The sequence below is a fragment of the Maribacter aurantiacus genome (genome assembly GCF_005780245.1).
GTDB classification, from domain to species: Bacteria; Bacteroidota; Bacteroidia; order Flavobacteriales; family Flavobacteriaceae; genus Maribacter; species Maribacter flavus.
In genome coordinates this window covers 1-57671 of sequence record NZ_VBUK01000004.1, presented here as the reverse complement: position 1 = coordinate 57671, position 57671 = coordinate 1, and the positions used below count along the sequence as shown (strand labels likewise).

Here is a 57671-nt window from a genome sequence, read left to right as displayed (position 1 = left end):
TCGGGTCTTGGTCCGTATCTAAAAGAAATGCAAGAGAAGGTAGAAATCCATCTACTGGTAAAACTATCCAAATCGCAGCTAAAAACGTTGTTAAGTTTAAGGCAGGTTCTGACCTAAGCGATGCAGTTAACTAAATAATTGCAAGATTATCATATGAAAAGGCACTTATTAAGTGCCTTTTTTTATTCCCAGTTTGGAAAATTAATGTGAAATGTCTTACTTTAGGATTATTCAGGTGTTTAAATATGGTGCATTTAAAGCCAAACAAGGGTAAGTTGTTAATTGCTGAGCCGTCTCTAACAGGTGACGTTTCCTTCAATAGATCTGTAGTTCTTATTGCGGAGCACAATGAAGAGGGGTCCGTAGGATTTATACTCAATAAACCTTTGGAATATCAAATAAGTGATCTTGTTACCGAAATCTCCAAACCCTTTCAAGTATACAATGGCGGACCCGTTGAGCAGGACAATCTATACTTTATTCATAAAGTACCCCATCTAATCGATAATAGCGTTGAAATTTCGGACGGTATCTATTGGGGCGGTGATTTTGATAAGACCGTAGATCTTATCAATAACCACATTATTTCCGAAGACGATATAAGGTTCTTTCTGGGCTACTCCGGTTGGTCTTCTCTCCAACTGGACAAGGAGCTATCATCCAAGTCTTGGATAGTTGTCAAGAATGAATATCGGAGTCAGATTATACAAAAACCCTCTGGAGCTTTTTGGAAGGAAAAAATGCTGGAACTAGGTGGAGACTATCTATTATGGTCCAATGCACCGGAAAACCCTAGTCTTAATTGAGGGACTCCAATTACAGTTAGCAGTTAGCAGTTAGCGAAGATCAACTACCAAAAATTGAATATGGAATTACAGGTACAAAGTAATTAAATGATGTTCTGTAAAAGGTATTCCCCTGATAACTCTAAACATATTTAATATACACGTTGCGGTTACCAAATGAGCAAAAGCTTACTCCCATTACATTTTTCGTGTAGAAGCAGTAAAGTTTATCAATACCTTGGTTTCATTGAAATTTGTGCGATGAAGGCATCAGGCAAATGAATCAGTAAATCGGCAGCCATTTTTATTTGACATGGTATTGATAACGAAATACTTAAAGGCTAACCTATTTTACTATAAATGACCAGTTGTTTCAATAAAAGCTAAGATGTACCTGTTTTTGGATAATGCGGATTAAACGGCCAATCGGGCAAGGGCATTCAATCTTCCAACGAGCCTTTTGGCCATCGCCGATGTATACTCCTTTTTGCGATAGTTGGTAACCGGAACGATTCCTTGGATAGTATTGGTGATAAAAAGCTCATCTACCTTTTGAAGTTCAAAGGGCGATATACTCTCCTCTACGATTTCCAAAACTTCATCATCCTTCAACATGGTAAGTATTTTTTTTCGAATGATTCCGTCCAAGCACCCATCCTTCAAGGGGGGCGTCTTGACTAAATTTCCAATTACTACGAAGATATTCCCGTTTATGGCTTCCACGACGGACTTATCATTATTGAGCAACAAACAATTCTGATAATCGTTTTCCTTTGCATAAATGCCCGCCACTACGTGAATTATTTTATTGTTCGTCTTTAGGTTTGACAACATGTCGGTATTCAAATAAAAATCCTTAAAGAGTTCTACTTCATAAACAGCTTCATTCAGAACATAGAAAGGCGCATCTAAACTACTTACTTCGATCACATAGGAAATATCATTAGTCTGTGGAGTATATAAACCCCCATCATTCCTGTAAACGGCAAAACGAATCCTATGGGCAGGTGAGGTTTCATTGGGACTTATGGTCTTGTGAATTTCCTCCTCAAAAAATTCCAAGGTAAAATTCATGGGGATTTCCATGCGTAAAATACGCATAGAAGCCATAAGTCTAAGGTAATGCTCCTCCAAAAAATAAATATGGCCGTTAACTTCCCTTATGGTCTCAAAAAGAGCATCCCCATACTTGAAACCGCGGTTTTGGTGATTAAAAAAACCTTGTTCGTTTCCAACTAATTCCCCATTAAAATTTACCATAAAAAAAGGCCTTTACTTTAAAGGCCCAAAGATACGGTTTCATAAAGAAATTCTATTTTGATCCTAGCACCTGTTTTAAATCGGATACTTGGTTCTCCCATAACATCTTTGCCTCGTCCACTTCGTCCTCTTCGGCAAAATCGGTTATGAATAGCGATACATCCTTGGTAATCTCATCGACAATAATCTTCATCTCAAAATAGGTTCCTTCATCACCTTCGGCCCAAGAAAAGCGTACAAATTCATCGGATTTTCTTTTCAGTAATTTTGCTTCTTCCTCTGCACCGTCCCAAATAAAAATATATTTCTCACCCCGTGAATTTACATTATCGGCAAACCATTCGGAAAGGCCGGAGGGTGTTACCAAGTATTGATAAAGTAATTGGGGGGAGGATTGTATAACGTACTCTATTTCAAATTTAATTTTTTCGCTCATTCGATCGTCTTTATGCGCCCAATATATATATTTCTATATGATTAAAAAATAAAAGATGCTTAATATTTTTTAGACCTCATATGTTGATGAACAAAAAATTAAACTCTATATTTGCAGCCGCAAAAATTACCATGGCGAGGTAGCTCAGCTGGTTAGAGCGTCGGATTCATAACCCGGAGGCCGAGGGTTCAAGTCCCTCTCTCGCTACAAGGTGAAAACCTTTATAAATCAACGGTTTGTGTGTTTACAAACCGTTTTTTTATGTCCATGATTTTCCTAATTTTACAAAAGGAATACGAAAAGGCATACGTTTTTCACGTAAGTCTCTTTTTCTGAGTCAAAATCTATACAGGTGGAGTAGATATCTCCAAGTGGTCCACCTTGTCAAGAAAGGAACAAAAGGCGGCATTAGATAAACGATGGTACGTGTATTATTCCTTTAGAAGCCCTGAAACAGGTAAGATGGTGCGGCAGGCACAAATTAAAGGAGGTGCCAATAATTTTGCTACGAAGAAGGAACGTTATCAATTTCTCGCAATTCTTCGGAACAACCTGCACCAATTGCTTGCGATGGGTTTCAATCCGTACGAGGATAATTCTGAGCTCGTTCAAAAATTAGAAGGAGAATCCCATCAAAAAAAGAAACATTCCAAAATAAAAAGGGAAAAGGTAGAGACTAAACAGGTAAAACCTAGTTTACCCCAGAACCCTCGAAAAACGAAACAAAAACCTGTAGATAAAGGAATGGAGATTCATGAAGCCCTAGAATATGGACTTAAAATAAAAAAGATACACTTGCTGCCTCTGGCTTTGAGAAGTACAAGAACCATATCACAAGATTCCAAAAATGCTTACGCTCTGAGCGACCAGATCTAAAGGGCATTCGGGAAATCGATAAAAAGACTGTTATAACGTATCTCAATTCTATGCTTAGTACCAGTTCATCCAGAAACCGAAATAACAGCAGAACCAACCTTAGCTCTCTTTTTACCACGTTGGAAAATAATGAAATCATCGAAGAAAATTTCATTAAAAAAATAAATGTTCTCAAAACAAAGCCTAAAAGAAACAAGACCTATACAACGGAACATTTAGAAAAATTGGAAGTTTACATGAAGGAGAATGACCCACTACTCCTACTCTTTATACAATTTATCTCCTATAATATGTTAAGGCCAATCGAAGTCTGTAGATTACGCGTTAAAGATATTGATGTGCGGGATAAAAAATTATTTATTCGGGCGAAGAACAAACCTGTAAAAATCAAGATTATCCCGGATATATTATTCAGCAAGATGCCCGACCTTTCGAAAATGGAACCTGACCAATTTTTGTTCACTCCATATGGTCTTGGTGAACCTTGGGATTTAAAAGAAGTAGATAGAAGGAATTACTTTTCTCGACGGTTCAAAAAAATCAAGGATATTTTTAATTTGGGAGATGAATATGGCCTTTACAGCTACAGGCATACGAATATTGGAATGATATATCGTGAAATGTCAAAAACCATGTCCCCTATGGAAGTCAAAAGTAAATTGATGCTGATAACCGGACATACTACCCTAACAGCACTGGAAAAATATCTGCGTGATATCGATGCGGAATTGCCAAAAGACTATTCCAACTATTTAGATCCTACCTTCTACAATAAAGAAACACCAGATAAAGAATGAAGTATTTTGGACGTCTTAAAAATACCGACCTCTCCAATTTGGATGAAGAAAAAAAGCATCTGCTTTACCTCAAAAGAAGGCTATTTGAAAAACAGCGTGTAGTTCCTCTTTCTGAACTATTCAAGTCAAACGAATCCAACAACAATTTTAAAGTCGTTTTGGAACCCAATAAGAAACTAATACTTGAATATTATGAGTTTCTAAAGGACCACTACTCCCATTTCATTGAGGATAACTGTATGCTTTACCTCCACCCATTTAACAAAATTACCTTTGGTATGGGGCCTAAGGAGAAAAAAAAAAGAGGCCAGGCAATACTATCTGTACATCGCTGACGCAATAAAAGAGAAAAGTGTCGAATGGATAGGTTTCAACAATTCGGCCAGGGGTACCAAAAGGATTGTGAACAGCACCCCTTTGGAAGACTGCTATGACAAGAGAACTACCTTGGCATCGAGGGCCATTAAAGATCATCAGGAAGGTTTGGAACATTTTCTAATGGGTAAAAAAGAGTATTTTACCTCCGAGTTAATAGCGAACGTTCCCGTATTAACTGAAATAATAAAGTTCCAGGGAGGGCTTCAATCCCTTTTGGACCTAAATGAGGATTTTTCGTTTGAGGAAGACCGCTTTTTCAATGTGTCTACGAAAAAGGAAAAAGAGCCTTTGGATTCGGAAAATAAGAAACTGGGCAAAAAATCAAGGCAATCGCGTATGCCCACTGATGAGGAAGCGAAGAAATACCTAATAGACACCTTGTTCCGAAAAAAGAGTTGAAAAGCAACGGTTAACTGGCCTTGAATGTCAACTATTCATCACCTATTTGCAAATGTCTCATTATCTGTCAACAATTATCAGCATGAGATTATTGCAAATCGAATTGTAAAGACTAGGTATCCTATTTTAGTTAAACATAGCTACATACTCGTTAATTCATCTTATCTCACAACCGCATGCAACAACCATATAACGTTGCCAACAACTACGGTAATTCAACAAGAAAAACATATAGCAACGCCAAATCAACGTTTCAAAATCAGTCAATCAACGTCCTACATTTACATGTAACCGTGGTTTCATCTCCATTTGTTTACTTTATTCCCTTTGTATTTCCATTTTCAACGCAACGAGTTGTGTTGCCTAAAAACCATAAACGTTGGATGCAATTTAAGTCAATCTACTCGTAATAGATAATAACATCCAAAATCTGGATTGAAGGCCTATACGGTCACCCATTCACAAAATCCTTCATAGTTTGGATAAGAAACAAGGAAATAGGTAATTCTCAAAATACGCTAATTCTTGATTCAATACTTGCTACTTCAATACATCTTCATTTAAGGACGAGAAGGACAATGACCGTTGCCTTCTGAAAATATTTATTTCGATGTATTTAAATTAAAGTTACAAATAGCCGATGAATCTTTAGACTTTGAAATAGGCTAATTAACAAACGAGCTGGGATTATAGTTATGTTTAGGCACATATTTCTCAATGATATATGGTGTTACCGCCTTTAGCGTCTTTTTGTGAAGGGGATGAAGTCCTGGAGAAGTAAAAAATTCGACCGTATTATTATCCGACTTGTAATACCAATAGAGTGCCTCTCCCGTCTCTTCGTTAAAGAATGTGGTACTTGGTTTTACTTCTTCCTTTTTCATTCGTTCCATCCTAAACGTATCCAAGGGTTCCACCTCATTTTGTTGGGAAGACGAACAACCTACCTTCACATACTCCTTTCCCGTCCACGTCATACACCTCTGGTCAAAAATTTGGTAGTATATCAATGCTACCAATATCAATAGTAAGCTGACTCCAATCAATAATTTCCATGTCCTTCCCCCTCTTTTTAGTCCCTCTCCCATTTTCCTTTTCCCCAAATAATCGGAATAGGATATATACCCTAGATATCTACATAATTCGTCTACGGTATTTTCGGATTGTTTAGAGTTCTCCCCATTTTTTTCTATGTACTTCCCATACAATCGCTCTAATGTTTTATAACTAAGGTTACAGGAATCCGCTACATGATTGCATAGGGCGTTTTTTGAGTCATGGACAGAAGTCTCTTTGGCCTTTTCAAAGACCTTTTCGACAATTTCTTTAACCTTGGAATCCTTCATATCCCTAAAATTACATTAATAATTGGTCTTTCCATAATTTCAAATTCCTCTGGAAACGCCTGTTTTCATTGATGTCCAAAACAAGTCAAAAACTTGTCCAAGGTTTGTCTAAGCTTTTACCCCCTATCCTTCATTTCTTTGGTTCAGATTGATTGCTGCCATAGTTAGCTACCATGGCAACCTCGAGAATCAATCGCTCGGAAATCTAATATGCGGTCGGTCAAGACCCGATTGAGAAGTAGGTTCAACACTGCCGCATTTAGATTTCTACTTCTCAAAAACCGGGAGACGTCCCTTCATTTTCACAGCGGTCCAGGACCGCAGATTTAACTGGGTAATAACTCGGACAGGCCTTGGCATGTCCAAAAAATTAAAACAAAATGAAACGGATTTATATAACAATTTTTACGGTTATCCTCAATGGGATGTTATTTTCATGCGACCCTGAGGATATGGTCCAGGCGGAAATACAAGTAGAGGCCTGCTGCGGTGATGGTGAAGATGTTCCACCACCTCCCCCACCACCGGATAAGTAATTAATTTATACATTAGAGGAATGGAATTTAAAAAGATTTCATTCCTCTTCTTTATGATGGTGGCGATGAATTGTCTCATCGCCCAAAAAGAGATTGATAGTTCCTCATATTATTACAGAGCAATTTTAACCCCACAGACTTCCGAACACCTTCCCTTGGGGATTCAATATTATAAGAAGCGATTGGAACTGCACAAAAAGCAAAATGACACTACCCATACCATTAGTGATTTAAGATTGCTCGCCATAGGGGAATTTAAGATTGGCAATATTTATGACAGTGAAACGTACATTGTTGAGGCCTTACAACTTGTAAGGGCCAACTCCTTTGCTGATACATTGGTAAACGCAAAAATTGGATTGTATAATCAATTGGGCAGGATATACCGTTCCCAATTAAATATTGACGAAGCCATGAAAGCCTTCAATGAGGCCCTTGGAGTTGCACCCACTATTAGGGACAGTATTGTACCCCTCAATAACAAAGCCAATATTTTCAAAGACCTTGAAAAATATGATGATGCTGCTAAAATCTATGCCTTTTTGGCGGAAAAAAGCCGCATTTTGAACGATAGTCTTCAATGGGCCTTGGCCCTTGACAATCTTGGAGCGGTTCAATCCCAGCTAAAGGATGACGGAGCCTTGGATAACCTGATCAAGGCAAAGGAAATACGGCAAAACAAAAACTATTTGACCGGCCTTTATTCCAGTTTCAAAAACCTTTCTTATTATTTTAAGGATGCGGGTAATGATATAACCTCCAAGAGTTATGCCGACAGTGCCTACTTCGTTGCCCAAAATATAAACAGCACCACCTATACATTGGATGCCCTTTCCCTCTACCTGCAACAAAGTACAGACCCAAAAATAGCTGCATATAAAAAGTTGAAGGATAGTATGGAAATCGCTAAAACCATCACCGAAAACAAAAACGCCTATGCCAAATACAATTTGGCCGAAGAACAAAAAAAGACCGAAGCCTCCAACCTTTTAAGGGAAATTGAAAGAAGAAAACGGATACAGTACCAGGCTTTGGTATCGATCGCCACGGTGTTACTGTTTGCTTCCTTCTTCGTTTACAGATATCGATATAAAAAAATGAAGGTGGAGGAAGTATACAAAACGGAATCCAGAATTTCCAAAAAGGTCCATGACGAAGTAGCCAATGATATGTACAAGGTTATTGCCAGTTTGGAACTGGATGGGGAAAATAAAGAAGCTACCTTGGACAAACTGGAAAAAATCTACCTAAAAACCAGGAATATTTCGAAGGAAACGGGCGACATCGATGTTGATTCCAACTTTGGTATGGACCTAAATGATATGCTCCTTGGATATAAAAATCAAAAGGTAAGTCTGGTGACCGTTAATCTGAACAAGATACACTGGGAAAAGTATTCCAGCCTAAAAAAGGTAGGAATATATAGGGTGCTGCAGGAACTCATGACCAACATGAGGAAACATAGCAAGGCTACCTCGGTTGCAATTTCCTTTGAAGGTAAAAAGAAGAAACTACAAATAAAATATAGCGATAATGGCATTGGATGTACGCTTAAAAAGACCAGCGGACTTCAAAATGCGGAAAACCGTATTCATTCATTGGACGGAAAGATTAGTTTTGAAACCAGCCCTGGCAATGGCTTTAAGGCTACCATTTTAGTTTAGCGGAGGTATGTTCAAAAAAGTTTTGATAGCGGAAGATATGGAGGACATCAATAAAGGTGTCTTTGCCATGCTCAACGAACTTGGAATCCAAGAAGTACAACAAGTGCAATATTGCGACGATGCGTACGTGCGCATTCAAAAGGCCCGCTTGGACAAAAAACCTTTTGACCTTTTGATTACCGATCTTTCGTTCAAGGAAGACTATCGTACCCAAAAATATCCCAACGGTCCCGATCTCATTGAAAGGATACGACAAGATGACCGCGACATGAAAATTATTGTGTACAGCATCGAGGATAAAATACAGGTTGTAAAGAAACTTTTCAACAGCTACAAAATCAACGGATATGTTTGCAAGACCCGTAGGGGATTGAAAAACCTCTCTAGTGCCATAACGGATATCATAAAAGGAAAAAAATATGTCTCACCAGAGGTTGATAATGCGCTTTCAACACATTCCGATCTGGATATCACTGATTATGACATTGCCCTTCTGAGCCATCTGTCCAAGGGCATGTCGCAAGAAGAAATAAGCGATTATTACAAAAAGAATAATATTTCCCCCGCAAGCCTAAGTTCCATTGAAAAACGATTGAACAAACTTAGGGTCGACTTCAATGCCAACAATGCCATTCAACTTATTGCCATTGTAAAGGATTTGGGCCTTATTTAGTTTCAAAACTTTAAATTTTTGATGCCTTACGGGATTCCGTAAGGCTGTTTTTATTTATCTCTCTAGGTTTACGCCCAATATATTTTACACTAACCCATGGCCTGCTTGCCAATGAAGTATTCGGGGGAAACGCTGACTTGGTAGGTAAGGCCTTTTTTAAAACCATACCCAATATGAAAAAATTGACCTTTTTTTTACTTTCAATTCTACTTCTTTCCAACTTAAATATGAAGGCTCAGGACAATGGTGCGGCCATTGCAGGGGCCGTGGCTGGCATTGCGGCCATAGGGGCCGGAATTGCCGCAGTGGAACAAATGAAAGAACAAGCCGAACTATCGGCAACGGAATGGTTTTTGACCCACCATCCGGAGTTCAATCAATTCTCCCTTAAGACTTTGGACTTTGATGGAAAGAAGTTAAAGGACATGTCCACCACCTCCGTAATTACCTTTAAAATACAAGAGTTCGATATCTATAATGATGAACCGCTGCTCGGTGAAAAATCGGTGTTGTTTGGTTTTACCAGTTATGGATGGATCAACGAGTATGGCATTGATTTCAATAAAGTCCAGTGGTTTCTGATTAACAACGAGGAATGGATGAATATGATGACTGCCTATTCAAAAGTAGCCTCGGGAGTAGAGAATGAATCTATTATTCGTGACGCGCTGACCAACGGCAAAGTATTAAATAGAGGAATTAAGGGCAAAAAAGGCCAAGATGTGGATTTTTATAAAATAGACGGGGACATGTATTTGGTTACCGACTATTCAGACGATATGAAATTCATCTATAATGAAAGAAGTTTAGGAATCTATCTTAAAAAGACGACGGACCTTGTACAGATCAAACGTAATAGTATCATTGAAATCCATGAATTTTTCTTTGATGAAAATTGACCACAGCCTTTATAAATAAAGTAATAACCAAGTGTTGAAACATGCATTTAGTTTTTTTCTATTGATTTACTTAGTGACCAATCAGTCAGATACCGAAAATGATGTGTTTATTTGTAAAACATCATCTAGTACTAAATACCATTATGCATCCAATTGTCGAGGACTTTCTAGATGCTCGTCAAAAATTTATAAGATTACTTTAGCCGAAGCCAAGCGGATGAACAGAACCTTGTGTCGCTTGGAGGATTAGTCAACTAAACGAAAGCTTAGATGGACAGGTACATGGTCTGATAATTTCCTGGAGTCCTCCAGATTCTCACACACTTTTACAAAATCGATGACGCTACCCTTTTCTTTTCGTACCCCTCTATAAAAAATATTGTCTATGGGGTAGTTCAAATAGTTGTGCCCGTCGCAGGCATGCTTTAAGGTAGTGGGCTGATTGGAAATGGCCGCTTTAAAACCAAGGCCTTTAATTTCATCAAAGACAGCTTCCTTTTCATCCACATTAAAATCCCCGGCCAAAATAATGGGGTGATAGGAATCGTTCTTCGCCAAATACGCTGAAATAGCCGCAATTTCCGCTTCCGGGTTTTTGTCGTGCGAACGGGAATGAAAATTTAGGACGGTCACTTTTTCTCCATCAACATAGAAGTCCAAATAAAAAGGCTCCCTATCCACAAGATGGACCAAATCCTTGATCAGCGCCCCTCTATTCTTGATTTTTATATGCCTGGTTTTCCAAATAAAGGCATATCGCTCGGTCACGTACTTGGAGCTGTTGGTGGGATCACTGATCACGTAGTCCCATTGAGCCCCCTTTCGGTTTAAAATGTCCGCTAATTTGGCCACGGCCTGGGCACCCCCATACCCGGCCACTACCTCTTGAATGGCCAGGATATCCGCATCACGGACAATCTCGGCAATCTGTTCCAATTCTGCACTATTCTTGGATTTTCCAAAGTCCCGAATATTCCAGGAAACCAGGCGTATGGATTCCTGGGAATGGATGCCAAAATGGACCAGCACTAGGAAAATCAAGGAAAAGAACCGCTTCATATGTTTTAAAATTTCAATCGAAAATAACCAAAATTCATTTTGGTGTTTACGGGTATCCGTAATCTAGGGACATTACTTCTGTTTAAATTGCTTCGGTAAGTAAAATTAATTATAACCTAAAAAATAGAAGCGGGAAGATGAGTATTGAAGAATTAGATAAATCCCTTTCGTAAATCAATAAAAAATAAAAGCACGATGGCAAGATGTACAGCACCAAACCGGGGACATAGAACAGCTAGCGGAAGGGCGAATTGTCCTGCCTGCGGAGGACGTGGAGGGTATAGCCCATATTCACCAACTTACTCATCGTATAGAGGTAATTATGGAGGTGGAAGCTATAGTGGTAGAAGCACAAGAAATAAAAAAGCAAGTTGGTCAAGTCCTACATCAAGTGTCTATTATACTTCGGCGGAAATTCGAACTTTAACACCGGTTCGTGAAAATGTTGAAAAACGTGCTATTATTCCTGACCTTCGAGATATTTTTCTTTGTCACGCTTGGGATGACCGGAAAGAGTCAGCAAACGAATTACACGACTTACTAGAAGAAAATGGCGTATCAGTGTGGTTTAGTGAAAAGGACGTACTATTGGGTTCTTCTTTACTACGAGAAATCGATAAAGGCCTCGCTAATTCCAGAGTTGGTATTGTCTTAGTAACACCAAATTTCATTAACCGAGTAAGAAATGAAGGAATTGCCGATAAGGAACTTTCTGCACTTTTAGCCCGTGATTTACTCGTTCCTATAGTTCATAATACAACATTTGAAAAGCTACGGGAAGTGAGCCCTTTACTAGGTTCAAGAAGCGGACTTGACACTAACGAAGAACCAATGAAAAATGTGGCGTTGAAATTAGCTGAGTTAGTGAAAGTAGAAGAAGAATTTGCTTAACCAAACAAAAAAAATTTACACAATATAATTATAGGTAATAGAATGAACACTGCTAAAATAAACAACTAAGCACGTCCGAAATTGTTGTAAAACTATTGAACCAATATTGGAAAAAACAGAAAAAATGGAAATCGGAAATAACTCGTTTGAGATAAGTACGAGTGAAAAAGATGCTATAATCATTCAAAGACATTTTGCAAAGCATACTGCTATGGATTTGGAGATTCAAAAATTACCAATACCCAAGAAACCAATTTGGTCGAACCTTATAGTAAGATTTCTACGCGTTTATCAACAAAATTTCTCGGAAATAGGTTCGCCTTCAATAACATATTTAGCAGTTTATGCAAAAAAATAAAAGCCTTTACCTTCCTAGTTATAATTGATAACTACTTTATTTCTAAATTTATTTTTGTTAACAATTATCACGGCTTAATTTCTCCGGGAAAATTTACCTTGGAGAGGTCCATAAAAAAACAAAGCTCAAACTAATAGCCTAAAACTGATAATTGAAATTATAAGTAACTATTGTTTAATTCAAAATCATAAACGTGAGAGCAAAAAAAATAATCAACCAATTAAGCTTTACCTTATTTTTAAGTGTTTTATCCATTAATTACTCCTCGGCCCAAAGTCTGAAGGAAATTAAGGCAATCAAACTAAAACTTCAGAAAGAAAATTTGAGAATGTTTTTTTTGGGGGCAATTAATTTCTGTTCCGATACTGATTACGGTCAATTTCTAGATAACCCTCGTTCTATTGAAGAATATAAGAATGGGGGGAATTGTTGTTCTGCTTCCGTTCCAAGCCCATATATCAATTTATCAGAGTATTATATTTATGCTATGGAGGGTGACCGAAGTATTTTTGATAATCAGAATAATCCCTTCAAATTAAGGGAGGTGAGAAAAAATTGGGAATCAAGAGTGACAATGACTAATGATGAATCAAAAAAAGTTGATCCTACCGAGTTAAAGTTCAAAGATTACAGAGGTGCAAACATAAGTACGTACGATATGAAATCAGAACAAATCAAGTTTGGCGTTGGGCATTATGTTTTGGTCAGTTTTGCGGGTATTCAAGGGGATTGGCATGGCACAATAAATTTTAGATATAAAGGTGAGAAACATCCTATAATCCAGGGTTTTGATATGTCAATAGAGGAAGCGGAAAAGTTGTTTAAATATTTTGAAGAAAATGACAGCAATCCTGGGCCCTTTTCAACAAAGAATTTAAATACTATTATAACATACTCATTCGAAAGACCAGATTATGATGATAGATTGAGTATGCTTGAAGTGAAGGTAAAAAAAGTAGAATATTTTTATCCTGATGGGTGGGATAAAAAAATTGGAGAAGTAATACTTTAATTCTTAAAAGCAAACAGAATGAAATCCGTCAAATTTAGTTGCAAATTTTTAGTTATGGTTTTCACAACATTGCCGTTGGCGATGTGTACAACTGATGACACTCTTACCAGTCAAGAAGAATCGGCAAAATTAGTTGAGCTTGAAAGTGTTCGTTCAATGTCTCCACACAATGCCTGTAATGGATTCACTCTAAACAAAGTAATAAACGATACATGGATTGAGGAAAACTATCCCAATGTAAACCTAACTTTGGGGTCTGCAGGTAGTAATTCCCGTATCTTGGGAGAATTTGGGGCCAGTGATGCCGATTCCGAATTGGAGTTTAGAATGGTTATAGCCCGAAAAAAAACAATTGACAAAAACAAAGAATCTTTCTCCAATGTAATTTACAGAAGCGATGGAAGATACAATGTATTGGACGCTGTAATGACCCAAACCGATTACTATTTTAACAAAAAAGGAGGAGGAACCCTTTTTATTACGCAAGACAAAAAGTATAAAACGGAGCGTTATACTTTTGGAGATAGATATGTAGAAGGTTTTGCTTTTTCCTCTGCTGCCCAATTTGCTTCAGATGGCAACAACCCTAAAGGTATAATTGACAAGGATGAAAGATCTATTTATTTTACTGAGGATGATGTTTTTTCGGCTGATGAAACCCAAACTATACCAGTTTATTTATTTGTAGACTATAGAATGCTTATTCAGTTACGTTTTCTTATTAGAAATGGTGCGCGTGATGTAAGTTTTATTGGATTGGATGCTGATGGAACAGAAATACCAATTAATCTAACAAGTGATTCCGATCTGATTGCTCTATCTGAAGAATTTGAGTCCAAAAATATTGAATCACTCATTTTTAGGGCAAAAGCGGACTATCGAATAGATTATTTTAGAGGAATCATATTCTCCAATGAATCTGATGACAGTGAAATTCACTATATCGAATATAAATATGGTGAACCAATTTATAATTAGAAAATAACAGACTACTCCGTTTTTTTTTGAGTTTTAGTTTTGGAAATTGATTTTATATGGTAACAAAAAGCCATTGTATAACAGTTTCTGCCATCAATTCCAATTCCGCACTATTCTTAGACTTTCCAAAATCCCGGATATTCCAAGAAACCAAATTAATGGATTCTTGGGAATGGATTCCAAAATGGACCAGCACTAGGAAAATCAAGGAAAAGAGCCGCTTCATGGATTTTAAAATTTCAATCGAAAATAACCAAAATTCATTTTGGTGGTTACGGGTACCCGTAATCTTAGGACATTACTTCTGTTTAAATTGCTTCGGTATCTAAAAACTAGCGTTAACCTTAATCAATGTCAAGAGAAATAGGAAATGAAGAATTATATGAATTCCTAACAATCCAATTGAAAGTGCGTGAGTTTTTGGTATTTGATGACAAGTACAGGTTAAACCCTTTTTGATACTATAGCTTATATGAAAATACTATTCATCTCAAAACTTACTTCATACTTTGCCCCTTTAATAATAGTATCTAAAGTAATACAAAGTCTATAGAAACAAGTTGCAAATAATATTATCGAAACAGCATATAGAAGAGAAATATGGAATTACACAGCCAACTAAAAGGAATTGCAGAGAAAGTCGATCAACTAAAAGACAAAATCGATACTGAAGAATCGACAAAACACGCTTTCACGCTTCCTTTCATTAATATTTTAGGTTACGACACATTTAATCCTACAGAAGTTGTACCGGAATTTACAGCCGACTTAGGACTAAAGAAAGGAGAAAAAGTGGATTATGCAATATTTCAAAATGGAAATCCGATTTTAATTGTTGAGTGCAAACATTGGAAGCAAAATTTAAATGTTCATAACTCTCAACTTTTTAGGTATTTCCATGTGACAAAAACTCGCTTCGCACTTTTAACCAACGGAATACAATACAGATTTTATACAGATTTGGAAGAAACCAACAAAATGGATGAAAAACCATTTTTGGAATTTGATATTACGAAACTAAAGGAAAACACCGTCAAGGAAATTGAAAAATTCCATAAATCAAAATTTGACATTTCTTCAATAGTTGACAATGCAAGTAATTTAAAATACACTCGTGAAATAAAATCCCTAATTGATCAGGAGATTACGGATCCCTCTCAAGACTTTGTAAGGCTATTTGCAAACAGCGCTTATAATGGGCGACTCACTACAAAAGTGATGGACGAATTTACTGAAATTGTAAACAAAGCCTTTACCCAGATAATTAGTGAAAGAGTAAACGACAGACTGAATTCTGCATTAAACAAAGAACAGGAAAAACAACAAGCGGAAGAGCAAATTGAGGAACAAGCAAAAAGTAAAGTTGAAACCACGGAAGAGGAAATAGAAGGATATCAAATTGTGGTTGCCATTCTGCGAAGAAAAATTGGAAAAGAGAGGATTGTACACAGAGACACGCAATCCTATTTCGGAATTTTATTAGATGATAACAACAGAAAGCCCATTTGCCGACTTCATTTAAACGGAGGAGCTAAATACATAAGCCTATTTGACCAAGACAAAAATGAAACACGAGAGAAAATTGAATCAATAGATGATATTTATCGCTTTGAAAAACAACTTTTGAACACCATAGAATTTTACGATAAAGAATAATAACTGGCTCGTAACTTGGCTATAAGCATTTGGTAGCTACCGCCTACTTTGCTGTAATCTTGCAAGGTAAATTGCTCTACCACGCCATCTTTCGAATCACTTCCTTAGATGTTCCAAAAACTATGTTTAAGTACTCCTAGGATTGGATTTTAAATAAAAGTAACTATAGGGAATTTAAAGAAAAAGGCTGTATAATAAGCCCTGTATTTTTCGCCGAAAATCACCAATATTCATACTGGTGTTTACGGGTACCCGTAATAATGAAATCATTAGTTCTCCTAATTTTCCTTTGAGTTTATAAGAAGGATAATTTGTTGCGGTTTATTAAATAATATTAGATGATCGAAAAATATACCTCACGACGCAATCTAAAATTGGTTTTTAATTTAATCCTTAATTCATTTAAAATCCTATTGAGGTATTTTAAGCTTTATTTCCATGGTGAGAAACTGATTTGTAATTCATTTAATGTTGATTCTAATTATTCTATTGCAGGGACTATAAATCAGTTGAGATGGGACGTTGAAAATGCAATTTTTATAACCATATGTGAATCATCTAAAATCTATTTTAACTCCGATCAATTACTATTTCTAGTAAATAAAGAAAAAACAAAATTCCAGTTAAAAGCTTATGGCACGAACAGGAGGACAACCCTTTTTACTTGTATAAAGGTTAAATCTCTAGCTAAAAAAAACATTTTAAAAATTAATCTAAAATCCAAAAACCCTTTTATAAAGAGAAAAGAAGACCAACTCCTTAAGAATATAACCCCTTTTGGCATATCTCTAAAGTATCCCAAAGAGCCTATCAGCTGTAAAAGGCAGAGTATACATTTAAACTCAACAGACTATATATCTGACATTTTTCAAAATATCGCGCAAACGACTTCTAAAAAAGAATTAGAAAATATAGGGTTGATATTGAATCCCAATACAAACCAAGCCAACTAGTTAATTATGAAAAGAGAATTTTACACAAGTCCCAAACCTGGAATTATAATGCGCATGTTATGGAAAGCCGCAGGTGCAGATGGGTATATTTTGAAAAAGAGTACTTATTCAGATCAAGTAAAATACGCTTGTCTAGGAGGTATTGTTGTTGCCACGGGCTTCATGGCAGCTTTAGCTGGAGGTTACGCTATATACACCATATTTGAACCCAAAGGATCTGCTTTGGATGGTGGAACCCATACCCAAACAGCAATCATGGCAAGTATTTTTGGAATCATATGGGGACTCATCATTTTTAATATTGACAGATTCATTGTAGCTGCAACTGGAAAAGGCGATGGAACCGAAGCCATTACATGGGGTGAATTTGTGAATTCAGTACCAAGAATAATTATGGGACTTGTAATTGCAATTACAATTTCCAAACCAATGGAAATAAGGATGTTTAAATCTGAAATTGATGCAGAACTTCATCAAGAACAACTTAAAAAACGAAAAGAATATGAAATAGCTACAAAAGCAAATTATGATTCGCGATTCGAATCTATAAATGAAGAAATCAACAAAATCGATACAGATAGAAATGATTTGATAGAAAGAATCAAAAAGGCGGAACAAGAATATACTATGCAATTGCAAGGAAAATATGGAACAGCAGGAAATGGACCTCTCTCAAAAGCACTGAAGGAACAATTAGACAACTTAGAAATTAAGCTTAATCAATATGATAGCAAGCATCAATCTGAGTTAGAAAGGTTAAATAATGAAAAATTAAAACTGAATGAGGAGCTTGATAAAGAGCTAGCTAAAAATGAAAAAGTTGCCAGTGGGTTGGATGGGTTATTGGAGAGAATAAAATTAGCACATGAAATAGCTGGTACGTGGATTACCTTTTTTATAACACTACTTTTCGTTGTTATAGAGCTTACCCCTATTTTCTTCAAAATGATGCTCATTAAAAGCCCATATGATTTCATGGGTGATAACATACAGGAATTGTTAAAAGCTGAAAATGGGATTCAAATAAAATATGATTATTACAAAGACAAAGAAGGCCATGAAAGAGATTTAATTATTAGTCATTTAGCGGAAAAGAAAATCGATGAGAAAATTGCTTTAATGAAAGCCCAAACCGAATTGAGCAATTATATTATAGAGCGTTGGAAAGAGAAAGAAAAAATGAACATTGATAAAAATATAGAAAACTACATTTCTGAATATTAAGTGCCAACTAAGAGAACATACTATCATTTCTGGAAGTTAGCAGGTGAAGATCGTTTTCTACTTGTAAACTCAAATTCAAAATATCAACTACGCTTCGCTTTTAGTGGTATTTTGATAATTCTACTTTTCATAATTGCGTTGATTTCCTATCAACATGTTTTTGCCCAGATATTCAATATCCCAAACTTATCCTGGATTTTAGGCATACTATTCAGTTTGATAATTTTCAACATATACCGTCTTAACTTAATCACAATTTCCGGCAATTCTAATAAAGTGGGAACTGGTTATTCAATTTCAATTTTATTTAGAATTTTTATTGTTCTCCTTCTTGCCTTAACGGTCATCAAACCATTGGAAACGGTAATGCTTAAAAGGACATTAAATAGAGAAATAGCTTCACTAAAAGTAAAGGAAATTAAAAAGGCTAAGGGAAAAATTATGACTCTTTTTGATGCTCAAATTTCTTCGAACCAAGAGAATCTAGACAAGATTAAGGAACAATTTACTAGTGGCAGAATTCAGAATGGTTTAGCTAAAATTCAACTTTTAGAAGCTAAAATTCAAAAATTGATTGATGATAAAAATAGTGAGTTAGAAATCACTGAAAAAAAAATAGATCAATCACCCCATCTTGTTAAAGGGATCATTCTTTTAAACAGTAAATATCCATGGGTTTGGTTAATAACCTTCTTCTTTCTTATTGTATTTTTTCTACCTATAATTATTAAACAATCTGTTCCTAGTTCATGTGAATATGTAAGGCTTAGAGAAGAAGTTAACCATAAAATCATAGTGGAAGAATATACGGCAACCAAGGAAATTTATTCTATGCTATTCCAAAAAAAAATTGGAAAAGAAATTGAATTGGAAGAAAGATATGAAGACCCACCTTTTAACCTTTTAGTAAAATCAACAAATCTCAAAACTGGAAGTGAGGCGGATTATTTGAAGTATTTAAATGGGTTATAAAACACTAACATTTCCGCGCAGTGTAGATCAGAGAACCTATGTGCAGGGTGTCTTTATAGGCAAATACTATGGTGTACAAAACTTTGAGGTACCATTATCTAAATCCGAATTGTACAATATACATATTTATGAAGGCGAAATTGACAACTTTAAAAATGATAGAGAGCACCCAGAAATTATCAATGAAACAGTTTATGATGCTATTATTTCTGAAACTCAACTAACTCAAAAAAGTTTTGAAAATGTTATTGTAAAGCTGAATGACCCCATAGGGAATTTTGACAGTGTTCAATTAGCCATTAGAGGTCCCAAGTTAGAAGCAGTACAGATATTTGATGTTGTAAAGGATGGTAACAAAACCTTTGGAACTATCACATGTTTAGTCAGCGGTTATATTTCAGAAACCCAAACCAAATATGATGAAATGCAAGTGGAAACTTGCAACAATTGTAATCAGATAAAGGAAGAATGTCATTGCAAAGAATTCACTCCCATAAGATATGAAGATGAAGATGAAGAAATTGATCCACCCCCAATAAATCAAGACCCTAATAAAGATTCTATATGGAATAGTATATATAAAACTTTTAACAAGGAAAACAGGTCAAAACTTTGGTACGAACTTCAAACTTCTGGGCTTGGTTGTCTAGGGGCACTAGCAATACTTTTAGGTCTATTTTTCTTATTCTCGATTGGATTACCTGGTATACTAATTGGAATCCTCTTTGTTTTACTATACGTTACAGGTGCCCTTGCCGGTCTCTTCTCACCATTACCTTATCCTTGGAGGCAAATAATTTATGCTGTTCTGGGAATATTGATTTTAGGTTTATTGCTGAGAATATTTAAAGAACCCTGGAACAATTATCAGTTGAACAGTAAACCTCTAAAAACTTCTAGTTCGGGAAGAGACCATCCTAAAATATTGAATGCAGATCCAATAAACCAAACCAACAGATCAGAAAATGAACGAATTTCGAACACTGATATAGATGATACAAATTTTCCTGTTAACCTTGACACTTTGGGTAAGGAAATAGAATATGGGAATGAGAATTCAGTAGATTCTTCAGAAGGTCAACTAAAACAAACAATTACTCTTTACAATGAAAATGGTGAAATCCTCGCAAGTAAAAGAGGGCCCACAGTTAATAATGTTGCAAACCTGCACACGGATACGATGTTCAATAATGCTATTACTAATTCAAAGGCTCATACTATGGAAGTGAGCCCGACCTCAATCTCTAATTCGGATAGTAAATCTGAAACTTTAACTGAACTACCAATATCAAATGTAAATGATGATGAAAGCACAAAACAAGCGAATTTATCAACTGAAAAGTATCAGGCAAATAAAAGTGAACCTACAACGGAACAATTAAATAGCACGAATACGACCCTTGATACTATTAATTCACAAACGACAATTACAAGAGAAAAGTTGATTAAAATACCACAAGTTATGTCGAGTATTGAATTCTACGAAGGTGATATATTCGTTTGTAAGGAAGATGATGGCAAAAATTATCATTTAAGTCAAAAGTGTATAGCGCTTGAGAACTGCACTAGCACTATATATATGATGAATATACCTGTCGCAGAAAGAGAAGGACGCAGTTTGTGTGAATTGGAGAAATCTGATAATTAAGATTCATATGGAAAAAGTTCTAAAAATAATTCTAGCCCTCCTCTTTTTACTTTGCTTGTTTCCCTTACCCTATGGCTATTACGAAATTGTACGGTTTTTAGCCCTTATTGGCTTTGTATATTTAGCTTACCAAACCTATCAAAAGGGTAATGAAAAAGCTGCATTTATCTATGTGGCCTTGGCCATCTTGTTTCAACCATTGTTCAAAATAGCATTAGGCAGAACTATTTGGAATATCGTAGATGTGATTGTTGGCATAGGATTACTCATTTCAATATTTAGGAACGAACAAAAAATCAATAATAATGGAGATTAAAGAACTAGGTCAAAAATTAAATAAGATGTATTCAGAAGCCCCAAAAGGTGAAATGGTGGCTATGATACATTTATTCGGGGTAAAATATGCCAACGAAATTAAAAAGGGTAAATTTTCAAAATATGAAATAGCCAAAGCTGCGAATATTCCTGTATCCTACGCTGTAGAAATAAATAAGGGTGTAAAACTATCACGTTATGTGAAGGCAATCTAATAATCAAATTGGTTCTTTGTCTTAACAAGTAAGTTTATGCTTTCATTTGGGGAATCGGTATATTTACGCAACTACATTACCAATAAAAATCAATGACCAAAAATAAACTCACCTTATCTCAACTAGAGCAATATCTCTCCAAAGCTGCTTGGATTTTAAAAGGTCCAGTTGACGCATCAGATTTTAAAGTGTATATTTTTCCGTTGCTCTTTTTCAAACGAATTTCTGATGTTTATGATGAAGAATATAAAATAGCTTTCGAAGAATCGGAAGGAGATGAAGACTATGCCAATCTTCCTGAATTTCACAGGTTTATAATTCCTGAACAATGCCATTGGAATGATGTACGGGAGACGACCACCAATGTCGGCCTTGCTATAGAAAAGGCCCTACGAGGTATAGAACAGGCCAACCAAGAATATTTATATGGAATATTTGGTGATGCCCAATGGAGCAACAAGAACAAGCTGTCCGACCGTTTATTGATCGACCTTGTGGAGCACTTCTCTCAATATGATTTATGCAACAGTAATGTGGACGCCGATTTATTGGGCAACTCCTATGAATATTTAATCAAGCATTTTGCCGACCTAACCAATAAAAAAGCCGGGGAATTTTATACGCCTCGTTCCGTAGTGCATTTATTAGGTTTAATTCTGGACCCACACGAAGGGGAGACCATTTATGATCCCGCCTGTGGTACCGGGGGTATGCTATTGGAATGTGTAGACCATTTAAGAGATAACCAAGAGGACTACCGTACCCTTAAATTGTACGGCCAAGAAAAGAACTTAACATCAAGCTCCATTGCCAGAATGAACATGTTCCTGCATGGTATTGAGGATTTTTATATAGTACGTGGGGATACCTTACGCAATCCGGCATTTTTTGAGGCAGATGGCCTAAAAACTTTTGATTGTGTTATTGCCAACCCACCATTCTCATTAAAAGAATGGGGTGCCGAAAATTGGGCCAACGACCCCTATGGTAGAAATATCGCGGGAGTGCCTCCAAAAGGAAATGGAGACATGGCATGGGTACAGCACATGATCAAATCCATGAACAGTACAGGCCGTATGACCGTCGTATTACCCCATGGCGCCTTGTTTAGAAAAGGGGCCGAAGGTACAATTAGAAAGGCCCTGTTGGAGCGAGATCTGTTAGAGGCCGTTATTGGCCTGGGACCCAATATTTTTTATGGCACCCAGCTTGCCGCTTGTGTCATGGTATTTAAGCAGAACAAACATGCGGACAAGAAGGATAAAGTATTATTTATCGATGCCTCTGAGCAAGTTCGTGTGGGAAGGGCACAGAACTATTTAGAACCCCAACATATCACACAAATATTTAAATGGTATACTGGTTTTACGGACGTCGAAAACTTTGTTAAAGTTGCTTCCATTGAAGATTTAAAAGAGAACGATTACAATCTGAACATTCCTCTTTATGTAGAAAAAATCATTGAGGATGATTTACCTTCTGTGGAAGAAGCTTTGGCCAATTTAAAACAAGCTTGGAATCAAAGCTTAGAGGCGGAGGATAAGTTTAGACATATTTTGAAAAACTTTATGGATTAGGGACTTGGAGGATAAAATAATCGAAATACTAAATTTAGGAAAGGCTTTAAAAGCGAAAGAGATAGCCAACCAGCTTAAATGCACCACAAAGGAGGTTAATTCTTTACTTTATGGAGTACTAAAGGAAAGGGTAATTCAAAACAACCAGTATCAATGGTCTATAAGGCCAATATCTTATTCTCAGGATAATACTTTAGCAGATAAGGAGGTTCAAAATCACGCCCTTGCCAAACTTTCTAGTTATTATCTGGAATGTCTCTCGAAAGACTATGATAATGGTATAGATGAATGGGCATCAGGTAAGTATGGTAAAGCATATTTCCAATTAAATGTCATTCCCACAAATGAACAACCAACTCAAGTTGACTACGACGATATTTCTTCTATTATTAACAAACTAAATAAAGAAAGAAATGGGCTCACGGTTTGTATCGGTTATCCTTTGTTGTTATCTGAGCACACGAGTAAAAATGGGAATACGTATTACAAGGTAAAACCAATCTTAATTCAAAAACTCGATGAAATCAAATTTAAATCACTTTCTATAACTCCTCTGGAAGAAGCGGCATATTTGAATGTTGAGGCAATTAAATATTTAGAGGGTCTGGATGGAAATGAGAACCTAAAAGAGGTAATATCCTTAAATGAGGAACTTGGAATTAATAACACTGAATTTCCGGAAATTCATGAGATTATTTTAAGACTTAATGCTATAAAGGAAAATTGGAATTGGAAAGAAGAGATTGACCCGGACAATTTAAGTGATTTAGATTTAGCTAATTTGACAAAAGACGGTATTTATAATACTTGTGCTGTTTTTGTAACGGAAAAATCAAAATACACAATTGGTTTAGAAAAAGAACTCAAAGATTTAACTTCTAAAAGTCAGTCCAATTATCTTCCTTCCATTTTAGGGAAGTTAATATCTCATAAAACACAAACAAGTTCCATTGAGGAAAAGGTTCTTATTGAACCTTTGCCAATGAATGAAGAGCAGAGAGAAGCTATTTTAAGAGGGCTCCAAAGTGATATTACTGTTGTAACTGGCCCTCCTGGCACAGGTAAATCCCAGGTCGTTTCCAATCTAATAGTTAATGCAGTTAAGGATGGACAAAAAGTTCTTTTTGCATCCAAAAATAATAAGGCCGTAGATGTTGTTCTTGAAAGAGTTAATGGATTAAGTAATCACCCGGTTATGCTACGCTTAGGTAATAATCAGCGCCAAAGCGAACTTTCTAAATATCTCACTGGAATTCTTTCCTCTAAAGTTTCGAGTTCACTACATGCTAAATATGAAGAAGCCGAAAACATTCACGATAATTTGTCTTCTAAAATTTCAGAACTATATCGTAGACAGGAAAAAATTGTTGAGTTAAGAAATAAAGTTGATTCTAAAGAACAACAAATAGAAACCCTTAGAAATGAACTGGGCGAAGAAACCTTTAATAAGCTCCTGAATGTTACTGAAGCTTATAAATCAGAACTGGAACAAACCCTGGGCATACTTAAGGACCTTTTAAGTGAAAATAACAAAGGGAATGCCTCTTTTTTTGATAAATTATTCTGGTCTTTGGGAAAATCTAAGAGACACGTTAATGCACAGCAAAGACTACATTCCTGTAAACAGGATTTTCAATTTTTGAACGTCCAATTTCCTGAATCCTTAAAAAGTGATTCGCTTTTTCAAGAACTAGAAAGTGCCCATAACAATTACCATTCCAAGTTTAACTTACTTTTAGTTTTATTTGGATATAAATCTCTTTTAAATACGCTTTCATCTTCCACACCTCTCTTTCAACTATCCAAGGAAGAAGCCAAATTACGAGAAGCGATTAGTGAAAATTCCAATCGATTTTGGCAGCTTTGGCTAGAAATTCTGCCGGATAGATTAGATAGAGAAGAACGAAAGGTGATAGGTGATTATATTACCGTTTTGGATTTAATAGTAAAATCCGATGAAGAAAATAAAAGTGCAGGTAGCGGAGTTTGGTCCCAGTATTATAAGCTGCTACCGAAAATTACAAACATTTTAAGTTGTTGGGCGGTAACCTCATTATCGGTAAGATCTAAAGTGCCTTTTGAACCTTGCTTTTTTGACCTTGTCATCATAGATGAAGCTAGCCAATGTGATATTGCATCGGCCTTACCATTATTGTATAGAGGAAAACGAGCCGTAATTATTGGCGATGACAAACAACTTACCCATATCAGTTCCATAAATGAAAGGGAAGACAACCAACTTTTGAATAAATATAATCTCACTGAAAATTTTCTGGTATGGAGCTATGCCTCTTCCTCTTTATTTAGACTAGCAGCATCCTTATGTGACAAGGAAGACATTGTACAGTTAAAAGACCATCATAGATCACATGCGGATATTATTAGTTACTCAAACAAATACTTTTATAATAATTCCTTACGTGTAGCAACTAATTATGATCGGTTAAACGGTATTGATGGCGAAGCTGCTATAAGATGGATAGATATCAAAGGAAAGGTTACCAGTCCAATTGGTGGAGGTTCACTAAATATTATCGAAGCTACTAAGGTCGTAGAAGAGATAGAAAGAATTGTGGCTACGGGCTATAAGGGCACCATTGGGGTGGTTACGCCCTTTAGAGCTCAAGCAAATAGAATTAGGGATATGATTTTTGCCAACAATAGTTTGGTTGAAGCACTTATGAACAAAGATTTTATTGTAGACACAGTTCATAAATTTCAAGGCGATGAAAGGGATATCATGATTTTTTCAGCAGTAGTTTCTCATGGTATGTCTGAAGGCAGCGCCGGGTTTTTAGCTAGAAATGGGAATCTATTTAATGTAGCCTTGACAAGGGCAAGGGCATCACTAATTGTTGTGGGGGATCAAAAAAGTTGTTACCGATCGGCAATTGTCCATTTTTCACAATTTGCAGATCATGTTAAAATGTTACAGGAAAAAAGAGAATTAGAACATTCAAATACACTTACCGATTTTGGCCCACGATTTCCTGAAGTCTCAAGTGATGATATAGTCTCGGATTGGGAAAAATTCTTTTACGAAAAACTATACCAAAAGGGCATTAAAACCATACCACAATATAAGGTAGACAAATACAGTTTGGATTTGGCGCTACTCATAGGAGATGCCAAACTAGATATAGAAGTAGATGGCGAAACGTATCATAGAGCCTGGGACGGGGAATTACTACGTCGGGATAAAATAAGAAATAACCGCTTAATAGAATTGGGGTGGGATGTACAACGATTCTGGGTGTATGAGTTAAGGGATAATATGGATGCCTGCATCAATAGAATTGAAAACTGGATTAACAACCAAAAATAATGACCCAAAAAGAACTTGAAAAATACCTTTGGGGTGCCGCTACACAACTGCGCGGTACCATAGATGCCGGAGATTACAAACAATATATCTTCCCTTTATTGTTCTTCAAACGCATCTGTGATGTCTATGATGAAGAGTTTGAAAAGGCGCTAGAAGAAAGTGATGGTGACTTGGAGTATGCAGCCTTTGCGGAACACCACCATTTTTTAGTGCCTGAAGGTGCGCATTGGAACGATGTACGGGAAACCACCGTGAATGTGGGCATGTCCTTGCAAGAGGCCATGCGGGCGATTGAAAAAGCCAACCCGGATACCCTCTACGGTATTTTTGGGGATGCCAGTTGGACGAACAAAAACCGACTAAGCGATGAAACCCTTACCAATCTCATAGAACATTACTCCCAACATAAATTGAGTCTAAGCAACATCCCAGATGATAAACTGGGCAATGCCTATGAATACCTCATTAAGGAATTTGCAGATGACAGTGGTCATACCGCAGCCGAGTTCTACACCAACCGCACCGTGGTAAAGCTCATGACCAAAATTATGGACCCACAACCGGGCGAAAGTGTTTATGACCCTACCTGTGGTAGTGGCGGACTCTTATTGAATTGTGCTTTGCATCTAAAGGACGAAGGCAAGGAATACCGCACCCTAAAATTATATGGTCAAGAAATTAATTTGATTACCTCAGCAATTGCCCGTATGAATATGTTCATGCACGGCATAGAAGAATTTAGCATTGTACGTGGCGATACCTTGGCCAACCCTGCCTTTTTACATAATGATGCCTTAAAAACTTTTAATGTAATACTGGCCAACCCGCCCTACAGCATAAAAGCGTGGGACCGTAGCAGTTTTGAAAACGACCCCTATGGTCGTAACCTTTGGGGTACACCGCCACAAGGTTGTGCAGATTATGCTTTTCAGCAACATATTCAAAAGAGCTTAAATGCCGATAACGGACGATCTATTTCGCTTTGGCCGCATGGCGTTCTCTTTAGAGATTCTGAAGCTGAAATGCGTAGAAAGATGATTGAAGATGATTTGGTGGAGTGTGTAATAAGTCTTGGACCTAATCTATTCTACAATTCTTCCATGACTTCATGTTTACTGATTACCAATAACAATAAGGCTCCCGAGAGAATAAATAAAGTTCTTTTCATTCAAGCTGTTAATGAAGTGAGAAACGAGAAGACAATGAGTTATCTAGATCCAAAGCATATTGAGCGAATTCACAATGCATATTTAGCTTTTGATGATGAAGATACTTTTACTGCGGTAGTTGATATTGAGGATATTTTAAAAGATATTAACGCCAGACTTAGTGTTCAGCTATTCGTTAAGCAAGATGCAGTTGAAGAGGAGGATTTTGATGTTTTACTGAATGATTGGGAACAAAGCAGTAAAGATCTGAAGAACTCTATGAATGAACTTTTAAAAACCTTAGCAAATGGATAGTGTATTAATGGAGACTAAGGTTTTGAATTTGGATAAATCAAGTTGGGTATTAACTAAACTTGGGGATTTAGCAAAAGACATCTCTAAACGAGTTGATAATCCAGGAGAGTCTGAATATGACAGGTTTGTTGGACTTGGAAACTTTGTTTCGGGAGACATTAAAATTAAGTCTTGGGAAACAACTGAAAATTTAGCTTCCTCTGCAAAGGCGTTTCAAGCAGGTGACATTTTGTTCGCAAGACGAAATGCATATTTGAGAAGGGCATCTTTAGTTGATTTTGATGGATGTTGTTCAGGAGATGCCTTCGTGTTAAGAGAAAACCATGAAAAGGTCGTTCCAGGTTTCATAGCCTTTTTAATGAACTCAAACGCACTTTGGGACTATGCCAATTCAAATGCTGCCGGTACCATGTCTAAAAGGGTGAAATGGCGTGATTTGGCTGAATACGAATTCCTCCTCCCACCCAAAGACCAACAAGCCCAACTGGCCAAATTACTTTGGGCTATGGATGACAACATTGAGTCTTTGATTCACAATAATGATTCTTTAGAAATTCTTAAAAAATCGCAATTGAAGGAAGTGTTTTCTAAAGAGCATTGTGTAAAGCTGAGAATTGGAGACATTTCCGATAATCTAGACAATAAAAGAAAACCAATATCTAAAAGTAAAAGAGTGCTTGGCCCAACTCCTTATTACGGAGCTAGTGGTATAGTAGACTATGTTGAAGGATTCACTCATAATGAACCAATTCTATTAATTTCAGAAGATGGTGAAAATTTAAATTCTCGAAATTTACCCATTGCTTATAGCGTAGATGGTGAAAGTTGGATAAACAACCATGCTCATGTTTTAAGAATTACAAACTCCAGCAGGTATCTAGTTAAAGAATATTTCAATTTTTCAGATATCAGCGATTTTATTACTGGAGGTACACGTCCAAAGGTCACAAAAGGCATGCTAACGGATATGCCAATCTTTTTACCAAAAGAAGAACTACTTGAAATTTCGGAGAGGAAGTTAATGGATATTGATATTGCCATAGACTCTAATATGTCTTGTATTGAAAGCGCCAAATCCCTTCAAAAAAGTTTAATCAATCAAGTGTTTTAGATTATGAAGTCAAAGAAAGACCTAATGCACTTTTTTAACACCAATCATAATGCGCAAATGAGTAATGGCAACACCAGCTACGCCATGGCAAACACAAATAATGGCCTTTGGTGGTTAAACATTGACCTAAAAAAATTTAAAAGTGTAGTTAATATTATACTCCAAACAAAAAATGAGGCTTTTTGGCTCCAACTTAACCCAGGTTTTGTTGAGGACCTTGCAACAAAATTTAGAATTCGACCAGATAGAAATGCCATTGACCTAGAGATTGTAAGTACAGCTGGAGATGATTACATGCACGACACTAAAAATGGTGGTTCAGGCTTCAATTTTAATCCCTATATAAAAGCCAGCGTTACTTTAAATGTAAATGGTTCACAGGAAAACAAACCAACGTATTGGCATATACAAATGAATCAACCAGAAAACAGAAATGGAATAGTTATAAATTCTGTTGATTTATTAAAGGAAAAAACGCCAGTAATTGGCACTGGGGAATGGGATGATTTGCAATGCGATTATTTTAAGGGCAATGTTGAAGATGCCATGGAGGTTGGTGATGTGGTACTTGTGCGAGAAGGTGTTTTGCCTATAGCACTGGTTAGCATTCAATCCGATAGCTTTACCTCTGAAGAATTAAGGCAAAAATACATCAATGTAAATTACAGAGAGGTCAAGATTCTGGACTGGTATGTTGGCACCGATACTTTTCCTGTGGCCCAAGGTACTTTGGGCAGATTAACTAATAAAAACACCCCTTCTTATAAATTTATAGATAGGTGGTTCAATAGAATTAACACCACTTCTAAAATGGATGAATTAATTAAGATTTTAGAGTACAAGAAACAAATTATCCTTCAGGGACCTCCGGGTACGGGCAAAACATTTACTGCCAAAGAAATTGCCTATCAACTAATTACTAAAAACAGTCTCTCTAAAGATACCCTTGTACGCAAACAGCAGCTGGAGCAAACAGAATTTAAAGATTTTTGCGAACTAATACAGTTTCACCCAGCCTATTCGTATGAAGATTTTGTACGAGGTATTGTGGCAGAAACACAAGGTGAAAAAGTGCACTATGTAACTAAAAATAAAATTCTGGCAAAATTGGCAAAGAAAGCCAAAGACAATCTTGACCGTAGCGAGAAAAGTTTAGGAGACCTTAAGCAAGATGAACGTTATCAAAATGCTCTGGAAGCATTGATTGATAAGGTGCAGACAGAAATTGATACCAGTGAAACCAGTAAGTATTTTTTAACCAACTCCGGATTTATTTTTGATTGTGATGATGAATATTTTAGGTACACCGGTGATGCCTGGTCCTCCAGTTTTAGAATACCATTTGATGAGCTGATTACCATTGCCAAAAACAATTTAAGGTCACGGCAAGAAATTAAAAAATCAAGAGAAGTTCGTGGTAGCAGCAGACAGCATGCTACCTACCTCTGGAAACTGATGGAGGAATATTATAAGATTCTGGATACCTACCCTGTTCCAACTCAAATCATTAAAGAAAATGCCAAAAAATATGTCCTTATTATTGACGAAATAAATCGAGCAAACCTACCTGCGGTTTTGGGAGAATTAATTTATGCCCTGGAATATCGTAATCAACCTGTAAATACCCTATACCCAATCGCAGAAGATTATAAAATTACCCTTCCTGAAAACTTATATATCATCGGAACCATGAATACCGCAGACCGTTCTGTAGGCCATATTGACTATGCCATTCGCCGTCGCTTTGCTTTTGTAAATGTTTTACCGGATAGCAGCATTGTTCCAGAATTTGCTAAATCTCATTTTAGATCTGTAGCTAACTTGTTTACAGAGGATTATTTGTCTTCAGACTACAAAAGAGAAGATGTACAAATAGGTCATTCCTACTTTTTAGGGAAAGAAGAAGAACTTCCATTAAAAATCAATAATGAGGTTATACCCATTTTAAAAGAATATGTAACAGATGGTGTATTATCCCATGAAGCCTTAGATGAAATTGAAAAACTAAGAATTGAAGCCTAGTTTACAACTTATACAACTTACTGAACACGTAGATAACCTTCATACAACAATTGAAGGTTTAAGTGGCACGTGTTATTTTAAGGGTCAAGAGGTAGACCTTCGAAACAGACCACAATTACCATGTTATACCATAAATGAATATGGCATAAGTTCTAACTACTATATTGGTGTAGATTGGTTGTCAACCAAAAGAAAGTGCGCCATACATATTTCTCCAAAACTAAACACCGAAGACCATGAGACCGCTTATTTAAAAATGTTACTGGCCTGCCTTAATGATCCTAAAGCAAGTAGATATTTAAGTTCTATTTATGAAATTAAATTGAACAGTGAAGCAATAGAGATTAATCAGTCTCAAGATGTATTGAGTCCAATTTTGGCCATTCAATTTTTACATCTGGTAAAGCAATTGGTAAAAAAAGGCTTGAGAAAAGCTTATTACAACGAAACCCATTCGCTTCATTCCAGAATAAAAGGAAAGCTTTTAATTAGCCAGACCATAAAACAGCATACGGTAAAAAATGAGCCATTAAAAGCGCAATGTAGCTATGATGTTTTTGGTTTGAACCATCCAGAAAATCAATTATTAAAAGCCGCTCTGCTTTTTGTTCAATCTTACCTGAATAAGTTCAAGCAATATTCAGATTTGGTAGCTCCTATAGTATCCTATTGTCTTCCTGCATTTCAACAAGTTAAAGTCCCAAAGGACTTACGTAATTTGAGAAGCTTTAAGTCCTCACCGTTTTTTTCAAATTACAAGGAGGCTTTAACTATTGCGCGTATAATTTTGGACCAGTTCGGCAATGTGGTTCGCACTACTGAGACAGGAAAAATAAAAACACTACCCTATTGGGTCAATATGGCCTTATTGTTTGAATTGTATGTGTATACCTTACTTCGTAAAAAATTTGGAAATCAGGTTTTATACCAATACAAAGCCAATTACCAAGAATTGGATTTTCTATTACGAACAGAAGATGTAAAACTTGTTATTGACACCAAGTACAAGCCACGTTACACAACCTCCCCCATCAACAAAGAGGATGTTAGACAATTAAGTGGATATTCTCGCATTAAAAAAGTGCGTACCCATTTAAAAGTTACTGAAAATGAATTGGTCAAATGCCTGATTATTTACTCAAATAAACATAATAACAATACGATTGAACCCGAACTGAATTTTGAAAATATGGAAGAGGAACCCAGATATGAAGGTATTTTTAAGTTGGGGGTTTCGCTACCATGGATAAACCCATAATATCGCATATCGCGATATGCAATATTTTATCACAATAAATTGTTTTTATGTAAGTTATATCCTATTATTGCATATCGCGATATACGATACTTATGAAAAAAAGTAGTCTACACCAAATGAAACCACAAGATATTGTGGTATTGGCAAAACTCATTGCGTATGACGACCCTAGCTATACACAGATGGAGTTGTCATTAAGCCTAGAGATGAGCCAGTCAGAAATTAGTAGTTCTTTAAAACGATCCACCTATGCCGGTTTACTGATCAATAAAGGACAAGACGTTGAACGCAAGCTCTTTTTTGATTTCATCCAATTTGGTCTTCCAGTGATTTTCCCTGTTCACCCAGGGGCTATAGTACGTGGTACGGTAACCGCACATAGTGCAGAACCTTTAGCGATGGAATTTTTAAGTGATGAAAAATATGTTTGGCCGTATGCGAAAGGAAGGGATAGAGGCCAAAGCATTACGCCTTTATATCCCACGGTACCTAAAGCTGTTATTATTGACCCTAATCTACATGAGTTATTGGCGCTATTGGATGCCGTGCGTGTGGGGCGTGCCCGCGAAAAAAATCGGGCTTTGGAAATTTTAGAAGCACGTATATGCTAAAAAATACTTTACTAAATAGAGAGGCTACCAAGAAGGTAGCTTTGGCTTTGGGTGACCTCAATGAACGGGTAGTGTATGTTGGTGGTGCTGTGGTCAGTCTATACATTGATGATACTGCCGCCGAAGATATCCGCGTGACCAAAGACATTGACCTTACCTTTCAGATTGCCTCCTTCGCAAAATTGGAGGAACTGCGGGAGGACCTAGTGGCAAAGGGATTTTCCCAAAATGCGGATGATACTGTTACCTGCAGGTTTAGATTTGAGGATTTAATAGTGGATGTTATGACCACGGAAGCCGTTGGATGGGCCCCTTCTAACCCTTGGTTTGAGAAAGGGTTCAATAAAGCCATAACCAGAGATTTAGAGGATATCATCATAAAAGTATTACCACTACCCTACTTTTTAGCCACCAAAATGGAGGCTTTTATGGACAGAGGAATCCAAGATGTTTATGCTAGTCATGATTTGGAAGATATCGTGTACTTATTTAATTATACTACTGATATTGATGCTCAGGTACTGGCATCGGACCCAGAGCTAAAAGCGTATCTGGCAGAAAAATTGGTACTTCTTACTGATAACCGTACAATTATATCGGCAATTAGGGGTAGCTTGTATTATGAACAGGCAGATGAACGCTTGGAAATTATTAAGGAACGATTTCAAAATATAATTAATGGCCTTTAACGAACTCAACAGTGTAGAATATTACATTGTTCATCAGCTTAGCGGAGTTAATTTAAACAAGGATGCCGTTGAAGAATCCAGACCCAATTATGGGGCCAATTGGCACTACAAAACGGCCTCGGAAATTAAAAGGGGCATCAATGAAGTTTTGGTGGAGACGGAACTTAAAGCCGCTTTGGTCCGCCTGAATCCAGAAATTACGGTCAATCCAGAGTTGGCTGACGAAGTTATCTACAAAGTAAGGGCGGTACTATTAGCAGTTAACCAAATAGGATTGGTAAAGGCGAACGAGGAGTTCTTTAAATGGTTAACGGGTGAAAAAACAATGCCCTTTGGAGAGAATAACCGTCATGTCCCGGTTAAGCTCATAGATTTCGAGGATGTTAAAAACAACACCTATATCATTACCAACCAATACCGTATTCACCATAGGGAAACCAAGATTCCGGACATTGTCATGTTGATCAACGGAATACCGGTTGTCGTTGGTGAGGCAAAAACACCCATACGCCCATCCATTAGTTGGCTGGACGGTGCTCATGAAATACATGATATTTATGAAAACAGCGTACCCCAATTATTCGTTCCCAATATACTTTCTTTCGCTACGGAAGGAAAGGAATTGTATTACGGAGCCATACGATGTCCTTTGGAATTTTGGGCGCCATGGCGATTGGAAAACGATGATGATGCCATAGCCAAAAGATTGGGATTAGGCGAGGTAGGCAAAGAACTTTCAGATCTATTGAACCCGCATCGATTACTGGATATTTTACAGAACTTCTCCTTATTCTCTACGGATAAGAAGAAGCGTAGAATTAAGATTATTCCTCGTTTTCAACAATATGAAGGTTCCAATAAAATAGTGGAACGTGTTAAGGAGGGTCGTATTAAGAAGGGTTTGATCTGGCACTTTCAAGGTTCGGGAAAATCTTTCCTAATGGTATTCGCCGCTCAAAAATTAAGACGTACGCCAGAACTAAAGAGTCCTACCGTAATTATTCTAGTGGATCGTACGGACTTGGATACCCAAATTAGCGGCACCTTCAATGCCGCAGATATAGCCAATGTAGAAACCACGGATAGCATTAAAGAACTCCAAACCATGCTTGAACGGGATACCCGTAAAATTATCGTCTCAATGATTTTCAAGTTTAGGGATGCAAAACCCAATATGAATACTCGGGAAAACATAATTGTCCTGGTAGATGAGGCACACAGAACCCAAGAGGGGGATTTGGGGAGACAAATGCGTGCGGCCCTACCCAATGCTTTCCTTTTCGGTCTTACAGGAACACCGGTTAATAAAGCGGATAAAAATACGTTTTGGGCTTTTGGTTCAGAGGAAGACAAGGAGGGGTATATGTCCCGGTACACGTTCCAAGATTCCATTCGAGATGATGCTACCCTTCCACTCCACTTTGAACCAAGATTGGTAGATGTTCATGTGGACAAGGAAAATATAGACAAAGCCTTTAAGGAATTTAAGGAAAGTGCGGCACTGACCGATGAAGAAGCGGATGCCTTGAATAAGAAATCAGCAAAAATGGCCGCCTTTTTAAAGTCTCCTGAACGGGTTTCTAAAATTGTAGCGGATATTGCCACACATTTTAAGGAAAAAGTGAATCCCCATGGATTCAAAGCGATGATCGTTACCCCAGACCGTTATGCATGTGTTCAATACAAAGAAGAACTGGACACCTATTTTCCGGAAGAAGCAAGTAAGGTCGTTATTTCTACATCTGCCAATGACCCTTTGGAGTTCAAACAAAAATGGGGAGTTGACAAAAGCCAACAAGAAAAAATAGTGGATGAATTTAATGATGCACAGTCCGATTTAAAATTCATTATCGTCACAGCTAAACTCCTTACAGGATTTGATGCGCCAATCTTGCAGACCATGTATTTAGATAAATCCATAAAGGACCATACCCTGTTACAAGCAATTTGCCGAACCAACCGTCTCTATCCAAATAAATCATTTGGAAGAATCGTAGATTACTTTGGTGTTTTTGACGATGCCGCAAAGGCATTAGAATTTGATGAGGAAAGTGTAAAGACCGTCATTTCAAATTTGTCAGACTTACGAGGCAAACTACCACAAGCTATGCGCGATGCCCTAAGCCATTTTAAGGAGGTGGATAGAACCTTAAGTGGTTTTGAAGGATTAGAAGCAGCGCAAAACGCCATCAACACAGACGAAAAGAAAGATGCCTTTGCAAAAGACTTTAAATATCTTTCTAAACTTTGGGAATCGCTTTCACCGGACAACCTTTTGGATATCTACAATTCCGATTACAAATGGTTGTCACAGGTCTTTGAATCCGTGAAACCTGCTGGGGATAACCTAGGTAAATTACTTTGGTTTTCTTTAGGGGCACAGACAACAAAACTGATTCATGAAAACATTCATGTTGGGGATGTGCACCAATTGGATGAGTTTGTTCTGGATGCCGATGTTATTGAAGAAATATTTAACAATCCAGACCCTAAGAACGCGAAGAAACTCGAAAAAATACTGGTCAAACGATTCAAAAAACATGCAGGCAACCCGAAGTTTAAATCACTGAGCGAGCGGCTAGAGGAACTCAGGGACAAAGCTGAGCAAGGATTGATAACCTCCATTGAATTTGTAAAGGAGCTCTGCAAATTGGCCAAAGAAACCGTCCAGGCAGAAAAGGAACTAGAAGCATTGATTCAAGAAAAAACGCCCCAGGCCGCCTTGACAGAATTATTCATGGAGTTAAAAACAGATAAAACTCCCGCGGTTGTTGAGCGTATCGTCACAGATATAGATACTATTGTAAGAATGGTGAGGTTTCCTGGATGGCAACAATCGAACCAAGGTGAGCGTGAGGTCCAAAGCTCATTAAGAAAAATCCTTTGGGCCAAGTATAAAATAAAGGACCAGGTGTTGTTTGACAGGGCGTATGCTTATATTAAAGAATATTATTAAATAAACAAGGACGGAAAATCCGTCCTTGCTTCAAGCTAACTAACAACTCAAATAATTACTCAACAACTATTTGTTCATTTCCTTTCTTACTGAGGTAAGCCAGGTCTTGTGCAACTGCAATAGTTCTTTCAATATTTTAGGATTGGTGTCCGCCAGATTGTTTTGTTCTCCGATGTCCTCATCCAAATTCACTAAAAAGAGTCCAGGCATTTCTTTTTGTTTTTCCTCTCCTAATGGTTCATTTACATTCCCTATAAGTTTCCAAGGTCCTTTCCGTACGACCCATTGAGCCGTTTTATCATCATAACCTCCCAATTGCCAGTATACCGCATCATGCTCTGACTTCTTTTTAGCGCTTTTGATAATGGGCATTAAACTCTTACCATCCACTTTTAAGTCAGTGATATCAATATTCGCCAAATCGGCAACCGTACTGAACCAATCCGTCTCCATGGCCAGTTGATCTCGAACCTGATTTGCTGGAATTTCTTTGGGATATCTGATTATGGCAGGAACGCGAATGCCACCTTCGAACATGCTAAACTTACTACCTCTATAGGGACCTGCATTTCCTCCGCCATAGAAAGCCCTCGCTTCCCTAGAATGACCATGGTCGGACTGGAAAATGACTATGGTATCATCGGTAAGACCCTTTTCATCTAGATAATCCAGTACCTTACCAATCTGTTCATCGGTATTCGATAAAAAGGATGCGTATTCCTTTCTAGGCGTGGGTAAATCCTCATAATGTTCCAACCACTTAGGCGTACCTTGATATGGGTAATGTGGCGCATTAAAGGCCCAATAGATAAAAAATGGATTCCCTTCTTCCTTGTCCACAAAGCCCTTTATCTCATCAACCATCAATTCTGAAAAATGCTCCCCTGGATAATATACTTCCTCACCATTTCTATATAAATCATGTTTATTGGGCCCATCCCAAAAGAAAAAATGCGAATAATTGTCAATACAACCTCGTTGATGTCCGAAGAAGTAGTCAAAACCCTGTCCATTGGGTAGGTTTTGAGGTCTATGACCCAAATGCCATTTTCCGATCAAAGCAGTACTGTACCCATTTTCCTTTAGCATTTCAGCCATGGTAACCTCTGCGGTAGGAAGCCCGTATTGACCAGTCTCCTCTGCCCTTTCCGGGATTGGTACGTTATTGGGCAATCCCGCCCTTAAATTGGTTTTTCCCGTTAAAAGTACTGCCCTTGACGGAGAGCATACGGGAGCCCCAGCATAAAATTGGGTAAACCGTACCCCCTCTTTGGCCAATCTGTCCATATTTGGGGTATACAAATCCGTTGCTCCGTAAGCGTTCAAATCAACCGAACCTTGATCATCTGTGAGGATTACAATTACATTCGGCTTTATTTGGGAAGAAACCTGGGACCACCCCATTAAAGCAGTAAAAAAACTTGTAAAAATTAGTAACGTTTTATATCTATTCCCCATAATTCTCTTTTGATTTGGTGTTATTAGTATCCCGGATTTTGTTCCAAATTAGGATTTAGCAAAATATCCCTATCTGGTAATGGCCACAAGTAATCCCTATCAGGATTAAAACTTCTACTCTCGATCACATTTCCATTTTGATCAAGACCATCTTGATTCATTACAATTTCAGCAGTACGCCATCTTATAATATCCTTGTAATAAAGCCCCTCCCCTGCAAACTCAACTCTTCGCTCCAAACGCAAGGCATCCCTAAATTCTGATTGTGATAATCCGGCCACCACATCAGGCATATCAACTGATGGTCTATTTCTAACTTCATTTATAGCATCATAAGCTCTTGAAGTTGGTCCATTCAGTTCATTTTCGGCTTCTGCAACCGTCAATAACATTTCCGCATATCTAAAAAGTATTGGATTTATTTCCGATTGATTGGGTTGGGGAGCGGTTCTTACCTCATCATCCGTAAAATAAGTGTATTTCTTATACGCATAACCCGTAAGATCTGCAAACAGCTCATCCCCGGTAACCAATTGACCATTGAAATTAGAACCAATGGTAATCAACGTTTGGTTCAATCGAGGATCCCTATTTTCGAAAGGGTTGTCAGGATCATATAAACCTGATTCTTCTATGGATTGTCCGTCGGTCATTAAGTAGGCATCCACCAAACTTTTAAATACATTTCCCTGTTGAAACAATTCATGGTAGTTGTTTGTAATTTCAGGAAATTGAAATCCAACATCGAAAATAACCTCGCTATTTCGTTCATTTTCCAACAAGAACAGTCCGCGATAATCAGGGAAAAGGCTATATTCATTCAAATCGATTACGGCTTGGGCAGCCGCTAAAGCCTCGGTCCAACGTTCGTTATACAGTGCCGACCTAGCTTTTAATGCTAGTGCCGTACCCTTTGTGGCCCTACCTTCGTCCGTACTGGTATAGGAAATGGGCAGTACACTAGCCGCTGCATCCAAATCCGAATAAATTACTTCCAGTATTTCTTGTTTTGAATTTCTTGGTAATTGACCTTGTGTATTGTTATTAGGAGGATCCAAAATTAGTGGCACCCCTCCGTAATACTCGACCAGATTGTGGTAATAAAAGGCCCTTAGAAAACGTGCCTCACCAATATACCTTGCCTTGACATCTTTGTCCATAGGAACCAAATCAATATTCGCCAAAAATGTATTTGTCCTACCAATTCCCTCATAGGCAATTTGATATCTAGAATTTATTAATGGTAAAGTTGGATTATTGTCTCCTCTCGCTATGGAAGAGGCTCCACTACCATCGTCGATTTCAAAGGCATTGGGAGTAATATCTTCCAACTTCAACAACCAAGACCCTTCACCACGGTAAGGTCCCAACAGAGGTTCGTAACAACCTGTTAGAGCTGCTACGGCATTATCTTCCGAGGTCCAATACGTTTCTACTGAACTTTGATCTGCTGGTTCAAGTTCTAGAAGTTCCTTGGAACAACTCACTGAAATTGAAGCACAGAGAAATGATATATATATGTATCTAAATCTTTTCATGATAGTTTAATTAAAATGATACGTTAAGACCAATCGTGTAAATTTTGGTCGATGGGTAATCAAAAAAGTTATTACCGATTAAATCGGTTTCAGGGTCAAAATCCTTCAACGGAGTAAATGTTAAAAGGTTTTGCGCATTACAGAATATCGACAATTTGGTCATACCCAGGTTCTCCAATACATCGGCATTAAAATCATACGCTAATTGAATATTCTTTAACCTTAAATATGAGGCATCCAACAACCAAAAATCACTGGGTCTAAAAAGTGTTGCCTGGGTATCCTGGTACCTGGTTAATAGAGGAAAACTTGCATCCCTATTATCAGGGGTCCATGAATCATTCGCCCAGCCAACAGGTAAGGAAGTACCAAACCAAAAAGGTACCCCAGACACATGTTTGTTATAAGTCTGAACTCCTTCTACTCCTTGCCAAAAGGTATTTAACGAGAAGTTCTTATAGCCTAAATTAATATTAAATGAGTAGGTATACTTGGGTATAGTATTTCCCTCTGCTTGTCGGTCGTTAAGATCGATAACCCCATTATTATCCAAATCCTTGTATCGAATATAACCCGGCCTGGTATCCGTCCCCTGGAAAGCATGGGCATCAATTTCATCTTGAGATTGAAATAGACCATCTGCTTGGTACAACAAAAATTGGTTAATGGGTTTCCCCTCTTGCGTAATATTAAAAGGACCCCGTCCATCTGTGGAATTATCTTCAAGAATAATTTCTCCATTTAGGTCCACAACTTTATTTGTGATATATGTCAAATTTCCGGATACGTCATATCTAAAATCCCCAAGATAGTTTCTATGACCTAAGGAAACCTCCACCCCATCGTTCTCAATGGTTCCAATATTTCTTATTGGACCTCCAAGAGAACCAACTTGAGAAGGGATTCCCACTGGCCTTAGTACATCCTCAGTCTTTTTATCGAAATACTCGACACTTGTGGTTAATTTGCCCCCAAAGAAACTAGCGTCCACCCCGATATTTGAAATGGTGGTGGTTTCCCATGATATTTCGTCATCATTATCCACAAGTACAGCTGTACCGGGGTTAATGGTATTGCCAAAAGTGTAATCCTGACCAGGGGAAATAAGATCTAGATACCTAAAGAAACCAATCCTCTCATTACCTAGTTGTCCCCACGAGGCCCTGATCTTCAACTGACCTAACCAGTCAACCTCCTTCAGAAAATTCTCTTCGTTAATTCTCCAACCCGCGGACATGGAAGGGAAAAATCCCCATTTATTTCCCGGTGCAAAACGAGAGGAACCATCATATCTAAAATTGGCCTCTAAAAGATACTTATTGTTCAATACATAGTTTGCCCTGCCAAAATAGGAGATCAAACTAGATTCCCTGGAGGTTCCGCTTACTATTGGATTGGTACTACCTGCATTAAGTTCATAGAGGTTATTACTTAAATAACCCTCATTTGAAGCAGTAAAGAAACTATTGTCAAATTTTTCATAGCTGGTACCCAATAAAATTGAAAGATCCGTCTCGTCGGAGAATGCTTTGTCCCATTTTAGAGTATTAAAAACGGTCCAGTTTAGGGATTCATCATCACTTTGATCAACACCTCTTTGTTGCCCGGCAAAAGTTACATAAGGGTTCCCTCCTGCTTGAATTTGAGTGGGCTCTTTCGTTTTGGCATCATATAGGGTAATTTGGGGAGTGAAAATTTTGCGACGTTCATTTTCACTCGTCAAACCTATATTCAATTTGTATACAATATTAAAAGGCAGCTTTACCTCAGCAAACGTATTGAGGAACAACTTCAAATTTCTAATGTCCGTATCGCCTTCATCTGTTAACGCCAAGGGGTTTCGAAATCTTCTATGGCCTGGTATATCGAAAAAGTTCATTCCATAATTCCCATCCTCCAATTTGGTAGGATGATAGGATTGGGCCTTAAAAATCATTTCCATGACCTCTTGTATTCCTACAACGGGTTCGTCCCTGGTCTTATAGGAGAAGTTAAATGTTCCACCTATGGAGATATGTTTATTCAATTCGGAATTTACCGTAAAGTTGGCATTATAACGTTCAGAATCCGTGCTTCGCAAAACACCATTTTGGTCCAATATCCCGAGTGATAATGCATATGTTGATTTTGAACTTCCTCCCGTAAATCTAAGATTGTGCTGTTGGATTATAGCAGGGTCAAACATAATGTCATACCAATCATTATTGGGATAGGTAAATGGGTCGGTTTGCATACCCTGACGATACTCATCTATTAAACTTTGTGGAAATACCAGTGCATCTTCACTCGTTCCAAAATTTAATTGGGCCTGGGAATACAATTCCATCCAGCGTACGGGGTCTTTAACTACTCTAGGTAGCGAAATCACTTCCTGTACACCAACGGAGTTGCTATATGATATCTGTGATTGTTCCGAACCTTTTTTGGTCGTTACCAAAACAACTCCGTTTGCGGCCCTAGACCCATAAATAGCTGCAGAAGCTGCATCTTTTAAAACTGTGATGCTTTCAATATCATTAGGGTTCAAATCATTTATTGAAAATTCAATACCATTGACCAATACCAAGGGGTTATTGTTGTTTAAAGTCCCTACACCCCTTATTCTAATAGTGGCGGCATCATTTCCTGGTTGTCCCCCTATCTGGTTTATATATACCCCTTGGACACCTTGTAGCGCTTGACTGGAACTAGTAATTGGTCTATTCTCCAAATCTTCGCTATCCACGGCACTTACGGATCCAGTAAGGTTTAACTTTTTCTGGGTGCCATAACCAACCACAACCACTTCATCCAACCCCGCCGTACTTTCCTCTAGGGTGACATTAATGGTACTTTGACCGTCTACAGGTACTTCCTTTGTGGCAAAGCCTATATAGGAAATAATCAAAACGGCATTTTCTGTAGAAAGATTTATAGAATAATTACCATCAAAATCGGTTTGTGTTCCATTAGTAGTACCCTTCTCAAGTACATTTGCCCCTGGTAAAGGTTCACCATTAGAATCTAAAATTGTTCCCGATACGGGTTCCTGCTCTAAGTTTGTTTGTGAAGTATTTGTTGATTGGTTTGAAGAGCTATTAATAGGCACAGGTAATTTTGCCTTTTTTAATAAAATTTGACGCCCTCTTACGGAATAATAAACGTCAGTATTACGAAAGAGCAATCGCAATATTCCATTTATGCTTTCATTTTCTACATTCAACGAAACCCTTCGGTCCAAATTTATTTGTCCAGTCTCGAACAAAAAACGAAATTCAGATACCTCTTCAATATTGTTGAAAATATTTTCAACGGTTTCATTTTCAAGCCGTAAACTTAGTTTGGTTTTTTGTGCGTATGAGTTTGCCTGAACTTGAAATAACGTAACCAGTAGAAGAATAGTTGTCAATTTCATTTTCAAATCCATTTTAGGCAACCACAATCGAGGTAACCTACTATTAAGGTATTTTTTCATAATTTTGAAATGATTAAATGATTTTGGATAAGATTGTTTAATTCGAATTTTAATCGGGAAAATGGTCTCAAGCATTTCCCGATTTTTTTATTGGTTATTTTGTCATAAGCGATCTAGTTTATTGTTATTTGTTGGTTTAGTTAAAGTATTTAATGAATGACAACCTTGTCTTCGGTTATTTCATATTCAAATTTTTGTATCTCTCTTATAGATTTAATTACATCCTCTATACTTTCTACATTTACATTGAACCGAGCATTGAATTTTTTATCGGACAATAGCAGATTATTATTTTGAATTTTGACCTTATACTTCCTTTCTAGTTTTTTTTCCATATTTTTAAAGGACTCATTCCTGAATAACAATTCTCCATTTATCCAACCTGTATAGAGTCCTACATCAACTTGTTCAACGGAAGTAGAACTGGCTCCCCGACTCCAGGTACCCTTTTCTCCTGGTTTTAGAACAACATTATTTATATTAGAATTTGACATACTAACAGAACCTTCTACTAAGACTGTCTTTATATCATTATCCTCCTTATAGGATGTGATATTAAATTCTGTTCCTAGAACTTTTACAGCTACTTCATCCGCATGGACAACAAAGGGGTGGTTCTTATCTTCGGAAACTTTAAAATAGGCCTCTCCGTCAATGTATACCTCTCTATCTAAACCCTTCAAAAATTTTACGGGATATCTTATTCTGGTTCCAGAATTTAAATGTACAATGGTCCCGTCGGAAAACTCTAAATCAAAAATTTTACCATAAGGAATCTCCAATTCGCTATAAACTAATTCATCTATCTTCGAGGTGGATTTATAACTTATCTTATTTCCTTTCTGTTCCCCCAATACCTCACCTGTTGAAGAAACTATTTTTTGACTATCACTCTCTTTGAGAATTTTAACTACATCATTCCCGGTTTTCAATTTTATAGTACCCGTCATTTGATTCACATCAATTTCCTGTTCTAGACCATCAAATGAAAAGTATGACACTAATGCAATCCCTACTAACATGGCGGCATACTTCAGAGCCTTTTTCCAAAGTGGAATGACTTTGGTTGGTTCAGTGAGAATCTTAGATTTTAATAGATCCCACTCATTTTCAGTATGAGAATCTTCTATAAGTTTAATCGCTTCACCGATAAGACCTTCATTGTAAAGTTCAATTACCAGGTCCCTTTCTTCATTCGAAAGTTCTTCGAGAATTTCCTGGCTGAAGATTCCTCTTTCCTTTATCTTAATCAATACTGATTTTAAACGCTCTTTATTAACCATTTAGAGAAGTTTCTTTTCTATATGTTGTAAAAATGATCCGTTAGGGTGACAAAAAATTTGATTATTTTGTTAATTTCATAATTTTATAAAGTTTTTTAGGTCATATTTACAGTACACACCTTATTAAATAGTTAATAACTCATTTAATTAATAGAATTCCTAAATCCTATAAATGCCAGGCATTTGAAAAGTAAACTACATAGGGAAATCGATGAATTGGAAATTTTGTTCAAGGAACATTTTGATTTTCTTTGTTTGGTCTCTCTTAGTATTTTGAAAGATAAATCTGCTTCTAAAGATGTGGTACAGGACTTTTTTCTTTCCTTTTGGAAAAATCGAAAAAATATAGAATTAAATGTTTCCTTCAAGGCATACGCCATAAGGTCTGTTAAAAACCTTAGTATTCAAGTACTAAGGAAAGTCGACAAAGAGCATAAGGCACTAAAGGATTTTACTCCTTTGAAGAATGAATACAACATAGATTGCCCACCTTCCAAACGAGATGAAAGACTTGAAGAGCTTCTCAATAAACTGCCAGAGAAGAGAAAGCAAATTTTCGTTTCTTACGTAATTAACGGACAGAGCTATGCAGAAATAGCCGAAAATAATGGTATTTCAATAAATACAGTAAAAACACAAATGAAAAGGGCCTACCAATTTTTAAGGTCTGAAGCTACGGAGGATTTACTTTATTTTTTCATTCTTCTGTTCACTATCTTTTAAATCAACTTTCAGTAGAGTTTCTTTGGTTCATTTTAACCTTGAAACAAGAGAAAGACCATGGAAAATAAATCTTCTCAATTTTTATTTTTAAATGCGTACTTTAGGTTAAAATTTTGAGTTAAATCAGAGCACACACTGCGGCATACGATTTTAGCGAAAAAAAGAACAACAACCTCCGGAAAGCCCGGTAAATACGGGTTTTGTATCGAATTCATAACCCGGAGGCCGAGGGTTCAAGTCCCTCTCTCGCTACAAGGTGAAAACCTTTATAAATCAACGGTTTGTGAATACACAAACCGTTTTTTTGTGTCCATGATTTCCCTAATTTTACAAAAGGAATACGAAAAGTCATACGTTTTTCACGTAAGTCTCTTTTTCTGAGTCAAAATCTATCCTACAGAACTGTTTTTTCAAGTGGTTCTGTTTGTCCAAAAGTGCATAACGGAAGGCATTGGTTAAAACATGGTATGCTCATTTTTCTTCCAAAAATGCAAATACAGCTTTATCCCTAGGTTACAGATAACCCAAATACCAACCAATTGAACAATGATGACCCAAAGAATATTTTTTCACTATTTTTAGGCTTCCCCCATTTTTAATCCCATCCAGCTTGTATACACTGGAACTACGAAGACCTAATCAATTAAAAAGAGGATATGAAGAATCTTGTCTTAGTAGGGTGTTTAATTTTATTAGTAAGCTGTAGTAAAACTTCAGAAACTAAGGACACCCCAACCACCCAAACGGAAACCCCCGGTACCACCACGGATACCATTACCGAGGAACCTGAGGAAGAACCCGTCACGGAAGAAGAAATGGTAGCGGAAGAACCCATCAGTTTTGAGAATTTTGAAGCCCAGATCACTTCCTTTATGGAAACCTATCAAGTGCCCGGGCTCCAGGTCGCCATAACCAAGGACGAACAATTGGTATATGTACAGTCCTTTGGGTTTTCAGATGTAGAAAATCAAATTCCCGTTGCGGACAATTCCCTGTTCAGGATTGCGAGTATCTCAAAACCTATCACCTTTATCAGCATGCTCAAACTCAGTGAGGATGGTCAAGTATCCCTGGGCGGCAAGGTATTTGGGGAATCGGGCATATTGGGTACGGAATATGGGACACTCCCCTACTCCCCGGGCGTACTGGACATTTCCGTAAACGACCTTATCGAGCATAGGTCCGGTTGGACCAACGACCCGTACGACATTATGTTCGACGACCCCAGCCTATCCTACCAGGAACTTTTTTCTGAAATGATCGATAACCGAAGAATCGACGAGACACCAAACTACTACTACCTAAATTTTGGATACGCTGTTTTGGGCAGGGTTATTGAAAAGGCTAGTAGTGTAAGTTACGAAACCTATGTTCAGGAGAACATTCTTGCCCCCATGGGTATTACGGAAATGAAAATTGGAGGCAGTACCCTTGAGGAAAGGTTTGAAAATGAAGTGGTTTACTATCCAAGTGCAGAAGGTTCTTTTAGCCCTTACAACATGAACGTCACCAGAATGGACTCCCATGGTGGGTGGATTGCATCGGCCAAAGATTTGGCAAGGTTTATTGTGCACATAGACCGCAAACCCAATGTTCCGGATATTCTACCAACTAACAGATTAAATCGGCCGTATTTTAATTTCTTCAATTGGGTCCATACCGGGTCGCTTCCGGGAACCTCCTCCGTCATGAGCAGACATAACGATACCTTCAATTACACAGTGGTAATGAACAAACGGAGCACAAACTATGAGGCCATCTTAAATGCCGTTCAATCCGTCATCAACAACGAGATCGATACCAGAACCGAATGGCCCAATGTGGACTTGTTTACCGAAGATTGACGAAAAGGCAATTTACGGAAGTACCTCGCATCGGCCTTTCAAGATAGTAGGAATTCATGCCGATAACATCGGTAAATAAAATAAATAATGACAGTCTATAGGAGTTACTGAACGATACTGATGAAATACTTCTCTGTCAATCTTTATAAAAAAATACTTAACTGCGCCATAGCGGAAGGTTTGACAGAGGCCGATATTGAAGATTTACCCATTTCCCTTGAGGATGCCGATAATTTAAAATTTGTATCCGCTGATGAACATTTAAGGGCTCACGAGTTGCTTGATAAAAAACTAAGCCCAGGTTTTGCCATAAGGGTTGGGGCGCAAATGAAAATGGATGATTATGGTGTCTTAGGGTTATCATGGAGAACCTGTTCAAAGGTGAGCGAGATTTTTGATCGCAGCGAGCGATACTTTAAGTTACTCTCCAATACCTATCATTGGGAAGTCCAGAATGGAGGGGAGATTTCTCATATAATTCTCAATAGGGATGCGACAAGAAGAGGTATGCAACTATCCTCCGAAGCTAGTTTAGCGGCTACGGTAGTCGTCACACAGGCTATGTCCGAAAAAGTGTTGTCCCCCATAGAAGTATGCTTTAAACATGACCTTCCCAAAGATTTGAGTAGCTTCAATGATGCATTTAAGTGCAAAATACACTTCAACCAACCCAAATACTCCATTAGCTATAGAACGGCTGATCTAAATCTAAGAACCGCCAAGGCGGACGCCAGTATTAATGCATATCTGTTAAAACAAGTTGATGAGGAGACTAAAGGTATCAAGATTGCGGGTAATAAGTTTGTTCGGGATGTTGAAGCACTTATTAAAGATGCACTCCCCACTGGGATTCCAAGCATTCACCATATAAGTGATCTCACGGCCATGAGCAATAGGACCCTTACCAGAAGACTGTCCGAAGCGGGTGTTACCTATCGTGATTTGGTAAAAAAAACCCAAGAACATCTCGCAAAGGAAATGTTACGCGATAATGCCTACAACATTGGAGAAATTGCATTTTTAACAGGTTTCTCAGAGCAGAGTGCATTTAATCGGGCATTTAAGAAATGGACTGACCTTACTCCTACAGAGTTCCGCAAAAATAGCTAACATTCCCCTTTTGGCTTAAACTGTCAAATTGTTGTCTTGAAGTGTCAAAAAAATCTTTTGAACGCTACGCACCTTTGTATCATCAAATTAACGATTCGATAAAAGGATGACAACACTAGTAAAACATGCAATCATATTCCTTCTGACGATTAGTACCAGTTCAACGGACCAAAATGCATTGGTCGATGTATACAACCTAGGCGAAGCGTATCCTCTTAAGAATCCAAAAGAACAAGCATTTCAAATCTTGGAGAACAAATGCAATGTCTGTCATCACACAAGAAACAAGAAACGTGTGTTTACCCCCAAAAATATGGATACCTGGACCAACGACATTTACACCCAGGTTTTTATCAAAAAGCGAATGCCCAAGGGTAAGAAAATAAAACTCACCTCCAACGAGTATCAAGACTTATTAACCTGGATATCATCTCCTAAAACAAATCAAAATGGAAGTAAACTTTAAAATCATCGTATGGATGTTAGGCATCTTATTTACTGGATTAACGGCAGGTCTATGTTTCACCTGGTCCAATGCCATAACACCGGGTATTGGCAGATTGGATGACTACGGCTTCTTACAATCGTTCCAAGCCATGAACCGGGCCATTATCAACCCTAGTTTTCTAATCGTCTTTTTTGGCCCGGTGATTCTGCTGTTCGTCAATGCATTTTTGTATCGCAGCGCACATCCGGCCACCTTTTGGTCCTTTATCCTAGCGGCTTTGCTGTTCTTCTTTGGAATAGGTCTTGTCACGGTTTTCAAAAATGTGCCCTTAAATGAAATCTTGGATACTACCGTCCTGGAAAAAGCAACCCAGCTGGAGTTGGCAGATTTGCGAAAAACCTTCGAAGAGCCTTGGAACAAGTGGCATACGGTCAGGACAGTTTGTTCTACGCTCTCTTTCATCTTATTGCTTACAGGAATTATAGTCAACAAATAAATATCATATCAACTATCATCAATCAAAAAACGAGCGATCATGAAACTAATTAGAACTATTGGCTTTGGGATATTAATTTGGATAATTGGAGTGAATTTATATGCACTATCCTTTTATCTCCCCATTCTGGAGGATACAGAAAAACAGGCCAACATTTGGCTATCCATAATCATTATTCCCGTGGTTTGGTTTTGTTCCAAACTGTATTTTAAAAAGGGTGTCACTCTCCACGGTCTATGGGCAGGGCTCATTTTCTTTGGTGTTTCGGCAATTCTGGATGCGCTGATCACCGTGCCGTTTACCGTATTGCCCTATGGAGGTACCTATGCCGATTTCTTTATCGACTTCGGGTTTTGGTTCATTGGCCTGGAGTTTATGGCCACCACCTATGTTTACTGGCATGCCAAGGTGCGTAGCAAAATAAGCATCGGAAATTATCAATGAAAATCATCAAAAATTTCAATCACCTAAAACGCAAATAATATCAATTTTTAAAACGAACACACATGAAAACAGAGAACATTTTAGTAATTGGAGGATCTGGAAAAACGGGTCGTCGCGTAGCAGAAAATTTAATGCAAGTTGGGCATAATGTTAGGATTGTCGGAAGAAAAACGACCCCAGCTTTTGATTGGGAAAATCCTGAGACCTACGATGATGCCCTAAAGGACATGGACAGGGCATATATCGTTTACTATCCCGACCTTGCCGTTCCAGGATCAAGAGATGCAATAACGACGCTTACTGATAAAGCTTTAGAAGCGGGATTGGAAAAGGTGGTCCTACTCTCGGGTAAAGGAGAATCCGAAGCGGAAGCCTGTGAAGAAATCGTCGCCAACTCCGGACTCAACTATACCCTTGTAAGGGCTTCCTGGTTTAACCAAAATTTCAGCGAAGGAGCCTTTCTGGATTTTATTTTGAACGGGACCGTAGCATTACCCATGCCTCAAGCAAGAATTCCTTTTGTGGACGTCAACGATATAGCCGATGTGGTCACAAAAGTGCTGTTAGATGATTCCTATAATGGGCGGACCATAACCGTTACCGGACCTCAAAAAAGAACCTTTAAAGAGGTCGTTGGCATCATGGCCGAGGCATCCAAAAAACATATTCAATTTGTGCCCATATCTATCGACGAATTTAAGGAGGGTATGCGAAAAGCAGGTCTGCCCGATTCTTATGTTTGGCTTTTTGGGTATTTGTTCAAAGAAGTTTTAGGAAATCCGGAAAACCAGGAAGTTTCAGATGATGTTGCGAAAGTACTCGGTAGACCTGCCATAGATTTTGAAACCTTTGCTTTTAAAACTGCAGGAACCGGAGTTTGGAATCAAAAAACCAAGGAAGTATCCTCTATATAGAAACATAGTTATCCATTAATCATAAATTAAAAACGACCTTGTGACACAAGGTCGTTTTGATTTTAACTGGCTTTAGAAATATAGGAGTTATTGTACCGATAGAGGGCTAAAATTTTAACTAAAGAATGACTAACTCTTCTTTTGTACGAAACTGGGAAAATCATCCATTCATTGGCGAAAATCGTCCATTTTAAACAATACCCATCTTCCCAAACTTTGCAATGTCAATAATGACATACAATTTTAATTATAATCACATGGAAAATGTAACTGCAACGGAATTTAAGGTTCCAACACGGGAAGATGTAGCTCCCATCAATCAAGAGATTTTTAACAATCTAAACAAAGCTCTGGGCTTTGTCCCCAATCTATATGCTACCATAGCCTATTCAGATAATGGTTTAAAACGTTATTTGGACTATCAGAACGCTAAGACCTCTTTGACCAATAAAGAAAAGGAGGTCGTTAACCTGATTGTTAGCCAGGTAAATGAATGTGTTTACTGCCAAAGTGCACATACCGTTTTGGGTAAGATGAACGGCTTTAATGATGCACAATTATTGGACATTAGAAAGGGAAAAAGCGACAATCCCAAATTGGATGCCCTAGTGAAATTGACTGCCGATATTACCTTGAACCGCGGTAAGGCAAATAACGAAACCGTTGAATACTTTTTTGCCCAAGGATACACGAAGGAAAATCTTGTAGACGTCATTTTACAGGTAAGTGATAAAACAGCCATGAACTATTTGCACAACCTAACTAACGTGCCAGTAGATTTCCCTTTGGCCGAAACCTTATAAAATATATGGGAAGTATGCATTTATCTAGTGTACTTCCCATTAAATTTCCAAAATCAATAAAATGAAAGCGTTAAAAAGTATACGAGAATTTTTTAGTAAAAATCCTGCTTTTCCCAAAAGTATAACTCCGGAATTTGTGTGTCCAAATTGCTGGGGAAGACAGGAATATGGAGGCGAATTTTACAACGCCCAAAAAACGGAGCATCCTACAGTTATGGAACAAAGAAAAGGATGGGTTAGATCCTACGCAGAGCGAAATTTAAAAGGAACGTATCTTAAATACAACATTACAAAGGAAGTATGCAATGTATGCTTTCAAAGCTATGCCAATTAAATAATATTTTTTATAACAAAACACTAAAGAAAAATGGCAACTGAAATTGAAACCATCAAGAAATATCCACTACCACCATTTAATGAGGAAACGGCAAAAATTAAAGTTCAAATGGCAGAGGATGCCTGGAATACTAAAGACCCTGTAAAAGTTTCCAAAGCGTACACAGTTGATTCCGAGTGGAGAAATAGAACACAATTCATCAATGGAAGAAAAGAGATTGTTGAATTCCTGACCCAAAAATGGAAATCCGAAAAGCACTATAAGCTGAAAAAAGAGCTTTGGGGTTTTAAGGAAAATAGAATGGCCGTTAGATTTGAGTATGAATTTCAAGATAAATACGACCAATGGTACAGAGCATATGGAAATGAACTTTGGGAATTTGATGAAAATGGTCTTATGCAGAAAAGATTTGCTAGTATCAATGACCTAAAAATCGAAGAAAACGAAAGAAAACTATAATAAAACCTTCAACCAATTGTGATACCGACGAACATCTATACCCTTATTGAACCTAAATCCGGGAATTTAGCGCTTAAAATCCATCCTTTCGAAGTGGAAAATCCTTTTGAGGAAACCCAAAGACTAAACCATTATTCCCTTATTTGGGTTCAAGAAGGTAGGGGTATATTAACCTCTGAGTTTCATGAATATGAATTTCAGGAGAATATGTTACTGTCCTTTGCGCCCTACCAACCATTTTCCTTCAAATCTACTGAGGGTCTTACGGGCATCGTTATTCAATTTCATCCCGATTTTTTCTGTATTCATAAGCACCATCAAGAAGTTGCCTGTCATGGCGTATTGTTCAATAATATCTATGACACCCCCATTGTCCTGTTAGATGGAAAAACCTCCACAAATTTTGAAATGGTCATTGAACAACTCAAGGAGGAAATCAAGAAGTCCGCATTGGCCCAATACGAACTACTGGTGTCCTATTTGAAAATTTTTTTGATTACGGCATCAAGGCTTAAAAGGGAGCAACAGTCTGCAATGGAAGAAGCCACTCTCAGCAAAGAGGAACCCTATATTCTTCAGAACCTAAAGAACTATATAGAGTCACATTACAGAACAAAACACTCCGCGAGCGATTATGCGGATATGTTGGCGATTACACCAAAGGCCCTTTCAAAGCTTACGAAATCACATTTTAAAAAGACCTTGACCGATTTGATATCGGAACGCATCATCATTGAGGCGAAAAGGGAACTTTATCTTACTAATAAAACGGTGAAGGAAATTGCCTTTGAACTAGGTTATAACGACGAATATTACTTTAGTCGGTTTTTTAAGAAAAACGCGGAGGTATCCCCTCAAATTTATAGGGAAACCGTAGGTTTTGACCGAGCCGCGGCGAGTACTTAAGTTATCACGGTCCGATACTCCATATCTATGAACGAAATTTTAGATTATAGTAGGGGCTACTTGCCCATCCAAAAATACATGAGCTCTTAATGACCTTTTATGGGGCGAAATTAATCTTCTGCTTGCCCCATTAACTTTCTATTAAGCCTACTTAATCTTCTTTAATTTTTCATTAATCCTTTGGGATTGATTCCCTATCTATCTTCGCCAACAATAGTGAAGTAATTTTGTTGGTCCTTCCTAACGGGCTATACCTCAAATCCTACTATCGCTAAACTTGTAACGACCAACTAAAAAATATGGAAAATAATTCTAGGACCAGTTTTTGGCAGAAATCCTCTTGTATGGATTTTAACCCAAAATGGTTTTTTCTACAACTCACGCTCACGGCATTGAGCCTCTTTACACATTCCGATCTGTTATCACAAACACCTACGGATGCATTGATGATGCCATCAAGAAATGCATGTGTATTACTTAGTTATGACATGGGCCAGTTCGACCGATATTGGGAAGGGGATTATCTAAGAGGTAATGAGACCATTGCCACGGTACATAGAAACACCTTCTTGCCCATGGCAGCTATCAGCATCCTTGGCGACTTAAATCTATATATAGGCCTACCTTATGTAAAAACGGAATCTTCCGAACCCAATGGTGGTAGGTTTGAAGGTGCCAATGGTTTCCAGGATTTTATGGCAGCACTAAAGTATAGGGCTTTGGAAAAGCAATTGGGAAAAGGAACATTGAGCCTATTGTCCACCGTTGGATTCTCGACCCCGGCCAGCAACTACCTTTCCGATTACATGCCCTATAGTCTAGGTTTTGGGGCGCCAGAGTTTTCCCTGAGGGGTATCGCACAATATGAATGGGACAGCGGTTTATATGTAAGAGGTATGGGCGGTTATCTATGGCGGGGTTATACGGAGGCCGAAAGGGACTATTACTATAACAATGGCAGTTATTATTCATCTACCATGGATGTTCCAAGTGCATGGAACTATGAGGGAATTTTAGGCAAGTGGTTCCTCAACTATTCGTTGAGGGCGGAATTAAGCTACTCGGCAATCAAATCCACTAGTGGTGATGATGTAAGGGATTATAATGCGGCCCAACCCACCAACAAAGTGCAATTTGAGAGGATCGGTGCCTTTGTACAATACTATATCCCCTCGATCAAAGGTCTGGGACTCGTAGCCTACCACAGCCGGGTGGTCAATGGGCGAAACACAGGTAAAATGGCAAACACAGGATTTGGGCTTACCTATCAATTCAATTACTTAAAGGACAAAAAAGAAATAGAGGATGAAAACTAAATATATATTCTTCGGGGCAATTATGGTGTTGATTCTGGCCAACTCCTGTGAAAAGGATATTCCGCAATATACAGAGTTCAAAAGTTATGCGTATACGAACAATGACGAGAATGGGGGCAGTTGGGTTCCCGTTTTATTGGATGGGGCTACCGCCATCGATATTGCGGCTCCAGAAGCAACGACATCGACCGAATATTTGGCCGAGTTAGCCGATATAAAATCCAAAATGGACAACATCGATGGCAATCAACGCAGATCCGTAGAATACTGGACCAACAATGCCGTGGTACGATGGAACGAAATTGCATTGGAACTGATCGCAAAGTACAACTTGATTCCAGGGCCGAACGATGATGATTCCTATACATTGCCCAACCCCAACACACCGGATGGCCCTCCTGGATTCCCATTTTCCCATCCTCCTTATGCCAGTAGGGCACTGGCCTATCTTTCAGTTGCACAGTTCGATGGCCTGATATCCGCATGGCACTACAAATATCAATACAACAGACCTGCACCCTATCAACTGGACGAAACTATAAATTACGCCTATGAACCCAATGACATTCCATCCTATCCTTCCGATGGTGCCGTATTGGCACGTGTATCAAGAAATGTACTTTCCACCATGTTCCCTTTGGAGGTCGAGTATCTGGAGAAGATGGAACAGGAACATTTGCAAAGCCTTTTATTATCCGGAGGTAACGTACAAAGCGATATTGACGCAGGGGTCATCATTGCCAATACGGTATCGGAAATCGCCTTGGAAAGAGCTGCAAACGACGGTATGAAAAATGCCCAAGCACCAAAGGCCGTTTCGGATTCCATTAAGGCAGCCGCCTTTGAAAGATTCGGTTGGCAATGGGAAAATCTTGAACTTCCCGTAAGACCGGTAGGCTTGACACCGTTGTTCGGAAAAGTTAAAATGTGGAGTATCGATGATGTAGAAAGCGTGCGTCCAATTCCGCCTCCACCTCTCGATTCCCAAGAGTATCGTGATGATGTTGAAATATTAAAAAATTATGCCGATAACATGACAGAGGAGCGCAGGGCGATAGCAAATTTTTGGCAGGATGGTCTGGGCACCTATACGCCCCCCGGACATTGGAACAGATTTGCGAACGAATTTATAGTGGAAAGTAAAATGAACCCATTACGCAGCGCACGCACCATGGCCTATATGAACATGGCGATTATGGATGCCGGCATAAGTTGCTGGGACGCTAAATATTACTACCATTATCCGAGACCTATTCAAACAATTCCTGGTTTTAGGACCATTGCGGGTACTCCTAATTTCCCCAGTTATACTTCTGGGCATAGTGTGTTTTCAGCTGCCGCCTCAGAAGTGTTGGCCTATATTTTTCCAGAAAAGGCGGGTCTTGTTCGAGGATGGGCCGAAGAAGCCGCAATCTCCAGGGTATATGGAGGCATCCATTGGACTTTTGATGCTACCGTAGGAACGGACCAGGGAAGAAATGTGGCGCAGTTCACTATTGATGTCGCCAAGTTGGACGGTGCGGATTGATAGAATAAAAATTAACTTGAGAAGGGTAATTTTAAACCTTAATCTAAATATTTAAAACTGCCTACATGTTGGCCTATTAAAAACGGCCCTTATTGGAATTGATTAAGGAATAATTGCTAGTCCATTGTGGTACTCCGTAGGTTGGATGTACTTTCCATTTTAGAAATTTCCGTGAGGGTAGACTTGATCAAGGTTTCCAACTGTTTTCTTTTCTGCCTGCAACGGATTTGTTTGAGTTCAAATTTGCTTCTGTTAAGCAACCTTTGGCAATAATCCAATCGGGTAGCAACGGACAGTTCCAACATGGCCTTGGCATAAAGTTCGTCCAATTCCACCAAGGGAGGGTCGTTGGGGCGTAAGAATTTGAAATATCGGGAAAATCGCATGACAACATCGGCTTAACACAAGAATTTTCCACAAGAAGCTTGCCAAAACGCCTAAACTTTTATCACAAAACATGATATTTCTTGGAACTGTAATTGAATAGTCGAAATCCACGTAATGTCGCTGTGAACAATCTGCCTAAAATTGGGTGTATTGCTGTCCAGAAAAAGATTCCTGAAAAAATTTAGGGTTCGTATTTCCTTCCCATGTAATCCTGCCATGTGACCAGGACATATTTATCCTTTCCGTTTTCGCTTTTCCTTAGAAAACCAAATTCGTAAACAAAGAAATATACGTCACCCTTTTTGTTCTTCCAATAATGGGTGAAATACTTAGGGTCGAATCCCTCCCCTATTAATTCGCCCTGCCTAATTATGGTGTATCCTGATTTGTTGTACTTTTTTAAAATTCTCCTGTTTATCTTCAATTGTCTATCGACCTTAAGGTAAAAGGTCTCCGTTTTCTGCCTGTGCTCATATTGGTCTATGGACTTACATTTTTTGGAGCAGAACTTCTTATCTGACCTACCTTTTACCAAAGCACCACAAACCGGACATTTTTTTGAATCAGTCATTTACAAACGCATATTATAGATATAATATACCGCTCAAATTACGAAACTTCGATAAACTTGTTGTATGAACGAAATGAAATCCATAACACTGTACCATTTAATGATCGACGATCGTAAAATGATTGGTATCAAGTTTTTGCCCGATAGACTTATTCAGAACTTGATCAAAGGTCTTCCAAACCCTAAATGGAGCGATAAATACAACATGGCCTACATACCCAATACCAAAGCCAATCTTGGAATCATTTTCAATACGTTCAAAGGTGTCGTCTGGATAAACTACAATCGGTTTTTTACCAATAGACCCATACATACCAGAAACGACACCGTGGATGTAGCCTGGTTCAGGAATAGAAAACCGATTCCCGATTACCGATTTTGTCCCGAGGAATATCTATTGAAATTGGAGTTAAAACGATATTCGTTTAGTACGGTAAAGACCTACGTATCCTTCTTTGAAATGTTCATCAACTATTTTAAGGAAAAAGAGCTACATACGATTGACGAGAGTGATATCAGGGCGTTTTTACAGTGTCTTATACGGAAGAAGGTATCCAATTCTTATCTGAACCAGGCAATTAACTCCATTAAATTCTATTACGAGGTAGTTTTAGGTATGCCCAACCGTTTTTATGAGATCGAAAGGCCTAGAAAAGAATCAAAGCTACCGAAGGTCATTTCCAAGGAAGATATCATTGCGATTATCGAGAACACCAATAATCTTAAGCACCGATGTATTGTAAAACTTTTGTATGGTTCAGGCCTTAGACGAAGTGAGCTTTTGAATTTAAAGATAAACGATATAGATAGCAAGCGAATGCTGGTCAGGGTCGAAGGTTCCAAAGGTAATAAGGACAGGTATACTCTATTATCAAAATCAACACTTGATGATCTTCGTCTGTATTACAAAGAATGGAAACCTCAGGAATATTTGTTCGAGGGAAGGAAGGCATCGAAATATACCGCAGAAAGTGTATTGAACATCGTCAAAAAAGCAGCAGAAAAGGCTGGTATAAGAAATACGGTCACCCCACATATATTACGGCACAGTTTTGCGACCCATCTTTTGGAATCAGGTACAGATCTTAGGCAGATCCAAGTACTTTTAGGCCATGGATCCAGCAAGACTACGGAAATATACACCCATGTGGCGACAAATACCTTTAAGAACATTAAAAATCCATTAGATTAGTCCGGGTAAAATAGAAATATAGTAACTTGTTACTATATACAACCGTTGTGCGTCAGCTAAAAAACGATACTACTGAATTCAGATTATCAAACAATACTAGCAAGATAACTATGATGGA

At 37.9% G+C, this 57671-nt stretch carries 54 protein-coding genes and 1 tRNA gene (1 of these 55 running past the window's edge); 44 read left to right on the top strand and 11 right to left on the bottom strand.

Annotated elements, in window-relative coordinates:
- Both FEK29_RS08760 and FEK29_RS08755 read left to right on the top strand, forming a co-directional pair.
- Positions 1–134 carry the end of an HU family DNA-binding protein gene (locus FEK29_RS08760; RefSeq protein WP_138258053.1) on the top strand. The gene continues 139 nt to the left of window position 1, outside the view, so 134 of the gene's 273 nt are visible here — the last part of the coding sequence; its start codon lies off the left edge, out of view; its stop codon occupies positions 132–134.
- A 111-nt stretch (positions 135–245) separates the two neighbouring features.
- The gene (locus tag FEK29_RS08755) at positions 246–806 is read left to right on the top strand and encodes a YqgE/AlgH family protein (protein WP_138258052.1); all 561 of its coding nucleotides are present in this window, start codon (positions 246–248) and stop codon (positions 804–806) included.
- Between the two features lie 393 nt (positions 807–1199).
- Here the strand turns inward: FEK29_RS08755 and FEK29_RS08750 are convergent, their stop codons facing one another.
- A complete protein-coding gene (locus FEK29_RS08750) occupies positions 1200–2045 on the bottom strand; it encodes an aminotransferase class IV (protein WP_138258051.1) in 846 nt (281 codons plus the stop codon).
- Positions 2046–2097: 52 nt separating this feature from the next.
- Positions 2098–2481 (bottom strand): START-like domain-containing protein, encoded by a 384-nt coding sequence (locus FEK29_RS08745; protein ID WP_138258050.1) that lies wholly within the window; start codon positions 2479–2481, stop codon positions 2098–2100.
- A gap of 133 nt (positions 2482–2614) precedes the next feature.
- Between FEK29_RS08745 and FEK29_RS08740 the strand changes: the two genes are divergently transcribed.
- The 5 genes from FEK29_RS08740 to FEK29_RS08725 all read left to right on the top strand — a co-directional run bounded on the left by FEK29_RS08740 (position 2615) and on the right by FEK29_RS08725 (position 4931).
- A tRNA-Met gene (locus tag FEK29_RS08740) sits at positions 2615–2688 on the top strand.
- A 174-nt stretch (positions 2689–2862) separates the two neighbouring features.
- On the top strand, positions 2863–3357 hold the full coding sequence (locus FEK29_RS18135) for a hypothetical protein (RefSeq protein WP_240042704.1): 495 nt from the start codon (positions 2863–2865) through the stop codon (positions 3355–3357).
- Positions 3358–3476: 119 nt separating this feature from the next.
- A complete protein-coding gene (locus FEK29_RS18130) occupies positions 3477–4154 on the top strand; it encodes a site-specific integrase (RefSeq protein ID WP_240042703.1) in 678 nt (225 codons plus the stop codon).
- The gene (locus tag FEK29_RS08730) at positions 4151–4489 is read left to right on the top strand and encodes a hypothetical protein (protein ID WP_138258049.1); all 339 of its coding nucleotides are present in this window, start codon (positions 4151–4153) and stop codon (positions 4487–4489) included. Before FEK29_RS18130 ends, FEK29_RS08730 begins: the two co-directional genes overlap by 4 nt.
- Before the next feature lie 67 nt (positions 4490–4556).
- Positions 4557–4931, top strand: coding sequence for a hypothetical protein (locus FEK29_RS08725; protein WP_138258048.1), 375 nt, complete (start codon positions 4557–4559; stop codon positions 4929–4931).
- Between the two features lie 665 nt (positions 4932–5596).
- On the opposite strand, the gene FEK29_RS08720 is transcribed toward FEK29_RS08725, so the two are convergent.
- The gene (locus tag FEK29_RS08720; RefSeq protein WP_138258047.1) at positions 5597–6277 is read right to left on the bottom strand and encodes a hypothetical protein; all 681 of its coding nucleotides are present in this window, start codon (positions 6275–6277) and stop codon (positions 5597–5599) included.
- A gap of 380 nt (positions 6278–6657) precedes the next feature.
- On the opposite strand from FEK29_RS08720, the gene FEK29_RS18045 reads away from it, so the two are divergent.
- The 4 genes from FEK29_RS18045 to FEK29_RS08705 all read left to right on the top strand — a co-directional run bounded on the left by FEK29_RS18045 (position 6658) and on the right by FEK29_RS08705 (position 10049).
- Positions 6658–6813 carry a hypothetical protein gene (locus FEK29_RS18045; protein WP_162850211.1) on the top strand — a complete coding sequence of 52 codons (156 nt, stop codon included), beginning with the start codon at positions 6658–6660 and terminating at the stop codon, positions 6811–6813.
- Positions 6814–6833: 20 nt separating this feature from the next.
- Positions 6834–8477 (top strand): tetratricopeptide repeat-containing sensor histidine kinase, encoded by a 1644-nt coding sequence (locus tag FEK29_RS08715; protein ID WP_138258046.1) that lies wholly within the window; start codon positions 6834–6836, stop codon positions 8475–8477.
- 7 nt (positions 8478–8484) lie between these two features.
- Positions 8485–9150 (top strand): DNA-binding response regulator, encoded by a 666-nt coding sequence (locus tag FEK29_RS08710; RefSeq protein ID WP_138258045.1) that lies wholly within the window; start codon positions 8485–8487, stop codon positions 9148–9150.
- Between the two features lie 173 nt (positions 9151–9323).
- A complete protein-coding gene (locus FEK29_RS08705) occupies positions 9324–10049 on the top strand; it encodes a hypothetical protein (protein ID WP_138258044.1) in 726 nt (241 codons plus the stop codon).
- Positions 10050–10295: 246 nt separating this feature from the next.
- On the opposite strand, the gene FEK29_RS08695 is transcribed toward FEK29_RS08705, so the two are convergent.
- Complete coding sequence (locus FEK29_RS08695; protein ID WP_138258042.1) at positions 10296–11108, bottom strand: endonuclease/exonuclease/phosphatase family protein; 813 nt, start codon at positions 11106–11108, stop codon at positions 10296–10298.
- Between the two features lie 195 nt (positions 11109–11303).
- Between FEK29_RS08695 and FEK29_RS08690 the strand changes: the two genes are divergently transcribed.
- The 3 genes from FEK29_RS08690 to FEK29_RS08680 all read left to right on the top strand — a co-directional run bounded on the left by FEK29_RS08690 (position 11304) and on the right by FEK29_RS08680 (position 14347).
- Positions 11304–11999 (top strand): toll/interleukin-1 receptor domain-containing protein, encoded by a 696-nt coding sequence (locus FEK29_RS08690; protein ID WP_138258041.1) that lies wholly within the window; start codon positions 11304–11306, stop codon positions 11997–11999.
- Between the two features lie 551 nt (positions 12000–12550).
- Positions 12551–13369: a hypothetical protein gene (locus FEK29_RS08685; protein WP_138258040.1), complete on the top strand. Its 819-nt coding sequence runs from the start codon at positions 12551–12553 to the stop codon at positions 13367–13369.
- A gap of 18 nt (positions 13370–13387) precedes the next feature.
- Positions 13388–14347: a hypothetical protein gene (locus FEK29_RS08680; RefSeq protein ID WP_138258039.1), complete on the top strand. Its 960-nt coding sequence runs from the start codon at positions 13388–13390 to the stop codon at positions 14345–14347.
- Between the two features lie 52 nt (positions 14348–14399).
- On the opposite strand, the gene FEK29_RS17935 is transcribed toward FEK29_RS08680, so the two are convergent.
- Positions 14400–14573 carry a hypothetical protein gene (locus FEK29_RS17935; RefSeq protein ID WP_161595336.1) on the bottom strand — a complete coding sequence of 58 codons (174 nt, stop codon included), beginning with the start codon at positions 14571–14573 and terminating at the stop codon, positions 14400–14402.
- Between the two features lie 374 nt (positions 14574–14947).
- Here FEK29_RS17935 and FEK29_RS08675 point away from each other — a divergent pair, with 374 nt between their 5' ends.
- The 16 genes from FEK29_RS08675 to FEK29_RS08600 all read left to right on the top strand — a co-directional run bounded on the left by FEK29_RS08675 (position 14948) and on the right by FEK29_RS08600 (position 36342).
- Entirely contained in the window at positions 14948–16003 is a 1056-nt protein-coding gene (locus tag FEK29_RS08675; RefSeq protein WP_138258038.1) for a type I restriction endonuclease, read from the top strand.
- Between the two features lie 338 nt (positions 16004–16341).
- Positions 16342–16956 carry a hypothetical protein gene (locus FEK29_RS08670; RefSeq protein WP_138258037.1) on the top strand — a complete coding sequence of 205 codons (615 nt, stop codon included), beginning with the start codon at positions 16342–16344 and terminating at the stop codon, positions 16954–16956.
- Positions 16957–16962: 6 nt separating this feature from the next.
- Positions 16963–18180, top strand: a complete 1218-nt coding sequence (locus FEK29_RS08665) for a DUF4407 domain-containing protein (protein WP_240042702.1) — start codon at positions 16963–16965, stop codon at positions 18178–18180.
- Positions 18181–19152, top strand: coding sequence for a DUF4407 domain-containing protein (locus FEK29_RS08660; RefSeq protein ID WP_138258036.1), 972 nt, complete (start codon positions 18181–18183; stop codon positions 19150–19152).
- Complete coding sequence (locus tag FEK29_RS08655) at positions 19142–20800, top strand: hypothetical protein (RefSeq protein WP_138258035.1); 1659 nt, start codon at positions 19142–19144, stop codon at positions 20798–20800. Before FEK29_RS08660 ends, FEK29_RS08655 begins: the two co-directional genes overlap by 11 nt.
- 7 nt (positions 20801–20807) lie before the next feature.
- On the top strand, positions 20808–21116 hold the full coding sequence (locus FEK29_RS08650; RefSeq protein ID WP_138258034.1) for a DUF6804 family protein: 309 nt from the start codon (positions 20808–20810) through the stop codon (positions 21114–21116).
- The gene (locus FEK29_RS08645) at positions 21106–21330 is read left to right on the top strand and encodes an HTH-like domain-containing protein (protein ID WP_138258033.1); all 225 of its coding nucleotides are present in this window, start codon (positions 21106–21108) and stop codon (positions 21328–21330) included. The genes FEK29_RS08650 and FEK29_RS08645 overlap by 11 nt, the downstream gene beginning before the upstream one ends.
- 92 nt (positions 21331–21422) lie before the next feature.
- Positions 21423–22907, top strand: a complete 1485-nt coding sequence (locus tag FEK29_RS08640; RefSeq protein WP_138258032.1) for a type I restriction-modification system subunit M — start codon at positions 21423–21425, stop codon at positions 22905–22907.
- 4 nt (positions 22908–22911) lie between these two features.
- Positions 22912–26232 (top strand): AAA domain-containing protein, encoded by a 3321-nt coding sequence (locus FEK29_RS08635; protein WP_138258031.1) that lies wholly within the window; start codon positions 22912–22914, stop codon positions 26230–26232.
- Positions 26232–27695 carry a type I restriction-modification system subunit M gene (locus FEK29_RS08630; protein WP_161595335.1) on the top strand — a complete coding sequence of 488 codons (1464 nt, stop codon included), beginning with the start codon at positions 26232–26234 and terminating at the stop codon, positions 27693–27695. The genes FEK29_RS08635 and FEK29_RS08630 overlap by 1 nt, the downstream gene beginning before the upstream one ends.
- The gene (locus FEK29_RS08625) at positions 27688–28806 is read left to right on the top strand and encodes a restriction endonuclease subunit S (protein ID WP_138258029.1); all 1119 of its coding nucleotides are present in this window, start codon (positions 27688–27690) and stop codon (positions 28804–28806) included. The genes FEK29_RS08630 and FEK29_RS08625 overlap by 8 nt, the downstream gene beginning before the upstream one ends.
- A 3-nt stretch (positions 28807–28809) precedes the next feature.
- Complete coding sequence (locus FEK29_RS08620) at positions 28810–30828, top strand: McrB family protein (protein ID WP_240042701.1); 2019 nt, start codon at positions 28810–28812, stop codon at positions 30826–30828.
- Positions 30818–32086, top strand: coding sequence for a 5-methylcytosine restriction system specificity protein McrC (locus tag FEK29_RS08615; RefSeq protein WP_138258028.1), 1269 nt, complete (start codon positions 30818–30820; stop codon positions 32084–32086). The genes FEK29_RS08620 and FEK29_RS08615 overlap by 11 nt, the downstream gene beginning before the upstream one ends.
- Before the next feature lie 116 nt (positions 32087–32202).
- Positions 32203–32697 (top strand): hypothetical protein, encoded by a 495-nt coding sequence (locus FEK29_RS08610; protein WP_138258027.1) that lies wholly within the window; start codon positions 32203–32205, stop codon positions 32695–32697.
- Positions 32691–33386, top strand: a complete 696-nt coding sequence (locus FEK29_RS08605) for a nucleotidyl transferase AbiEii/AbiGii toxin family protein (RefSeq protein WP_138258026.1) — start codon at positions 32691–32693, stop codon at positions 33384–33386. Before FEK29_RS08610 ends, FEK29_RS08605 begins: the two co-directional genes overlap by 7 nt.
- A complete protein-coding gene (locus tag FEK29_RS08600) occupies positions 33376–36342 on the top strand; it encodes a type I restriction endonuclease subunit R (protein ID WP_138258025.1) in 2967 nt (988 codons plus the stop codon). Before FEK29_RS08605 ends, FEK29_RS08600 begins: the two co-directional genes overlap by 11 nt.
- A gap of 66 nt (positions 36343–36408) precedes the next feature.
- Here the strand turns inward: FEK29_RS08600 and FEK29_RS08595 are convergent, their stop codons facing one another.
- The 4 genes from FEK29_RS08595 to FEK29_RS08580 form a co-directional block, all read right to left on the bottom strand.
- Positions 36409–37746, bottom strand: coding sequence for a sulfatase-like hydrolase/transferase (locus FEK29_RS08595; RefSeq protein ID WP_205123411.1), 1338 nt, complete (start codon positions 37744–37746; stop codon positions 36409–36411).
- Between the two features lie 77 nt (positions 37747–37823).
- Complete coding sequence (locus FEK29_RS08590) at positions 37824–39338, bottom strand: RagB/SusD family nutrient uptake outer membrane protein (RefSeq protein ID WP_138258023.1); 1515 nt, start codon at positions 39336–39338, stop codon at positions 37824–37826.
- A gap of 10 nt (positions 39339–39348) precedes the next feature.
- A complete protein-coding gene (locus FEK29_RS08585) occupies positions 39349–42732 on the bottom strand; it encodes a TonB-dependent receptor (protein ID WP_138258022.1) in 3384 nt (1127 codons plus the stop codon).
- A gap of 209 nt (positions 42733–42941) precedes the next feature.
- Complete coding sequence (locus FEK29_RS08580; RefSeq protein WP_138258021.1) at positions 42942–44075, bottom strand: FecR family protein; 1134 nt, start codon at positions 44073–44075, stop codon at positions 42942–42944.
- Positions 44076–44258: 183 nt separating this feature from the next.
- On the opposite strand from FEK29_RS08580, the gene FEK29_RS08575 reads away from it, so the two are divergent.
- The 13 genes from FEK29_RS08575 (at position 44259) to FEK29_RS08515 (ending at position 55403) form a co-directional block, all read left to right on the top strand.
- Positions 44259–44798 (top strand): sigma-70 family RNA polymerase sigma factor, encoded by a 540-nt coding sequence (locus FEK29_RS08575; protein WP_161595334.1) that lies wholly within the window; start codon positions 44259–44261, stop codon positions 44796–44798.
- A gap of 656 nt (positions 44799–45454) precedes the next feature.
- Positions 45455–46642, top strand: a complete 1188-nt coding sequence (locus FEK29_RS08570) for a serine hydrolase domain-containing protein (protein ID WP_138258019.1) — start codon at positions 45455–45457, stop codon at positions 46640–46642.
- A 120-nt stretch (positions 46643–46762) separates the two neighbouring features.
- Positions 46763–47752 carry an AraC family transcriptional regulator gene (locus FEK29_RS08565; protein ID WP_138258018.1) on the top strand — a complete coding sequence of 330 codons (990 nt, stop codon included), beginning with the start codon at positions 46763–46765 and terminating at the stop codon, positions 47750–47752.
- A 106-nt stretch (positions 47753–47858) separates the two neighbouring features.
- On the top strand, positions 47859–48218 hold the full coding sequence (locus FEK29_RS08560) for a hypothetical protein (protein ID WP_138258017.1): 360 nt from the start codon (positions 47859–47861) through the stop codon (positions 48216–48218).
- Entirely contained in the window at positions 48202–48696 is a 495-nt protein-coding gene (locus FEK29_RS08555; RefSeq protein ID WP_138258016.1) for an anthrone oxygenase family protein, read from the top strand. Before FEK29_RS08560 ends, FEK29_RS08555 begins: the two co-directional genes overlap by 17 nt.
- A 39-nt stretch (positions 48697–48735) precedes the next feature.
- Positions 48736–49140, top strand: a complete 405-nt coding sequence (locus FEK29_RS08550; protein WP_125223376.1) for a DUF5367 family protein — start codon at positions 48736–48738, stop codon at positions 49138–49140.
- 62 nt (positions 49141–49202) lie between these two features.
- A complete protein-coding gene (locus tag FEK29_RS08545; RefSeq protein WP_138258015.1) occupies positions 49203–50054 on the top strand; it encodes an NmrA family NAD(P)-binding protein in 852 nt (283 codons plus the stop codon).
- A gap of 257 nt (positions 50055–50311) precedes the next feature.
- Entirely contained in the window at positions 50312–50857 is a 546-nt protein-coding gene (locus FEK29_RS08540; RefSeq protein WP_138258014.1) for a carboxymuconolactone decarboxylase family protein, read from the top strand.
- 61 nt (positions 50858–50918) lie between these two features.
- Positions 50919–51191 (top strand): hypothetical protein, encoded by a 273-nt coding sequence (locus FEK29_RS08535; RefSeq protein ID WP_138258013.1) that lies wholly within the window; start codon positions 50919–50921, stop codon positions 51189–51191.
- A gap of 33 nt (positions 51192–51224) precedes the next feature.
- Entirely contained in the window at positions 51225–51653 is a 429-nt protein-coding gene (locus FEK29_RS08530) for a nuclear transport factor 2 family protein (RefSeq protein ID WP_138258012.1), read from the top strand.
- An 18-nt stretch (positions 51654–51671) separates the two neighbouring features.
- Positions 51672–52559 carry a helix-turn-helix domain-containing protein gene (locus FEK29_RS08525; protein WP_138258011.1) on the top strand — a complete coding sequence of 296 codons (888 nt, stop codon included), beginning with the start codon at positions 51672–51674 and terminating at the stop codon, positions 52557–52559.
- A 299-nt stretch (positions 52560–52858) separates the two neighbouring features.
- Positions 52859–53875: a transporter gene (locus tag FEK29_RS08520; RefSeq protein ID WP_205123410.1), complete on the top strand. Its 1017-nt coding sequence runs from the start codon at positions 52859–52861 to the stop codon at positions 53873–53875.
- Positions 53865–55403: a phosphatase PAP2 family protein gene (locus FEK29_RS08515; RefSeq protein ID WP_138258010.1), complete on the top strand. Its 1539-nt coding sequence runs from the start codon at positions 53865–53867 to the stop codon at positions 55401–55403. The genes FEK29_RS08520 and FEK29_RS08515 overlap by 11 nt, the downstream gene beginning before the upstream one ends.
- Positions 55404–55519: 116 nt before the next feature.
- Here the strand turns inward: FEK29_RS08515 and FEK29_RS08510 are convergent, their stop codons facing one another.
- Both FEK29_RS08510 and FEK29_RS08505 read right to left on the bottom strand, forming a co-directional pair.
- Positions 55520–55789, bottom strand: a complete 270-nt coding sequence (locus tag FEK29_RS08510) for a hypothetical protein (protein WP_138258009.1) — start codon at positions 55787–55789, stop codon at positions 55520–55522.
- Positions 55790–55971: 182 nt separating this feature from the next.
- Positions 55972–56361, bottom strand: coding sequence for a hypothetical protein (locus FEK29_RS08505; protein WP_138258008.1), 390 nt, complete (start codon positions 56359–56361; stop codon positions 55972–55974).
- 64 nt (positions 56362–56425) lie between these two features.
- Here FEK29_RS08505 and xerA point away from each other — a divergent pair, with 64 nt between their 5' ends.
- On the top strand, positions 56426–57553 hold the full coding sequence (gene xerA, locus FEK29_RS08500) for a site-specific tyrosine recombinase/integron integrase (protein WP_240042700.1): 1128 nt from the start codon (positions 56426–56428) through the stop codon (positions 57551–57553).
- The last annotated feature ends 118 nt before the right edge of the window (positions 57554–57671 follow it).

Excerpts from the sequence above, each read along its gene's own strand:
- FEK29_RS08545 (WP_138258015.1), top strand. The coding sequence starts at position 49,203 with ATGAAAACAGAGAACATTTTAGTAATTGGAGGATCTGGAAAAACGGGT.
- FEK29_RS08655 (WP_138258035.1), top strand. The coding sequence starts at position 19,142 with ATGGGTTATAAAACACTAACATTTCCGCGCAGTGTAGATCAGAGAACC.
- FEK29_RS08680 (WP_138258039.1), top strand. The coding sequence starts at position 13,388 with ATGAAATCCGTCAAATTTAGTTGCAAATTTTTAGTTATGGTTTTCACA.
- FEK29_RS08560 (WP_138258017.1), top strand. The coding sequence starts at position 47,859 with ATGACAACACTAGTAAAACATGCAATCATATTCCTTCTGACGATTAGT.
- FEK29_RS08570 (WP_138258019.1), top strand. The coding sequence starts at position 45,455 with ATGAAGAATCTTGTCTTAGTAGGGTGTTTAATTTTATTAGTAAGCTGT.
- FEK29_RS08515 (WP_138258010.1), top strand. The coding sequence starts at position 53,865 with ATGAAAACTAAATATATATTCTTCGGGGCAATTATGGTGTTGATTCTG.
- FEK29_RS08715 (WP_138258046.1), top strand. The coding sequence starts at position 6,834 with ATGGAATTTAAAAAGATTTCATTCCTCTTCTTTATGATGGTGGCGATG.
- FEK29_RS08590 (WP_138258023.1), bottom strand. The coding sequence starts at position 39,338 with ATGAAAAGATTTAGATACATATATATATCATTTCTCTGTGCTTCAATT.
- FEK29_RS08690 (WP_138258041.1), top strand. The coding sequence starts at position 11,304 with ATGGCAAGATGTACAGCACCAAACCGGGGACATAGAACAGCTAGCGGA.
- FEK29_RS08620 (WP_240042701.1), top strand. The coding sequence starts at position 28,810 with ATGAAGTCAAAGAAAGACCTAATGCACTTTTTTAACACCAATCATAAT.
- FEK29_RS17935 (WP_161595336.1), bottom strand. The coding sequence starts at position 14,573 with ATGAAGCGGCTCTTTTCCTTGATTTTCCTAGTGCTGGTCCATTTTGGA.
- FEK29_RS08595 (WP_205123411.1), bottom strand. The coding sequence starts at position 37,746 with ATGGGGTGGTCCCAGGTTTCTTCCCAAATAAAGCCGAATGTAATTGTA.
- FEK29_RS08535 (WP_138258013.1), top strand. The coding sequence starts at position 50,919 with ATGAAAGCGTTAAAAAGTATACGAGAATTTTTTAGTAAAAATCCTGCT.
- FEK29_RS08520 (WP_205123410.1), top strand. The coding sequence starts at position 52,859 with ATGGAAAATAATTCTAGGACCAGTTTTTGGCAGAAATCCTCTTGTATG.
- FEK29_RS08695 (WP_138258042.1), bottom strand. The coding sequence starts at position 11,108 with ATGAAGCGGTTCTTTTCCTTGATTTTCCTAGTGCTGGTCCATTTTGGC.
- FEK29_RS08550 (WP_125223376.1), top strand. The coding sequence starts at position 48,736 with ATGAAACTAATTAGAACTATTGGCTTTGGGATATTAATTTGGATAATT.
- FEK29_RS08675 (WP_138258038.1), top strand. The coding sequence starts at position 14,948 with ATGGAATTACACAGCCAACTAAAAGGAATTGCAGAGAAAGTCGATCAA.
- FEK29_RS18045 (WP_162850211.1), top strand. The coding sequence starts at position 6,658 with ATGAAACGGATTTATATAACAATTTTTACGGTTATCCTCAATGGGATG.
- FEK29_RS08750 (WP_138258051.1), bottom strand. The coding sequence starts at position 2,045 with ATGGTAAATTTTAATGGGGAATTAGTTGGAAACGAACAAGGTTTTTTT.
- FEK29_RS08585 (WP_138258022.1), bottom strand. The coding sequence starts at position 42,732 with ATGAAATTGACAACTATTCTTCTACTGGTTACGTTATTTCAAGTTCAG.
- FEK29_RS08730 (WP_138258049.1), top strand. The coding sequence starts at position 4,151 with ATGAAGTATTTTGGACGTCTTAAAAATACCGACCTCTCCAATTTGGAT.
- xerA (WP_240042700.1), top strand. The coding sequence starts at position 56,426 with ATGAACGAAATGAAATCCATAACACTGTACCATTTAATGATCGACGAT.
- FEK29_RS08745 (WP_138258050.1), bottom strand. The coding sequence starts at position 2,481 with ATGAGCGAAAAAATTAAATTTGAAATAGAGTACGTTATACAATCCTCC.
- FEK29_RS08705 (WP_138258044.1), top strand. The coding sequence starts at position 9,324 with ATGAAAAAATTGACCTTTTTTTTACTTTCAATTCTACTTCTTTCCAAC.
- FEK29_RS08710 (WP_138258045.1), top strand. The coding sequence starts at position 8,485 with ATGTTCAAAAAAGTTTTGATAGCGGAAGATATGGAGGACATCAATAAA.
- FEK29_RS08665 (WP_240042702.1), top strand. The coding sequence starts at position 16,963 with ATGAAAAGAGAATTTTACACAAGTCCCAAACCTGGAATTATAATGCGC.
- FEK29_RS08605 (WP_138258026.1), top strand. The coding sequence starts at position 32,691 with ATGCTAAAAAATACTTTACTAAATAGAGAGGCTACCAAGAAGGTAGCT.
- FEK29_RS08630 (WP_161595335.1), top strand. The coding sequence starts at position 26,232 with ATGACCCAAAAAGAACTTGAAAAATACCTTTGGGGTGCCGCTACACAA.
- FEK29_RS08650 (WP_138258034.1), top strand. The coding sequence starts at position 20,808 with ATGGAAAAAGTTCTAAAAATAATTCTAGCCCTCCTCTTTTTACTTTGC.
- FEK29_RS08755 (WP_138258052.1), top strand. The coding sequence starts at position 246 with ATGGTGCATTTAAAGCCAAACAAGGGTAAGTTGTTAATTGCTGAGCCG.
- FEK29_RS08555 (WP_138258016.1), top strand. The coding sequence starts at position 48,202 with ATGGAAGTAAACTTTAAAATCATCGTATGGATGTTAGGCATCTTATTT.
- FEK29_RS08640 (WP_138258032.1), top strand. The coding sequence starts at position 21,423 with ATGACCAAAAATAAACTCACCTTATCTCAACTAGAGCAATATCTCTCC.
- FEK29_RS08540 (WP_138258014.1), top strand. The coding sequence starts at position 50,312 with ATGGAAAATGTAACTGCAACGGAATTTAAGGTTCCAACACGGGAAGAT.
- FEK29_RS08510 (WP_138258009.1), bottom strand. The coding sequence starts at position 55,789 with ATGCGATTTTCCCGATATTTCAAATTCTTACGCCCCAACGACCCTCCC.
- FEK29_RS08530 (WP_138258012.1), top strand. The coding sequence starts at position 51,225 with ATGGCAACTGAAATTGAAACCATCAAGAAATATCCACTACCACCATTT.
- FEK29_RS08610 (WP_138258027.1), top strand. The coding sequence starts at position 32,203 with ATGAAACCACAAGATATTGTGGTATTGGCAAAACTCATTGCGTATGAC.
- FEK29_RS08580 (WP_138258021.1), bottom strand. The coding sequence starts at position 44,075 with ATGGTTAATAAAGAGCGTTTAAAATCAGTATTGATTAAGATAAAGGAA.
- FEK29_RS08600 (WP_138258025.1), top strand. The coding sequence starts at position 33,376 with ATGGCCTTTAACGAACTCAACAGTGTAGAATATTACATTGTTCATCAG.
- FEK29_RS08670 (WP_138258037.1), top strand. The coding sequence starts at position 16,342 with ATGATCGAAAAATATACCTCACGACGCAATCTAAAATTGGTTTTTAAT.
- FEK29_RS08625 (WP_138258029.1), top strand. The coding sequence starts at position 27,688 with ATGGATAGTGTATTAATGGAGACTAAGGTTTTGAATTTGGATAAATCA.
- FEK29_RS08645 (WP_138258033.1), top strand. The coding sequence starts at position 21,106 with ATGGAGATTAAAGAACTAGGTCAAAAATTAAATAAGATGTATTCAGAA.
- FEK29_RS08505 (WP_138258008.1), bottom strand. The coding sequence starts at position 56,361 with ATGACTGATTCAAAAAAATGTCCGGTTTGTGGTGCTTTGGTAAAAGGT.
- FEK29_RS08565 (WP_138258018.1), top strand. The coding sequence starts at position 46,763 with ATGAAATACTTCTCTGTCAATCTTTATAAAAAAATACTTAACTGCGCC.
- FEK29_RS08720 (WP_138258047.1), bottom strand. The coding sequence starts at position 6,277 with ATGAAGGATTCCAAGGTTAAAGAAATTGTCGAAAAGGTCTTTGAAAAG.